The sequence below is a fragment of the Achromobacter deleyi genome, assembly GCF_016127315.1.
Classification (GTDB): Bacteria; Pseudomonadota; Gammaproteobacteria; order Burkholderiales; family Burkholderiaceae_B; genus Achromobacter; species Achromobacter insuavis_A.
On record NZ_CP065997.1, the window covers coordinates 4,735,062 to 4,790,283 of the forward strand.

The window sequence follows — 55,222 nt, forward strand, 5'->3', positions numbered from 1 at the left end:
CCCCATTGCCAGCGTCACGCCGGCCGGCGAGAACAGCAGCGGCCCGAGGTTGAAGCCGGCCAGCTGCTCCAGGTAGCCGCGCGGCTGCAGCGCCATGGTCCACGACAGCGCGGCGATGTAGGGCGGCAGCAGGAACGGCACCAGGAACAGCAGGTCCCACAGCCGCGCCAGCGGCACCTGGAACAGGCCGCGCAGCGCGCCCAGCGGGATGCCGATGAGCGCGCTGACGGCTGCCACGCCCAGGCCCAGCTTGAGCGTGCCGCCGACCAGCGTCAGCGCGGCCGGGGTGGCCAGGGTGGCGGCCCAGGCGCCGAAAGGATCGCGCAGCGACCCTTCGGCCAGGTGGGGAAAGACGGCCTGCAGCGCGACGAAGGCCATCGGCAGGGCGACGAGCACGCCCAGGGCGGCCACGGTGATGGCCGCCAGGATGAAAACGCTTTTCATGGTCGGGGAGGGGATGCCGGGCGCGCCGGCATCCCGGCCTGTCAGTGTTGGCCGAACAGGCGCGCGAACCGCGCCAGCACCTCGGCGCGCGAGGCGCCGGGCGCGGTCTCGGGCAACAGGGCCAGGTCCTTGAACAGCGGCCGCTTGCCGGCCACGTCCTGGCGCGCCGGCATCAGCCAGGCGTCGGCGACGGCGCGCTGGCCATCCTCGGACAGCACGTAGTCGATGAACTGGCGGGCCTGGTCGGGCGCCTTGGTGGTCTTCAGGATCATCATCGGGCGCGGCGCGATGGCGGTGCCGCTGGACGGGAAGATCACCTTGATCGATTCGCCTTTCTCGACGCTGGCGTACGACACGTAGTCGACCGCGCCGAACACGGCCGCCTTGGCGCCTTGCAGCACCGGCGTCAGCGCCTGGGCGTTGGGGCCGGCGATGGTCATGCCGTTGTCGCGCAGCGTCTCGAACAGCTTCCAGGCCGATTCGCCCTGGGCGCTTTGCAGGCCCAGCAGCAGGTCGAGCGAGGCGCCGGACAGGGCCGGGTCGGGGGTGGTGACCTTCTGCTTGAATTGCGGGCCGGTCAGGTCGGACCAGTCGCGCGGTTCGGGCGTGCCGCTGCGCGAATTCCAGACGATGCCCAGCGCCGAGATGCCCTGCGCCACGTAGGTCGGGGTCTTGAAGCGGGCCGGCACCTGGGCCGCGTTGGGGCTTTCATAGGCCAGCAGCCAGCCGCGCTGGTCCAGGTCCTGCGCGGTGTCCCACGAGGCCGAGATCAGCACGTCGGCGCGCGGGTTGGCCGACTCGGCCTCGAGCCGGGCCATGACCTTGCCGGTGGTGGCCTGGAACACGTCGACCTTGATCCCGGTCTTTTCCTGGAAGCCCGCGGCCAATTGCTTGATCAGGCCGCCGGGGCCCGCGGTGTAAACGGTCAGCGCCTTGGCCTGGCCCGAGGCCAATCCGAACGAAAGCGTCATAAAGAACGTGGCAAGTAGTTTTGAAATGGGTACGTTGGGCATTTTAGGCAGAGTCCTGGGGTTTGGACATCACGAGGTCGGCGATGCGGCCGTGGGCCATGCGGGCGATCGTGTGCGCCAGGGCATGGGCTTCCTCGTGGTCGTGGGTGACATAGACGGCGGTGGTGCCGAGCCGGCGCAGCAGCGCGCCGATCTCGACGCAGAGCGATTCGCGCAGGGCCCGGTCCAGGTTGGACAGCGGCTCGTCGAACAGCAGCACGCGCGGCCGCGCCACGATGGCGCGGGCCAGCGCGACGCGCTGCTGCTGGCCGCCCGACAGTTCCGAGGGGCGGCGCGCGGCGTGCTCGCCCAGGCCGACCAGGGCCAGGGCTTCCTGCACCCGGGCCGGCCGCTCGCGCCGGGCGACGCCGCGCATTTCCAGCGGAAAGCCGACGTTGGCGGCCACGCTCATGTGCGGCCACAGCGCGTAGTCCTGGAACACCATGCCGAGGCTGCGGCGTTCCGGCGGCTCGTGGCGCCGCGCGTCGCAGACGACGGCATCGCCGAAGGCGATGCTGCCGGCCTGCGGCCGCAGCAGGCCGGCCAGCGACTTGAGCAGGGTGCTCTTGCCGCAGCCCGACGGGCCCAGCAGCGCCAGGACGGTGCCCGCGGGCACGTCCAGGTCGACGCCGTCCAGCACGGTGTGGCCGTTGAAGGCGTGCCGCAGGCCGCGCACGGCGATCGCCGTGCCGCCCGCGGAGGAGTCAATCGCGTTCAAAACCGGTGCCGCAGGCCGATGTTCAGGCCGAACTGGTTCTTGCCCGGCTCGACGTTGGCGCCGTACTTGCCGCCGATCACGCTCTGCGCCGACTTGTCATCGTTCACCGCATAGGCCGCGACGGCGTAGACGGTGGTGCGCTTGGACAGGTCATATTCGTTGCCCAGGACGAACATGGTGGACTTCTGGCCGGTGCCGGCGGCTTGTGCAGCCGGGCAGACGGCGTTGTTCATGTCGTCGCAGACCGAGTCGTTCAGGTGGTACACGGCGAACGACAGGCGGTTGTTCGACACCGGCAGGTAGGTCACGCCCAGCCAGGTCAGGTTGTTCTTGTAGTTGCGCTGCGTCAGCTTCTGCTCGAGCCAGCGGTAGCCGGCGTAGACCTTGACGCCCTCGAAGTCGTACGACAGGCCCGCCACGATGCGGTCTTCGCGGTTGTCGCTGTTGGCGCCCTTGGCCGGCTTGTCGGCGTTCTTGGAGTGATAGAGCACGCCGGCGTCCAGGCCGCCCGACTGGTAGCGCACGCCGCCGCCGATCATGCGGCCCAGCGTCTTGTCGTCGAACGACTGCTCGTTGTTCCAGCCGAAGCTGTAGTAGCCGCCGACGGACACGGGGCCGAACTTGCCGACGTACATCACCGCGTTGTCGGTGCGATCCGAGAAGGCCGCGTCGGGGCGCTTGATCGAGAAGTTGGCGTTGTCGAACGGGTTGTACTTGCTCATCCAGTCGATCATGAGCGTGTTGTGGCGGCCCAGCGTCAGGCGCCCCAGGCTCTTGCTCGACAGGCCGACGTAGGCCTGGCGGCCGAACAGGCGGCTGCCCTGCATGGTCTGGCCGTTGTCGGAGTCGAAGCCGTTTTCCAGCACGAACACGGTCGACAGGCCGTCGCCCAGGTCTTCGGTGCCGCGCAGGCCCCAGCGCGAGCCGCTCAGGTTGCCCGTGCTCATGCCCGTCTTGCTGTTGCCGCCGGGACCGTTGTTGATGTACTGCAGACCGGTGTCGATCAGGCCGTAGAGCTGGACCGAACTGGAAGGGGTTGTCGCCGCGAGGGCGGGGGAGAAGCTGAAGACGGACAGGCAGGCGCCAGCCGCCGCGATGCGGAGAGTCGATTTCATAACAGGAAGTCCTCTTTGGGATTCAATCGGAATCGACACTCTAGGTACGGGTCGCTACAGCTTCGTGACACTCCTTGCGATTGTGGTTTTTCGGTTGGCGGCGCGGATCACAGGTGCAGCTTGGTCGACGACTTCACTTCGTGCATCGACAGCGTGCTGAGCAGTTCCTTGACGCCCGGCAGCGTGCGCAGCCGGTTGCGCACGAATTCGGAATAGGCGTCGAAGTCGCGCGCCACGATGTGCAGCAGGTAGTCGTGCTGGCCGGTGGTGTTGTGGCAGGCCAGCACCTCGGGCATGGCGGCCACGGCGGCCTCGAACGCATGGCAGGTCTTCTCTGTGTGGTTTTCCAGCGAGATGCTGACGAACGCCACCACTCCCATGCCGAGCGCGCGGCGGTCGAGGATGGCCTGGTAGCCGCGGATGACGCCCGAGCTTTCCAGGCGCTTGAGGCGCTTCCAGCAGGGCGAGGCCGACAGCGAGACGCGCTCGGCCAGTTCGGCGTTGGAAAGCCGGCCATCTTCTTGAAGGATTTTCATGATTTTCCAATCGATCGCGTCAAGTTGATGTAACAAGGCAGTCTCTTTCATGGTTTCAAGGCTGTAGGAAATAATATTTCCCATTATCCAATTCCTGGAACAGAAATGGAAAGAATATTGTGGCGGGTCAAGCCCATACTCGCTGCATCGCCTGGCCGGCGGCGCTATCGTGTCCGAACCCGTGATACCGCCGTCCGGTAGGCCGCAATTCCCCTTGAGAGGCACACCATGAGTTATTCCAGCTATCACAAGAAAGACATCTCCGGCCGTCCCCTGCATGCCGAAACCCAGATGATGTCGTACGGTTTCGACCCGTTCCTGTCCGAAGGCGCGGTCAAGCCGCCGGTGTTCCTCACGTCCACCTTCGCTTTCCGCTCGGCCGAGGACGGCGCCGAGTTCTTCGACCTGGTGTCGGGCCGCAAGCCGCTGCCGCAGGGCGAGTCGGCCGGGCTGGTGTACAGCCGCTTCAATCATCCCAACCTGGAAATCGTCGAGGACCGCCTGTCGCTGCTGGACGGCTCGGAGGACGCCGCGGTGACCTCCAGCGGCATGTCGGCGATCAGCGCGGTGTTCCTGGCGTTCCTGCGGCCCGGCGACCAGCTGGTGCAGTCGGTGCCGCTGTACGGTGGCACCGAGACCCTGATCGCCAAGATCTTCCCGGAATGGGGCATCGGCTCGCATCCGATCCACGACGGCCTGTCGGCGCAGAGCATGCGCGACGCGTTGGAAGCGGCCGCGGCCAAGGGGCCCGTGAAGCTGTTCTACGTGGAAACGCCGGCCAATCCGACCAACGCGCTGATCGACTTCCAGGCGGTGACGGCCGAGCTGGACGCGTTCGCCGCGCGCCACGGCTACCGCCCGATCTCGGTGTGCGACAACACGCTGCTGGGCCCCATCTTCCAGAAGCCGGCCGAGCATGGCGTGGACCTGTGCGTGTATTCGCTGACCAAGTACGTGGGCGGCCACAGCGACCTGGTGGCCGGCGCCGTCACCGGCACCAAGGACCTGATCAAGAAGGTGCGGGCCATCCGCAGCGCCTTCGGTTCGCAGCTCGATCCGCATTCGTGCTGGATGATCACGCGCTCGATGGAAACCGTGGTGCTGCGCATGAAGCAGGCGGCGCGCAGCGCCACCCGGGTGGCGCAATGGCTGGCCGGCAACCCGCACGAGAAGGTGCGCATCTACCACCCCGAGATCATCGCCGATGAGGCCTACCAGGCGGTCTACAAGCGCCAGTGCAGCGGGCCGGGCTCGACCTTCGCGTTCGTGCTGGACGGCGGCCGCGCCAAGGCGTTCCGCTTCATCAACGCGCTGCGCCTGTTCAAGTCGGCGGTGAGCCTGGGCGGCACCGAATCGCTGGTGTGCCATCCGGCCTCGACCACGCATTCGGGCGTGCCGGCGGCCGAGCGCGACGCGGCTGGGGTGTCGGAAGGGCTGATCCGCATTTCCATCGGCCTGGAGCACGAGGAAGACCTGATCGCTGACATGGACCAGGCCATGCGCAGCCTGGCATGAGGCGGCGTTGACGCCGGCTTGAGTCGGGTTTGGGGTGGATCTGGGACGAGCCTCAGCCCGCCTCGGGCGGCCAGTCGACGCGGGCCGGCGCCAGCGTTTGGCGCAATGCGCGCAGGTCGTCGGGCGTGTCCAGGTCGGTCACGTAGGCGCGGTTGCCGCTGTCGAACGTGGCATGGCGGCCGTCCTGCGAGGCCAGCCATTGGCGCAGGCCGGCGCCGGGCGGCAGCAGGTTGGCCGAGCGCACCGCGGCGGCTGACAACAGCAATGGATGGCCCGGCGCGCCGTCGACGCGCGGGCGCAGGCTGTCCGTGCCGGGCGCGCAGGCGTGCCATTGCGCCAGCAGGTCGGCGAGGGCGCGACCATCGAGCAGCGGCAGGTCGGCCAGCACCAGCAGCAGGTCGTGCCCGGGATGGACGCGCGCGTGTTCGTGCAGGGCCAGGCGCTGGGAATCGGCCAGCGTGGCGTCCGGCCGCGCATGCGGAAGCGGCTCGATCGCGGCGCGTTGCGCCAGCGGCGCCAGGCGGTCGGCATACGGGCCGATGACGGCGCGGATGGGCGCGACGCCCGCGTCGCGCAAGCCCTGGGCCAGTCGTTCAAGCAGGCTCACGCCATCGATGCGCAGCGCCGGCTTGGCGCGTCCGCCCAGGCGCGTTCCGTGCCCGGCGGCGAGGATGATGGCGGCGATGGGGGCGGGCATGGCGGAATCAGAGAGGGCAGGCGCTGGCCAGCTGGACGCTGTCCCGCGGGATGCCGTCGCGCGCCTTGCCGGCGGCCACGCTTGCCAGCGCGTCGGGCGCCACGCCGTTCTTGGCGGCGACGATCTCGGCCATGATCGACAGGGCGATTTCGGCGGGCGTCTTGCTGCCGATGTAGACGCCGGCGGGGCCGCGCAGCCGCCGCAGGTCGGCGTCGGTCAGGTCGAAATGCTCGCGCAGCCGGGCGCGGCGCGTGTCGCTGTTGCGGCGCGATCCGATCGCGCCCACATAGAACGCTTGCGACTGCAGGGCATCGATCAGCGCCAGGTCATCGAGCTTGGGATCGTGGCTGAGCGCGATGATGGCGGTGCGGCGGTCGGGCCGCAGGCGCAGGATCAGGTCGTCGGGCATCTCGCGGCTGTGCACCGCGCCCGGCATCGTCCAGGCCGGCGACTGGGTGTCGCGCGGATCGCAGACGATGACCTCGAAGCCCAGCGTCAGCGCGATCTGGCACAGATAGCCGGTGGTGTCGCCCGCGCCGATCACGATCAGCCGCACCGACGGGCCGAAATGCGAGGTGAAGGTAGTGGCCGTCAGGCGCGGCAGGCCGTCGGCGGGGCCGGGCCGCAGGCTGACGGCGCCGGTGGCCAGGTCCAGCTCGCGCTCGATGCAATCGCGGCGCAGGCAGTGGTCGCGCAACGCGGGCAACTGGCTGGCGGGGCGGATGGCTTCCATCACCAGTTCCAGGGTGCCGCCGCAGGGCAGGCCGAACTGGCGCGCCTGGTCCGCGTGCACGCCATAGCGCAGGACCTCGGGCCGCGTAGTCGACGCCGCGCCGGCGCGCACGCGGGCGACCAGGTCGTCCTCGATGCAGCCGCCGGACACCGATCCGGCGACGTCGCCGTGGGCGTTCAGGGCCATCAGCGCGCCCGGCGGCCGCGGCGACGAGCCCCAGGTGCGCGCCACCGTGACGAGCCACGCGGGCACGCCGTCGCGCTGCCATTGCGCGGCCTGTTGCAGGACCAGGGTGTCGATATCAATCATGCGGATCTCGGGGGCGGTCAGGGCGGGCGAGGACGGCGCGCACCACGTCGGGCGTGAAGGGCGCCTCGTAGAAGCGCCTGCCGGTGGCGTCGAACAGGGCGTTGGCGATGGCCGCGGGCCCGGGAATCGAGGCGGACTCGCCGGCGCCCATCGGCGGTTCGTCCTGGCGCGGCATCAGCAGCACGTCGATGGGCGGCAGGTCCTTGAAGCCGATGATGGGGTAGCCGCCCCATTCGCGGCTGGCGACGCCGGCCGCATCGAACCGCACGCGCTCGAGCAGGCAGCGGCTCAGGGTCTGGTTGATGTTGCCATGGATCTGGTGGCGCACGCCATCGGGGTTGACGATCATGCCGGTGTCCTGGCCGACCACCACGCGCGTGATGGCGATGCGTCCACTGGTCGGGTCCACGCTCAGGTCGATGACCCAGGCCGCCCAGGCGGCGCCGAAGCCGGGGAACTTGCTGTGCACGTAGCGCGCGTAGGCCACGCCGCGTCCGCGCAGGCGGCCGTCGGCATCGGGCGCGCCGCGGCTGCCGGGTGGCCGTTCATGCCAGCCGGAGCGCGCCGCGGTCGCTTCCAGCAGCGCGATGGCGCGCGCATCGTCCAGGTGCCTGAGCCGGAACGCGACGGGATCGGCGCCGGCCGCCTCGGCCAGCTCATCGACCATGCAGTCGTGCGCGAACGAGCTGGGCAGCGCCGAGACGCCGCGCAGCCACGACGCGCGCACCAGCGGCGCGGTGTCGTGGCAGACGATGCGGCGGCTGGCATAGCGGTACGGCGGCACCGAGGTGCGGTCGCCCATCTCCAGCACGCGCGGCTCGCCGGACACGCCGCCGGTCAGCAGCAGCGCCAGCAGCGGCGCGTCGTTGGACGGATAGCGCACCTCGAAGTCATAGGCCAGCAGGTTGCCGTCGGCATCCAGCGCCGCGGCCACGTCCATCAGCTGGCCGGTGCCCTTGGGTTCCCATTGGTGTTCCTGGTCGCGCATCAGCTGCACCCGCACCGGCGCGCCGACGGCGGCCGACAGCAGCGCTGCGTCGGCGCAGACGTCGTCGGCGCAGTTGCGGCCATAGCAGCCGGCGGCCTCCATGCGGACGATGTCGATGCGGTCTTCGCCCAGCTTGAGCAGGCGGTCCAGGTCGGCGCGCAGCATGTGCGGATTCTGGGTGCCGGCCCAGACGGTGAGGCGGCCGTCGCGATGATCGGCCACCGCGCAGGACGGTCCGATCGAGGCGTGCATCTGGTAGGGCCAGACGTAGGCGCGGCGCAGGTGCACGGGGGCGGCCGCACAGGCGGCCTCGACGTCGCCTTCCTCCAGCAGCAGGCGGCGGCGCGCGGGGTTGGCGCGGATGGCGCTGGCCAGGTCGTCGAGCGCGGGCGCGGGCGGCACCGGCTTCCAGCGCACCTTGAGCGCGCGCATGGCGGCTTCGGCCTGTTCCTCGCGGTCGGCCACCACGCCGATGAAATCGCCTTGCACCACTACCTGGACCCGGCCCGGCAGGTGCGCGACGGAGTCGGCGTCGACGTCGATCAGGCAGTGGCCGATGAAGTCGCCGGCGTCGCGGCCGGGGTGCGGCGGGCGCACCACGCGGCCATGGCGCATGCCGGGCACGCGCACGTCGTGCACGAAGCTCAGTTCGCCGGTGGCCTTGGCGGGAATGTCCACGCGCGCCACGGCGCGGCCCACCACGGTGTAGTCGCCCGGTGGCTTGAGCCGGACCTGGCTGTCGTCGCCGGCCAGGTCCAGCCGGGTGTGCTGGTCCCGCACCAATTGGCCGTAGTGCAGCGCGCGTTCGTCGGCCGTATCGACCGGCCGCACGATGCCGTCGCGCAAGCGCAGCGTGTCGGGCGCCACGTTCCATTGCCGCGCGGCCCGCGCCAGCAGCTGCTCGCGCGCCTGGGCCGCGGCGCGGCGCAAGGGCGCGGCCGAGATCTGGATGCTGGCGCTGGCGATGGTGGGGCCCTGGTTGGGAGTGGCGTTGGTATGGCCCAGCACCATCTCCAGCCGCGCCATCGGCACGTACAGTTCCTCGGCCACGATCTGCGCCAGCGCGGTGCGGATGCCGGTGCCGAGGTCGACGTGGCCATTGAAGGCCAGCGCGCGCCAGCCGCCTGGCGCGGCGTCATCGGCCAGCACCGCCACGAAGATCTCGGGCGTGTCCTGGATGTAATCCGAGACCACGCCCGGCTGCCCGGGCGCCGGGCGCGGCGGCGCGGTCGGCGCGCGCACGACCAGCAGCGCGCCGGGGTGGGTCAGCAGCGCGTCGTGCTGCGCGCGGGGATGGGGCAGGTTCATGGGCGAAGGCGATCGGGGCCGATCAACGATTATGCCGCCAGCGCGCCGATGTCGGCCAGGGCCTGGTCCAGCGGCATGACGGCGGCGTATTTCTGCGCCATGTCGAACAGGTTGGCCTCGTGCGGCCCCAGCGCGCGGTCGCCGCAGCAGTCGGACACCACCAGCGGCCGGAAGCCGGCCTGCATGGCGTCGACCACGCTGGCGCGCACGCAGCCGCTGGTGACGCAGCCGGCCACCACCAGCGTCTGCACGCCGCGCTGCGCCAGCCACGGCGCCAGCATGGTGCCGTAGAACGCCGACGGCGTGCTCTTGCGCACCACGTACTCGCCGGGCGCGGGCGCCAGCTGCGGCACGATGGCGCTGTTGTGGCTGTCTTCCTTGAGCGTCAGCATGCCCGGCACCTTCAGGCAGAAGATGTTGCTGTCGGCGTCGTCGTCCGAGAACACGATGCGGCTGTGCGCCACCGGCCAGCCCTGTTCGCGCGCGTGGGCCAGCAGCGAGCGAGTGCGTTCGATGGCCGGCGGGATGTTGCCGCCGCCGAACACGGCGGGGTCGGCGAAACCGTTGACGAAGTCGATGATCAGCAAGCCGAAGGGCGCCTTGAGCGGCAGCGGCGTGCCGAAGCCCTGGCGGGCGTAGGCCGAGATGTCGCCGGCGGGCGGGGTCGGGGTGGCGGTCATGCGAGCTCCTTGCGGCGGGCGGCGCGGGCCAGCCCGGGTTCGTCCTGCACCACGCCGTCGATGACGACGGCGCTTTCGTCGAGCATGACCGTGCAATGGCGCATCGGGATGTCGATGTGGCAGGCGGTGGTGCGTTGGCCGCCGGCCTCGTTGTTGGGGCCCATGGACCACAGGAAGTTGCCCTCGAAGGCGCGCGCGTCCATGCCGATGTGGGTTTCCTTGCCGTAGTGGCCCAGCATCGACCAGTGGGCGCGCGGCTGCAGGCCCCAGCCGATGTGCGAGACGGCGTAGGCCTCGGGGTCTTCATACGACGCCATGTAGTCGCGCAGCACCTCGGCCTGCAGGCCACCCTGGATGCGGGTGACGTAGCCGTGTTCGACGGTCAGCGTGATCGGGTCGGTCACGTAGTCCTTCATCGGCAGCAGGATGTCGCCGCGGTCCAGCACCACCTGGCCGTTGCTGTGGCCTTCGTCGGGCCAGGTCAGCACGAAGCCGCTGGGCCAGTGGTCCCAGCGCCCCGGCTCGTCGACGAAGCCGTATTCGGAAATCGCCGGAAAACTGCCCAGCCGGCATTGCAGGTCGGTGCCGGCCGGGGAGGTGATGCGCATCTGGCGCGCCTCGGCGATCCGCGCGGCGGCCGCGCGCACGCGGGCGCGGTCGGCCTCGGTCGGCACCAGGCGGCACAGGATCTCGGGCGGCTCGACCGCCAGCAGGATCTTGGTGCCGCCCTGCAGGATCTCGTGCTGCTCGGGCGAGAACAGCAGCGTCATCAGGTCCAGCACCAGGTCGCTGGCCTTGAGCGCGGCGATGGCGGCGGGGTTGCCGGTCAGCGGCGTGGTGCCCAGGTAGGCCAGCGAATCGCGGCTGAGGGACTTCTCGCCGTTGACCGGCGGCAGGTCCAGGCGGTTGACGCGCGCGCCCATATCGCCGGCGGCGGCGATGGCGCAGCGCAGCGTCTGCGGATGGGTGTCGGCGCCGGTGAGCACGGTCACGGTCTGGCCGGCTTCGAGGCGGGAAAGCGTGAGCACCTGTTTCCAGGCGCGGATCAGGTCGATGTCGCTGACGGGCATGGCGGACTCCTGTGGCGTAAGGGAAGGCGGACGGGCGTTCAGCCGCGCGGTTCGAGGAAGTCGCCCAGCGCTTCGTGGAAGCCGGCCTCGTTGTCCCACGGGATCATGTGGCCGGCGGCGGGCACCCGCCGGTGCAGGGTGTCGGGCGCCAGGCCCTGCCATTCGGCGACGTCGTCGTCGCCGACCACGCCGCCGTTCTCGGCGGTCATGAGCAGCTGCGGCACGAGCACGCGCGGCAGGTCGGCGTGGATGTCGTCGCGGCCGAAGTCCTCGAAGCTGCGCACGATGGCGGGCTCGTGGCAGGTGTGCAGCCATTGCGCGCGCAGGCGGCGCTGTTCCTCGGTCCAGGTCGGGCAGAACGCGCGCATGGCCTCGGCGTCCATGCCGTGCGTGGCCTGGCGGATCGAATCGACGTACCAGGCCAGCTTGGCGGGGTAGGGGCGGCGGCCCGGGCCCGGGCCCGAGACGGGCGGGTCGACGATGACCAGCCGCGTCAGGCCGGCCGGCTGGCTGCGCGCCGCGCGCACCGCGATGCGGCCGCCCATGGAATGGCCCATCAGCGCATAGCGTTCCAGGCCCAGCGCCTCGGCCAGGGCCAGCACGTCGGCGGCCTGCGCGTCCAGGCCGTAGTCCAGCTCGGGATCGGCGCTCGACAGGCCACGGCCGCGCACGTCCAGCACGTAGGTGTCGTAGCGCTGGCCCAGGCGTTCGGCGACGAAGCCCCAGGTCACGGCGGGGCTGGTGATGCCGGGGATCAGGATGAGCGCGTCGCGTTCGGCGCGCGCGCCCTCGGCGCCGCCATAGCGCAGGTAGTGCTGGCGGATGCCGTTGGCGTGGATGTTGGCGCCGTACAGGAAGGTGCTGGATGGTTGGCTCATGCCGTGCTCCGGGGTAAGTCGATGGCGGGACGGAATCCGGGCGGAGTCGCGGTGACCGCGCGCTGGGGAAATCACGCGTATGGCCTCGGAACCTGGATCCGTCTTAGGGTTTTCGATAAATTAAAAAAACAGTGTAGACGCTCTATTCTTGCAAACAGCGAGGTGAATCGCAAAGCCGATGTTCATAGTGGTTTTTACCTATATGTGCATAAAAATGCACTGTTTTGGACGTCGGCATGCTGTTTCGGATCCACGATGGTGCGAATTTCCATCTGGAAAAAATAGAGTGTATGCATAGAAAAGTAGGAGAGCCTCTTGTCTAAATCCCCCCGCATCGCCGTGATCGGCGCCGGCCTTGGTGGCGCGGCCACCGCATCGCTCCTGCTTCAGGAAGGCTTCGACGTGCGCGTCTACGAACAGGCGCCGAGTTTTTCGCGGCTGGGCGCCGGCATCCATGTCGGCCCCAACGTGATGAAGATCCTGCGCCGCATCGGCATCGAGGACGCCCTCAACGCGCAGGGTTCGCACCCCGATTACTGGTACAGCCGCCACGGCATGACCGGCGACGTGCTGGCGCAAATCCCGTTGGGCGACTACGCCGTCAAGACCTACGGCGCGTCGTACCTGACGGTGCACCGCGGCGACTTCCACGCCCTGCTGATCGAGGCGCTGCCCGAGCGCGTGATGGCGTATTCCAAGCACCTGGTCGGCGTCACCGACCGCGGCGCCGACGTCGAGATGCGCTTTGCCGATGGCAGCGTCGAGCATGCCGACATCGTGATCGGCGCCGACGGCGTCAATTCCCACATCCGCGACGAACTGCTGGGACCCGAGCCCCCCAAGTACGCCGGCTACCTGGCCCACCGCGCGGTGTTCCCCACGCCCGAGGTCAAGGCCGGCATGCTGCCGTTCGACGCCTGCGTGAAGTGGTGGACCGATGACCGCCACATGATGACGTACTTCGTCACCAGCAAGGCCGACGAGCTCTACTACGTGACCGGCGTGCCGGTCGAGCAGTGGGACCTGAACGACCGCTGGCTGCCCAGCAGCAAGGACGAGATGCGCGAGGCCTTCCAGGGCTGGCATCCCACGGTGCAGGCGCTGATCGACGCCACCGTCGAGGTGACCAAGTGGTCGCTGCTGGAACGCGATCCGCTGCCGCTGTGGAGCCGCGGCCGCCTGGTGCTGCTGGGCGATGCCTGCCACCCGATGAAGCCGCACATGGCGCAGGGCGCGGCCATGGCCATCGAGGACGGCGCGATGCTGGTGCGTTGCCTCAAGGAGGTCGGGGCGCATAATCACGAACTGGCTTTCGCGCTGTACGAGGCCAACCGCGCCGAGCGCGCCAGCAAGGTGCAGCGCATTTCACACGACAACACCTGGCTGCGGACCAATGAGGACCCGGCCTGGTGTTTCGGCTACGACGTGTTCAGCGAGCCGCTGGTCGATCCGAAGGCCAAGGCGGCGGCCTGACGCGCCCGCCGTCCTTCATCCACCGGACCTTCGCCACGCACACCATGGGACATTCCGCCATCACCCCGCCCGCCGCCGAGCCGATCGGCCTGACGGTCAACGGCAGCATCGTGCGCGTGGCGGCGCCGCCGGCAACGTCGCTGCTGCTGGTGCTGCGCAACGACCTCGCGCTGAACGGGCCGAAATATGGCTGCGGCCTGGGCGAGTGCGGCGCCTGCACGGTGCTGATCGACGGCGTGGCGGCGCGTTCCTGTGTGATTCCGGTGAAGGCGGCGCAAGGGCGCGAGGTCACCACGCTCGAAGGCCTGGGGTCGCGCGAGCGGCCCGGGCCGACGCAACGCGCCTTCATCGAATGCCAGGCGGCCCAGTGCGGCTATTGCCTGAACGGCATGATCATGACGGTCGAGGCGCTGCTGCGCCGCGACCCGGCGCCGTCCGAGCAGGCGCTGCGCAGCGAACTGCATCACAACCTGTGCCGCTGCGGCACCCACGTCGAGATCATGCAGGCGGCGCTGCGCGCGGTGCAATTGCGCGCGGACGCCACGGCGCGGCCGGGCGCACCCGAAGGGGCCGACGCATGAGCGCGTGGCTGCCCGAGGCCGCGGCGTTCGCCGTCGAGCCGCCGTCCGACCTGCTGCACGGGCTGGCCCTGCGTCCGCCTGCGGCCGGTTGGGATGGCACCCGCTATCGCGGCAGCGCGCTCGACAGCGCGCGCCTGGAGGAAGGGCGGGCCCAGGCGGGCGTGGTGGCCGTGTTGCGGCGGGAACACTTCGTCGGCGTGGTGGCGGTGACGCCGCAGCATGCGCGCCAGGCGCTGGCCTGCATGGCGCCCGTGTGGCGCAGCGAAGGGCCGCCGCCGCGCGACGAAGGCCCCGAGGGTTCGGACGAGGATCGTGAATATCTATGGCGACCGGCCGACACCGCGTCCGGCGCGCGCGTCGCGGCCTGGTGCCTGGATGGCCGCCTGACGCTGTGGCTGCCGCCGGGCGCGGGGGCATCGCATGCCCTGGCGCGGCGCGAACTGGCGGCGTTGATGGACTGGCCCGAGCAGGCGGTGCGCGTGGCCGAATGGCCGCGGGGCGCGGCCGAGGCCGGGCAACCGGCGCACGCGCTCGATCTGCTGGATGCGGCCGCCGATGCCGCGCTGTTGTCCGAGGCGGTGGGCCGGCCGGTGTGCGTGGCCTGCCGGCCTGCGACGGCGGCCACCCTGGCGTTGCGCGAGGCCGACCTGGCCGCCGGCCCGGCGCTGCGTTCGCGCCAGCCCTGGGCCGTGCGGCCCAGCCTGGCGCGCCTGCTGGCGCGGCCCGGCCGCGCGCCGGCCAGTGGCCAGGCCACGGTACAGGGCGACAGCCCGGTGCTGGCGCCGGCGGCGTCGCATGCCTTGCTGCATGCGGGCGTCGATGAATTGAATGCGGCCCAGGTGTTCGCCGGCGAAAGCCTGTGGCACGAACGGGCGCTGGCGGCCGGCGAGGATCCGGTGCGCTGGCGGCTGCGGCACCTGGCCGATGACCGTGGCCGTGAATTGGCGCGGCAGGTGGTGAACCAGGCGCAAGCGGCGATGTCGCAGGACGCGCTGGCGGCCGGCGACGGCCTGCTGCGCGGCAGCGGTTTCGCCACCGCGCAGGTGCGCTGCGAGGCCGAGGACGGCTCGGCGCACATGGTCTGGAGCGCCTGGGTGGCCGACGTGGCGATCCAGCCCGCGACCGGACGGATCGAGGTGACGCGGGTGGTGGCCGGCCACGACAGCCAGGACCTGCGCGCCGCGCAGGGCGCGACCACGCGCCTGGCCATCACGCGCCAGCAACCGGAGCGGCTGGCCGATGCCCGCCGCCTCATTACGGGACCCGCGGCGTTCGACGCGTGGCGCGGCGCCACGCCGGTGTCGCCGGCCACGGGCGCGGACGGGCTGACCGTCGCGCCGCCGGCGACGCCCGCGCCATTGCGGGAAGGGCGGCTCGACGTGGACGGCGTGTTGACGCTGCCCGCCGCCGCCGCCATCGCCAACGCCATCCAGGATGCCACCGGCGTGCGACTGCGGCAGGCGCCGTTCGACGCGGGCCAGCTGCGGCTGGCGCTGGCCGACCGGCGCGCGCCCGCCAAGGGCGCGTTGCGCCGCGGCTGGGGCTGGCTGACGGCCGGCGCGGCCGGGCTGGCGACGCTGGCCACCGCGTTGTGGCCGCTGAAACCGGCGTTGCCGCTGACGGCCGGGCCCGACGCCTCTTTGTATTCGACGCAGGCGATCGAGCGCGGCCGGCTGGTGGCCGCCGCCGGCGACTGCGTGGCCTGCCACACCGCGCCGGGCGGCGCGCGCAACGCCGGCGGCCTGGCGCTGGAGACGCCGTTCGGCGTCATCTATTCCACCAACATCACCCCCGATGCGCAGACCGGCATCGGCCGCTGGTCATACGCGGCGTTCGAACGCGCCATGCGCCAGGGCATCCACCAGGACGGCCGCCAGCTGTATCCGGCGTTTCCTTACACGGCCTACGCCAAGCTCAGCGATGCCGACCTGCAGGCGCTGTACGGCTACCTGATGTCGCAGCCCGCCGTCGCCGCGACGCCGCCGCGCACCGAACTGGGTTTTCCGTTCAATCTGCGGCCGCTGCTGGCCGGCTGGAACCTGCTGTTCCACGACCCCAAGCCGTTCACGCCCGATCCGTCGCAGGACGCCGAATGGAACCGCGGCGCGTATCTGGTGGAAGGCGTGGGCCACTGCGCCGCCTGCCACTCGCCGCGTAACGCGCTGGGCGCGGAGAAGGGCGGCCTGGCCTACCTGGCCGGCGGCCAGGCCGAGGGCTGGAACGCGCCGGCCCTGAACCAGCTGGCCACGGGCGAGCGGGCCTGGTCGGGCGAGGAGCTGTTCCAGTACCTGCGTACGGGTTATTCGCCGCGTCATGGCGTGGCGGCGGGCCCCATGGCGCCCGTAATCCATGGGCTGGCCGAACTGCCGGCCAGCGACCTGAAGGCCATCGTCACCTACCTGATGGCGGTGCCGGGGCAGGCGCCCGCACGGACGCCGTCGCCGGCGCGCGCGACGGCCACGGCAAGCGCCGCCGCCGCGCCCATCGCGACCGTCACCGCCGCTCCCGTGTCCGCCGCCGCCAGCGAAGCGATCACGCTGCGCCGCGCTAGCGGCGAACGCATCTACCAGAACGCCTGTGCCGTCTGCCATGAAGCCGGCAGCGGGCCGACCCTGTTCGGGGTCAAGCCCCTGCTGGGCCAGAACACCAATCTGCACGCCGCATCGCCGGACAACCTGATCCAGGTGATCCTCCATGGCATCCAGGCCCCGGCCGACGATGCCCTGGGCTACATGCCGGCGTTCGGCAACAGCCTGGACGACAGGCAGATCGGCGATTTGATCGACTATTTGCGCGCGCGGTTCGCGCCGGAGGAAGAGGCTTGGCCAGTTGATACGACGACCATAGGCAGGCTGCGCCAGCACGCGCAGCCACAGTAAGGGGAAGACGGGGTGGCGGATCGGCCCATGGCGGGTCCGGTCGCGCCTCGCGACACAACATCGCGCGCATCGGTTTTCCATCGGCACCCGCCAGGCGCCGAGGGGCGTTGCTGCATCCCGCGTTTGCGGGGTCGGCCACGTACCGGACCGGGGCCGACGCCTGTTTCGGGCGCGGACTCTGTGCGCGGCACACAAAGGGAATCACGCATATGTCAGCTTCATTCATCACGGTGGAACAAGGCATCAAGACAGCCGGCGTCGGCAAGTTCCAGTACCGGCTGTTCATGATCTTCGGGCTGGTCTGGCTGGCCGACGCCATGCAGGTGCTGTCGATCGGCTTCAGCGCGCCTTCGATCGCCCGCACCTTCGGCATCCCGGTGCCCGAGGCCCTGCAGACCGGCACCGCGTTCTTCGTCGGCATGCTGATCGGCGCCTTCGCCTTCGGCCGCCTGGCCGACCGCATCGGCCGCCGCCCGGTGCTGATGATGGCGGTGGTCATCGACGCCTGCGCCGGCGTCGCCTCGGCCTTCGCGCCGGACTTCGCCTGGTTGCTGCTGCTGCGCTTCGTCACCGGCATCGGTGTCGGCGGCACGCTGCCGGTGGACTACACCATGATGGCCGAGTTCCTGCCGAGCGAGCGCCGCGGCCGCTGGCTGGTGCTGCTGGAATCGTTCTGGGCCCTGGGCACGATCTGCCTGGCGCTGCTGGCGCTGGCCGCGCTGTCGTGGGGCGATGATGCCTGGCGCGTGATCTTCTTCGTCACCGGCCTGCCGGCGCTGATCGGCGTGGCGCTGCGCTTCTACATCCCCGAGTCGCCGATGTACCTGAACCGCAACGGCAAGTCGGGGCAGGCGCGCAAGGTGCTCGAACGCGTGGCGCGCGTCAATGGACGGCCGACCGACATCCCCGAGCTCAAGCCGGAACTGCATGAGCGCAAGCCGCTGTCGGCGCTGTTCTCGAGCGTGCTGCGCCGCCGCAGCATTGCGTTGTGCCTGGCCTGGGCGCTGATCTCGATCGCCTATTACGGCGTCTTCGTCTACCTGCCGATCAAGCTGAGCAGCCAGGGCTTCGCCTTCATGCGCGGCCAGGAATTCCTGGTGCTGCTGGCGCTGGTGCAATTGCCGGGCTTCGCGCTGTCGGCCTACGGGGTGGAACGCTGGGGCCGCAAGCCCACGCTGGTCGGTTTCCTGATCCTGAGCGCGGTGGGATGCATGCTGTACAGCTTCGGCACGTCGAGCTTCCTGGTGATCGGCTCGACGCTGCTGATGAGCTTCGCGCTGCTGGGCACCTGGGGCGCGCTGTACGCCTTCACGCCAGAGGTCTATCCGACCGACCTGCGCGCCAGCGGCATGGGCCTGGCGGGCGCCGTGGCGCGCTTTGGCGGCCTGTTCGCGCCGGCCATCATCGCGCCCATCATGGCCACGCACTTCACGCTGGCGCTGGCGGTGCTGTCGAGCATGCTGGTGGCCGCGGCCTTCGCCATCCGCGCCGTGGACGTCGAGTCGCGCAACCGCGCGCTGGACTGATCCGCGCTACAGGGGCGGCGTGAGGTCGGGCGGCCGCTGGCCGCCCATACTCCTCACTCCGCGGCGTCGCCCTCGATCATCTTGCGCAGCAGGAATTCCAGCGCCAGGCGCTCGGCGGGATTGAGCTTGCCATAGGTGCTTTCGGTGATCTGCAGCGCGAAGGGCTCCATCTTGCGGACCAGCTCCTGGCCCACCGGGGTCAGGTTGATCACCACCTTGCGGCGGTCGTGCGGGTCGTGGTCGACCCGCACCAGCTCGCGCTGCTTGAGCCGGTCGACCACGCCGCGCACCGTGGCCTGGTCTATGACCGTGGCCTTGACGATATCCGCCAGCGAACTGCCCTGGTTGTCGCGCACCGAGCACAGCACGACGAACTGCGCGGCGGTCAGCTGCGAATCGGGGATGTACTGCTGGAACAGGGCGGTATGCCGTTGGTACACGCGCCGCAGCAGGTGTCCAATCTGGTCGGAGAACAAATAGCTGTCCTTGTCGGGGGCGGACTTGTCTTTCACATTTCGCATAAGCCTATCCGAAGCAATACCCTGGGTACGATGATCTATCTCAATGGGAATGTCCGGAAGTTTACGGGGCTTGCCGCCTTTGTGCCGACAGGGATCAGGTTTTTCGCAGCGCCGCCATGAAGACGCCGACGGCCAGCGTGGCGCAGGCGGCGGCCATCGCATAGAACGCCGGCCAGCCGGTGCGGGCGATCAGCGCGGGCATGCCCAGCAGCGCCAGCGTGCCGACGAAGCGGCCCAGGCCATACAGCAGCGCATAGTCGGTGGCGGCCTGGCCGCCCGCCGCCCAGCCCAGGATCAGGCCGCCCATGACGATGTAGAGGCCGCTGACGCAGGCGCTGATCGCGATCGAGGCCGCGATGGCGAGGTCGGCGTTGCCGGTGCGCAGGGCCATGACGATGGCCAGCGCGCCGGCCACGGTGGCCGCCAGCAGGGCCCATAGCAAGGGCCGTGGGGCGCAGCGCCGCGACGCGGCCGGCAACGCCAGCGCCATCGCCAGGTTGGCCAGCGGCGCCGCCACCCCCAGCACCCAGCCGATGCGCGCCAGCGGCACGCCCAGGTCCACCAGCATCAGCCGGTTCAGGTTGAACAGCGCCATCAGCGCGCACGTGACCAGGCTGATGCGCAGCAGGCGGCCGGCCATGGCCGGCTGGCGCAGGGCCGCGCGCAGGCTCGGTCGCGCCTGCCGCGACGCCGCCGGCACGGCAGGGTCGGGCAGGCGCCAGGCTGGCAGCGTCGCCAGCGCCATCACGGCGGCCAGCAACAGCAGCACGCCTTCCCAGCCCAGCCGCGCATATAGCCCCACCAGCACGCCGCCGCCCAGCACCGCGCCCAGCGACAGGCCGCCCACCTTGGCCGCCGACGCCGCGCCGCGGTGGGGGGCGGCGATGTGCTCGACCGTCCACGCGTCCAGCGCCACGTCCATGGTGGCGACCGCCAGCGTCGTCGCCAGGCCCAGCCCGAACAGCGCGGCCAGCGGCAGCGCGCCGCCCAGCGCGATCGCGGCCACCAGCAGCACCGCCAGGCCCTGCGCCGCCACGATCCAGCCGCTGCGCCGGCCCAGCCAGGGCAGGCGCCAGCGGTCCACCAGCGGGGCCCACAGGAAGGTCACGCCGAACGGCAGGTACAGCGCGAACACGGGCGCCATCGACGCCAGCGCATGGCCCTTGCCGCGCAGGATCGGGCCGATGCCGCCCTGCACGAAGCCGAGCACCGCGCCCAGCGACACGTACAGCGCGGCGATGGCGGCCAGGCGCGCCCAGGGCGCGGTCGCGGTCGCGGCGTGATGCGGACTCGTCATGTCAGAACTTCCAGCTCATGCCGACGCCGGCCAGCCGCTCCTGGCCCAGCCGCACCGAACTGACCGTCGGTCCCCAGCTCTGGCCCGCCACCATGTATTGCTTGTCGAACAGGTTGTAGACGAAGCCGTAGATTTCCAGCGGTCCGTCGCGCCAGCCGGCGCGCAGGTTGACCACGTCGTAGGCGGGCAGGGTGAAGCTTTCCTTTACATCGGCCGCGCGCGCGCCGACGCGCTGCCAGACGACCTGGCCGGTGAGCTGGCCGGGCAGGCCCAGCGGCCGCGCCGGCGCCTCGACTTCCACGCCCAGATTGGCGGTCAGCCGCGGCACGTTGGGCACGCGGTTGCCCGACTGCGCGCCGGTGGCGCTGCCGGCGGGCACCGAGACCAGTTCGGCATGGGTATAGCCGGCCCCGCCGATCAGTTTGACGTTGGGATGCACGCGCGCCGCGAACTCCAGTTCGGCGCCCTTGCTGCGGTAATCGAGCGAGGCCGGCGTGAACAGCAGGGCTGACGGGTTGAACACGATCAGGTGGCCGCGCTTGACCTCGTTCAGGAACACCGAGCCGTTCAGGTCCAGGCGGCGGTCGAGCCATTGCGACTTGAAGCCCAGCTCGTAGGTCCAGCTGGTCGAGGCCTCGAAGGGCGTTTCCGGCTTGCCGGTCGGCGTGTTGACGGAGACGCCGGCAAAGCCACCCGAGACATAGCCGCGCGACACCGTGGCGTAGGTCATCAGCGTGTCGCTCCAGTCATACGACAGACCGGTGCGGCCGGTGACGAAATTGTCGGACAGCGTGTCGTGCTGGCTGAAGTTCGCCACCACCGCGGGGTTGCCGTTGCCGGCGTAGCGGTAGCGGGCGTCCTTGGACTCGTGCGTATAGCGCAGGCCGGCCAGCGCCTTCAGCCGGGGCGTCAGCGGCACGCTGGCCTCGCCGAACAGCGAGGCGCTGTCGGTCTTGATGCGGTTGGCCTGGGTGCCGTTCTGGGTCTGGAAGTTGAACGCCGCCGGTGAGGCCTTGGCCGTGGTGTCGTTGCGGAAGCTGGAATGGAAGTAGTTGGCGCCCACGGTCCAGCCCAGCGCGCTGGTTTCCGGCGAGCTCAGGCGAAATTCCTGCTGCCAGCTCTGCTCCTGGAAGCGGATGTCGGCGTAGTCGGCATAGGGCACGTTGTAGACCGACGCGGGCCGGCCGGTCATGGCCGAATAGACCAGGCCGTCGGTCAGGTCGAAGGCCTGGCGCGAGCGCGAATCCAGGTAGCTGGTCAGCGAGGTCAGGGTGAAGCTTTCGAACTCGTGCTCGACCTTGACGCTGCCGCTGCCGTCCTTCCAGTCGATCTTGTTCTCGGGGTCGGACGCGGTCTGAGGAAAGCGCGGGTTCTGCAGCCAGACGAAGCGCGGCGCCGCGGCCTTTTGCTGGTCGTACGAGCCGGTGACGGTCACCACGGTGTTGGCGCCCGGCGTCCACAGCACCGTGGCGCGCGCCGCGCCCACGTCGGCCCAGCCGTCTTTGCCGCCCGAAGCCAGGTTGGGGATGGAGCCGTCCACGGTGGTGTAGCGCAGCGCCAGGCGGGCGGCCACGGTGTCCGACAGGGCCTCGTTGGCGATCAGCTCGCCCAGGCGGTGGCCGTGCGAGCCGATCTCGCCGCGCACGGTGTATTCGCGGTCGAACACCGGCTGGTTGGCGATCACGTTGATGGCGCCGCCCTGGGTGTTGCGGCCGAACAGCGTGCCTTGCGGTCCGCGCAGCACCTCGACCCGGTTCACGTCCAGCAGCGTCGGCGGCGCCCCGTAGACCGAGCGCGGCACGTCGTTGGCGTACATCACCACCGAGGTGTCGTCCGGCGACAGCGGCGCGAACGAGCCCACGCCGCGGATCGTGAAGACGTTGGAGTTCTGGCCGCCGGTGTCGGTGAACGCCAGGTTGGGCGCCGAGCGCGCCAGTCCGGCGTTGCCGGCCTGCGGCGCGGCGTCGGCGCGTAGTTGTTCGCCGTTCAGCACGGTCATGCTGATGGGCACGTCCTGCGCGCTTTCTTCGCGCCGGCGCGCGGTGACGGTGACGGCCGGCAGCTCGGTGGCGCTGGCTTCGGGCGTGGTCGAGGCGGCGGCGGTCGGCGACGCGGCGTCGGCGGCGGGCGTTTGCGCCCGCGTTGAGAACGGGGCCAAGGCCAGCGACAGCGCCAGCAGCAGGGGGCGGGACAGGCGAGGGCGGCGCGGCAGCGCAGGGGACGGGGACACGACAAACTCCAGTGCGGTTAATGAGAATTTGTCGCAATTCTATTGACTAAACGTTTGGTCAGTCAATTGATCAATGCATTCCGGACCCGTAACATGGCTGATTCCATCCTCACAGAGACTCCCCCGCATGACAGAGCTGCGCTCGCAATACACGACGCCCGACGCCCGCGACGTGATCCTCGAATCGGCGCTGACGCTGTTCGCCCGCCTGGGTTTCGACGGCTCGACCATGCGGCTGATCGCGCAGGAAGCCAAGGTCTCGCCCGGGCTGATCCACCATCATTTCAAGGACAAGGAAAGCCTCTGGTCCAAGGTGGGGGAATGCATCACCGAGGACTTCCTGGCCGCGATCGAGCCGATCGCGCGCCAGCCCGTCACGGCGCGCACGGTGCCGGACATGGTGGGCAGCTATCTGCAGTATTGGAAGACGCACCCGGCCGCGCTGCGCTTTCAGCTGTGGCGCGTGCTGGGGGCGCAGGAAGCCGAGCGCCGGGCGCGCTCGGAACGCCTGAACCAGCTGTTCGTGCCGGTGTTCGCGCAGGCCCAGAAAGCCGGCTTCGTGCGCGCCGACATCCCGGCGGGGCAGGCCATGATCACCACCGGCGCGCTGATCCAGTACTGGCTGCACAGCCAGCTGGAAGTGGCCGACGCCATCGCGGCGGGCGGCGGCGCCATGCCGGACGAGGCGGCGTTCCTGGATTACGTGCTGAGCCTGGTGGCGCCCCACTAGGCGCCCCACTAGGCGCGCCGGCCGCGTTCGGCTCCGGGCGCGCCCGCTGCGTGGATCAGCGGGCGGAGGCCGCGGCGTTGCCGCGCAGCCGGTTCACCAGCACCAGCGCCGCGGTGCCCAGCAGCATCACGGTGGCGGTGGCGATGACCGCGGCATAGCCCGCGTCGAAGGCGCCGCGCGCCAGGTGCGCCAGCGAGTCGCCCAGTTCAGCCGACAGGCCCTGCGCCACCACCAGCGCTTCGTCCAGGCTGTCGCGCGCCGCGCCGGCGCCGGCCGCGGGCAGGCCCGCCGGCACGTCCAGCGTGTGCGCGTAGACGCCCGACAGGATCGAGCCCATCAGCGTCACGCCCAGCGCGCCACCCAGTTCGTACGACACTTCCTCGATCGACGCGGCCATGCCGGCGCGCTCGGGCGTGGCACTCTGCATGATGGTGCTGGACGCGGCCGTCATGGTGGCGCCGATGCCCACGCCCAGCACGCACAGGCTGGCGATCTGCGCGGCCAGCCCGCCGTCGTAGCTGAACAGGTAGCCGCCCATGCCCAGGCCGGACACCAGCAGCGAGGCGAACAGCAGGCGCGCGCTGCCCACTCTCGGCAGCAGCCAGCCGGCCAGCGGGCCGGCGATGAACGCGGCCAGCGGCAACGGCAGGATGTAGAGCGCGGCCTCGATCGGCGACATGCCCAGCACCAGTTGCAGGCGCTGGCTGAACACCAGTTCCATGCCCAGCAGCGCCGCCGCGGCGAACAGCGCCGAGGCCACCGCCGAACTGAAGCTGCGGTTGCGGAAGATGGCGAAGTCGATCAGCGGATAGGGCCGCGCGCGCTGGCGCCGGGCGAAGACGGCCAGCATCGCGATGCCGCCGGCGCACGCCAGCGCGGCGTCCAGCCACGACGGCTGGGCCCGGCCCAGTTCCTTGAGCGCATAGGCGGTGAGGATCAGGCCCACCATCACCTGCAATGAGCCGACCAGGTCCCAGGGGCGCTGGCGATCCGGCTTGCCGGCGGGGATGTAGCGGCGCGCCAGCGGCAGGGCGAGCAGCACGATCGGCAGGTTGATCAGGAACACCGAGCCCCACCAGAAATGCTCCAGCAGGATGCCGCCGATGACCGGACCGAGCGCCGCGCCGCCCGAGGCCACCGAAGCCCAGACGCCGATGGCGATGGCGCGCTCGCGCTCGTCGGCGAATGTCAGGCGCAGGATCGACAGCGTCGCCGGCATCATCATGGCCGCGCCCACCGCCAGCACCGCGCGCGCCGCGATCAGCGCCGCCGGATTGGGTGAATAGGCTGCCGCCAGCGAGGCCGCGCCGAACACGGCCAGGCCCATCATGAACAGGCGCTTGTGGCCCAGGCGGTCGCCCAGCGTGCCCATGCCCAGCAGCAGGCCGGACACCACCAGCGCATAGATGTTGACGATCCAGAGCTTGGACGAGGCGGTCACGCCCAGCTCGTGCGTGAGCCGCGGCAGGGCGGTGTACAGCACCGTCATGTCGACCACGATCAGCAATAGGGCGCTGGACACGATGGCCAGCACCAGCCAGCGGCCGGGGGCGGCCGCGGTGACAGCGTGAGAAGGATTGCGCTGCGTCATAGGTTTACTCCTGTAGCGCGCGGTATTTTCCATCTGGATATCAATAACAAAAAGTTTGAATCCATCTATAAAATGGATGAATCGGACGGCCACGCAACGGCCGCAAGCTTGGGAGCGACGATGCACTGGACCCTGGAACAACTGCGCCATTTCGTGGCGGCGGCGGACGCCGGTTCGTTTTCCGCGGCCGCCCGCCAGGTGGGCCGGGCGCAATCGGCCGTCAGCACCTCGCTCGGCCTGCTGGAGGCGGACCTGGGCGTGGAGTTGTTCGACCGCTCGCGCCGCAACGCCACGTTGACGCGCGCCGGCGAGGTGCTGCTGCTGGAAGCGCGCGAACTGCTGCGCCAGGCGGGCGGCCTGGAGCAGCGCGCGCTGTCGTTTGCCGCCGGGCAGGATGCGCGCCTGAGCGTGGCGCTGGACGAAGCCTTGCCCGACCGCGTGCTGGCCGTGCTGGTGCGGGAGGTCTCGACGCGCTTTCCGGCGCTGGAGCTGACCCAGCTCAACGGCACCGCCACCGAAGTGGCCGACTACGTGCAGCAGGGCCGCGCCAGCGTGGCGTTCCATTTCGACCGCGGCGACCCGGGCGCGGCCTTCGCCCATCGCTACCTGGGCGACGTCGGCCAGGGCATCTTCGTCGCGCGCGACCATCCGCTGGCGGCGATGCCCGAGGTCACGCGCAATGACCTGGCGCGCCATCGCCAGCTGGTGATGCAGATGGAAGGGGTGGAGGACGTGGTGATGAGCCCGTCGGCGTGGCGCTCGGACAGCTTCTACAGCATCGCGGCGATGGTGGCCGACGGATTGGGCTGGGCGATCTTGCCGCTGAACATCGCCGAGTACGAGGGCTATCGCAAGGATCTGGCCAGCGTGCCCTGCGCCGGCCTGTCACTGCCGCCGCTGCCGGTGCGCACGCTGTGGCTGCAGGGCCGCACGCCGAGCGCCACCGAGCGCTGGATCCAGGAACGCATGGAGCAGTTGCTGCATCCCGGCGCGTGAGCGTGCCGGTCGAGAGGGGCACCGGATCGGCCGCGCCTGCGTCGAGGGGGCGAGCCGATCGCGGCGGCCGGCCCGCAAGCGGGCCGGCGCGGGTCAGCGCGGCTTGCGGTACACCAGCACCGGCGTGGCGGAATGCGCCAGCACTTTCTGGGTCTGGCTGCCCAGCACCACCGCGGCCATGCCGCGGCGGCCGTGCGAGGCCATGGCGATCAGGTCGCAGCCGCGCTCGGCGGCGGCGTTGATGATGGCGCGATAGGGGTCTTCGTCGGTGGCGCGCAGCGTTTCGCACGGCACGCCGGCCTCGCGCGCCTGGGTGGCGGCCGCGCTCAGCAGCCGTTCGGCCTGGACGCGGATCTGGTCCTGGTATTCGGTCAGGCTGTGGGCCACCTGCGCGGCGCCCATGGCGAAGACGTGAAAGGGTTCCTCGACCGTGAGGATGGTGGTGCGCGCGCCCAGCGACTTGGCCAGATTGAGGCTTTCGACCAGGGCTTCCGAGGACAATTGCGAGCCGTCCGTGGGAATGAGAATGTGCTTGTACATGGTGTCTCCCGTGTTTGTGCAGCGGCCGCCGCGACAGGCGGCGGCTACGTAACACTGTATCGGGGGACGGCGCGGCGCCGTTTGCGCGGAATCAAACCTTGCGCGCAATCAAGCCGCCGGCGGGCGGCAGGCGTCAGCTCAACAGCGCGGTGACCAGGTCGCTGGCGGCTTGGCCGTCTTCGTCGAAGTCGAGCGCCGTCTGCACATGTTCCAGGTGCTCGTCCATCAGCGCGCAGGCGCGCGCGGTGTCGCCGGCGCGGGCGGCCTCGATGAAGGCGTGGTGTTCGCGCGACGAGCAGCTGGCGTCGTGCGAGCTCTGATACAGCACGGTGATGACGGCGCTGCGCGCCGACAGCTCGCGCAGCATGCCGGTCAGCACCGAGTTGCCGACGGTCTCGGCCAGCAGGATGTGGAAGTCGCCCAGCAGGCGGTTGCGCGTCTGCACGTCGCCGCTTTCCACGGCCGCGCGTTCCTCGGCCAGGTGAGCGTCGATGCGGCGGTAGTCGGCCGCCGTGGCGCGCGCCACGAACTCGCGCGCCAACGCCGCCTCGAGGATGCGGCGCACGGCGTAGACCTCGCGCGCCTCGTTGGCGTCGGGCTTGCTGACGAAGGCGCCCTTGTCCGGCACGATATTGATCAGCTTGTCCTTGGACAGCATCAGCAGGGCGGCGCGGATCTTGGTGCGGCTGACCTTGTAGACCCGTGCCAGGGCCTCCTCGCGCAGGCGGGTGCCGGGCGGCAGCCGGTGCGCCACGATGGCGGCGGCGATGGCCTTGGCGATATCGTCGGCGCTGGGATCGGAGGGTACTTCCTGGGTCATGGAACGCGGCCGCGGGGCCGGGTGGGGCTGTCGAGGCGGTCAGTCTATCAAAATCCGATACCGGCCTGGCAACATTTATTGCATACCAAAATTGTTGGCGGCCACCTGCCCGCGCGCCATTCGCGCCCTCCGCAAAGCCGCCTCGCGGGGCCCGGGTGGCGCCCGGGCCCGCCGCGGTCAGGCGCGGAACGCCGCCGGCTGATAGCGGCCCAGGGCATCGAGCAGGCGGGTCCAGGCCCGCACGCCCTCGCGGATCGAACCGAGGCGGAAGAACTCGTTGGGCGCGTGCACGTCCTCGTCGGGCAGGTTGAAGCCGAACATCAGCGTGTCGATGCCCAGGGTTTCCTTGAATACCGACGTGATCGGCACGGTGGCGCCCAGCCGCACGTGGATCGGATCGCGGCCGTCCTCGGCCCGCAGCACCGTCTGCGCCGCGCGCACCAGCGGATGGTCCGGCGCCAGCGTCGAGGCCGGCGAGCCGTCGTGCATGGACACGACGTCCAGCGCGCATCCGGCCGGGCAGTGCGCCCGCAGGTGCGCCAGGACCGCCCGGATCACGCGCGCCGGGTCCTGGCCCTCGACCACGCGCACGGTCAGCTTGGCCGACGCTTCGCAGGCGATGATGGTCTTGGTGCCGGCGCCGGTATAGCCGCCCCACATGCCATTGACATCCAGGGCCGGACGCAGCGTGATGCGTTCGCGCGGGCTGTAGCCCGGCTCGCCGTGGCTGGCCGCGCCCACGTCGCTGAAAAACGCCGCTTCGTCATAGGGAAACGCGGCGGTGTCCTGGCGCTGGCGCGGCGTGGGCGGCGTGGCGTCGTCGTCGAAGCCGGCCACCGCGACGCGGCCATCCGGCGTGTGCAGCGTGGCCAGCAGCGCGGCCATGTCGTGCAGCGCGTTGCGCACGCCGCCGCCGTAGCGGCCGGAATGCAGATCCTTGGCGGCGGTGCGCAGCCGCACCTCGAGCGCCGCGTTGCCGCGCGCGCCGGTGTTGATGGTGGGCACCTGGGCGCTGGCGCGGCCGCCGTCCGCCGACAGCACCGCGTCGGCCGCCAGCAAGGGGCCGTGGCGCTCGATCAGCGTTCGCAGGGTGGGGCTGCCGGTTTCTTCCTCGCCCTCGATGAACACCTTGATATTGACCGGGCAATCGCGCACGGTGTTGAGGAAGGCGAACACGACTTCAAGCGCCACCGTGGTCGAGCCCTTGACGTCGGAGGCGCCGCGCGCGTACAGGCGGCCGTCGATCTCGGCCGGCTCGAAGGGCGGCGTGCGCCATAGCGCCAACGGGTCGGCCGGCTGCACGTCGTAATGGCCATAGATCAGCAGCGTGGGCCTGCCGGGCGCGCCCAGCCACTCGCCGTAGACGGCAGGCTCGCCGCCGCCTTCCAGCAGCTGCACCTGCCGCAGGCCTTCCTGGCGCAGGCGCTGGCACAGGAATTCGCGGGCGTGCGCCATGTGATCGGCATAGGCGGGGTCGGCGCTGACGCTGGGAATGCGCAGGAAGGCCTTGAGCCAATCCTCGATCAGCGGCTGGCGGGCGTCCAGGTGCGTCAGCACGGACTGGATGGCGGTGTCGGACATGCAAACTCCATCAATCGGGAAGAAAGGGGGCAGGCGGGAGGGGGCGAGCGGCCGCGCCTGGCGAGGCGGGCGGGTCAGTCGGCCTTGAAGCCGCTGACGCGCACCAGTTCGGTCAGGCGCGCGGTCTGGTCGGCGTAGAAGGCCTCGCTTTCGGCCAGTGTCTGCGGCGGGAACAGGATCTTGCCCTGGGCCAGCAGCGTCTTGCGCGCGGCGGGGTCGGCCAGCGCGGCGGTGACCGCGTCGTGCAGCTTCTGCGCGACCGCGTCGGAGGTGCCTTGCTTGACCATGTAGGCGGTCCAGATGGTGTAGTTGAAGTCCTTCAGGCCGGCGCTTTCCTGCACGCTGGGCACGTCGGGCAGCATCGGCAGGCGCTCGCGGTTGAGGGTGCCGATGATGCGGATGCGGCCTTCGCGCCGCAGGTCCGCGTAGTTGGCCTGATAGGGCACGATGGCGAAGTCGATCTGGCCGCCGGCGATGTCGGTGAGCAGCGGCGAGGCGCCGCGATAGGGAATGTGCGTCAGCGAGACGCCGGTGCGCTGCGACAGGGCGGCGGTGATCAGGTGGATCATCGAGCCGGCGCCGCCCGAGCCGTAGGTCAACGGGACCTTGCTTTGCCGCGCCAGGGCCAGCAACTCGTCGACGTTGGCCGCGCCGAGGTCGGCGCGGGTCATCACGACGTAGGGCGAGGTGGCCACCGGCGCGATCATGCGGAACGCCTGCGGCGCGTAGCTGACGGACGCATTGGTCAGCCCGGCCAGGATCAGTTCGTTGGGCGAGCCCTGGAACAGGTAGTAGCCGTCGGTCCGCGCGCCCAGCACGCGGTTGGCGCCGAGCACGCCGTTGGCCCCGCCCAGGTTCTCGACGATGACCTGTCCGCCCAGCGCCTGGGTCATCGGCCCCTGCAGCGCGCGGGCGGTGATGTCGCTGGCGCCGCCCGCCGGGTACGGCACCATCAGCGATACCGGGCGGACGGGGTAGTCGGCGGCGGCGGCGGGGCCGGCGCCCAGCAGGACAAGCAGGGCGGCGACGGCGGGCAGCAGTTTTTTCATGAGGTTCCCTTGTGATGTGGTGATGTTTTCCGGAATGCTAGAAGTGCCGGTTTCATATGTCCAATCGATTGATTGGCTTATTACAATGCGTTTTGTGCATGATTAATCGAGGCGCGCGGCGCCGGGAGTCCGCATGAATCTGTCGCAACTGGCGCATCTGGTGGCCTTGCTGGAAACCGGCTCGTTCACCCGGGCCGCCGAATCGCTGCATCTGTCGCAGCCGGCCTTCAGTCGCAGCATCCAGCTGCTGGAGACCGAGCTGGGCGCGCCCCTGGTGGACCGCATCGGCAAGCGCAACGAAGCCACGCCGCTGGGCCGCCAGGTGGCGCGGCGGGCGCGGCGGGTGCTGGCCGAGGTGCAGGAGATCCGGCGCGAGGCCGAACTGCTGGCGCAGGGCGAGGCCGGCGCGGTGGCGCTGGGCCTGGGGGCCGCGCCCAGCGCCCTGTTCAGCGTGCCGTTGATGCGCCACATGATGGCGGCCTACCCGCGCCTGCGCGTGCGGCTGTCGCGCGGGCCGACCGACGCGCTGCTCGCGAGCCTGCGCGAACGCGCGCTGGACGCGCTGGTGGTGCACGTGCGCACGCTGGACAACGATGCCGATCTGGAGGTGGCGGCCATGCCGAGCCTGGCGTCGGGATTCGTCTGCCGACCGGACCATCCGTTGCTCGCGGGGCCGGCGCCGTCGCTGCCGCAGGTGCTGGCGTATCCGGTGATGTCCACCGGGCTGTCGCCGGAGATCCGGCGGCGCGTCGCGGCCGCGCGGCCGGACGGCTTCGAACTGCACATGGAAAGCGAGGACATCGCCGGCCTGCTCGACATTGCCGCGCGCTCCGACGCGGTCTACCTCGGGGTGCTGGCGTCGGCCGCGGGGCCGGTGGCCGAGGGCTGGTTGGCGCAGGTGCCGCCGCCGCCGGATTTCGACATCGCGGGGCATTTCGCCTTCGTCACGTTGCGCGGACGCAGCGAGAGCCCGGCCACCCGCATCGCGCGCGAGTTCTGTTTCGAGCAGATGCGGCAGGCGGCGCGGGGCTAGGCAGGCACGGGATTCATGCCGCTTTCCGCACAATCGGCATGCCAGTCCTGATCAATCGGGCGCCTGTCTTGGCGTATCCTGCTGCGGTCAGCGTTTTCCACCGGCGGCTGGCGCCGTCGGTCCCCGCCCATTTTTCTGGAATTTCCCATGCCCACTGGCCTCTCGTCCGCGTTGCAGCGCTTTCCCCGTTACGCCTTGCTCGACGGCCCCACGCCGATCCAGCGCCTGGCCGGGCTGGAGGCGGCCCTGGGCGCCGCGGCCAACGGCGTGCGCCTCTATGTGAAGCGCGACGACCACATGTCGCTGGGCGGCGGCGGCAACAAGCTGCGCAAGCTGGAGTTCCTGCTGGGCGAGGCGCGCGAACAGGGCGCGGACACGGTGGTGACGGTCGGCGGCCTGCAATCGAACCACGCGCGCCTGACCGCGGCGGCCGCGGCCCGGGCCGGCATGGCCTGCGAGCTGGTGCTGGGCCGGGTGGTGCCGCGCGACGACGTCGACTACGAGGAAAACGGCAACATGCTGCTGAACCGCCTGCTGGGCGCGACGGTGCACGCGTTGCCCGCGGGCGCCGACGCCATGGCGGCGGCGCTGGAACGGGTGCGCGCGCTGGAGCTGGCGGGGCGCCGCGTCTACCTGGCGCCGCTGGGCGGTTCGACGCCCGTCGGCGCCTTGGGCTACGCCGCCTGCGCGCTGGAGATCCTGGCGCAGTCGCGTGAACTGGGCGTGGATTTCACCCGCATCGTGGTGGCCAACGGCAGCGCCGGCACCCATGCCGGGCTGGCGGCGGGCGTGGTCGCGGCGGGCCTGCCCGCCACCCGCGTGCAGTCGTTCACCACGCTGGCCGACGCCGAAGTGGCGAAGGCGAAGACGGTCGACCTGACCGCCGCCACGCTGGCGCTGCTGGCGCAGGGCCAGGCGGCCGGCTTCGCGGCGCCCGCGCCCAACGACATCCTGGTCGATGGCAGCCAGCGCGGCCTGGCCTACGGCGTGCCGACGCCGGCCATGCTGGAGGCGGTCGGCCTGCTGGCGCGCAGCGAAGGGCTGTTGCTCGATCCGGTGTATTCGGGCAAGGCCTTCGCCGGCCTGCTGGCCGACCTGCGCGCCGGCCGCCATGCGCCGGGCAGCGACGTGCTGTTCGTGATGACGGGCGGCGCGCCCGGCCTGTACGCCTACAAGCCCGCGCTCCAATGAAAGACGGGCCGGCCGCCGCGAGGCGTCCGGCCCGTCCTGGACAATGCGAAGGGGGTGTCAGTCCTTGGCCATCAGTCCCAGGTATTCGATCAGGCTCTTTTCCTTGACGTAGGTGGCCTGGGCCCAGGCCTTGTAGTCGGCGCTGTCGCGATAGGCCGGCTCCTGGTTCAGCTGCTTCATGATCTCGATGCTGGCCGGATCGAACAGCGCCTTCTTGAAGGCGTCGTGCAGCGTCTTGACCACCGCCGGATCCATGCCCTTGGGGCCGGCCAGGCCATAGGGCGAGGTCGACACGACCTTGTAGCCCAGCTCCTGCGCCGTGGGCACGTCGGGCCAGCGCGTGGTGCGCTTGTCGCCGAACGTCACCAGCAGCCGCATCTTGCCCGAGTCCACGAACTGGTCCCAGCCGGTGGCGTCGCTCTGCGCCATCACGTGGCCGCCCAGCAGCGCCTGCTGCATGTCGGCGTTGCCCTTGTACGGCACATGGTTCAGCTTGACCTTGGCGTTGATGGCCACTTCCTCGATCAGCAGGTGCGGCGACGAGCCCACGCCGGTCGAGCCGTAGTCGACGCTGCCGGGGTTCTTGCGGGCGGCCTCGATGTATTCGTTGAAGGTCTTGTAGGGCGAGTCGGCGCGCACCGTGAAGCCGAAGGTATAGCCCGACAGTCCCAGGATGAAGGTGAAGTCGTTGATCGGATCCCACGAGGTCTTCTGCATGTAGGGCATGCGCAGCATCGCCAGCGTGTACAGCGCGACGGTGTAGCCGTCGGGCTTGGCGGTGCGCGACATGGTGGCCGGGCCGAGCGTGCCGCCGACGCCGGGGCGATTCTCGACGACCACCGGCTGTCCCAGGTACTTGGAGGCGTCCTGCGCCACGATGCGCATGTGGCGGTCGGTGGAACCGCCGGCCGGGAACGGCACGATCAGGGTGATGGGGCGGTTGGGAAAGGCGCTTTGCGCCGATGCGGCGGGCGCCAGGGCGGCGCCGGCCAGCGCCAGCAGCAGGGCGCCGACGCAGGCGCGGCGCAGGGGTTGATGGGCCATGGGGGCTTGTCTCCAGTGTGGTTTTTTTATGGGGCGCCGGTCAGTCGCGCAGGGCGACCTTGACCGGCAGGCGGTGCAATGCCTCGCGCAACTGCTCCTTCAGCGGCGCGGGGAGGGCGGCGTCGGCTTGCACGGCGACGTCGGGTTGCGCGTCGGGATCCACGCGCAGCAAGGGGCTGTCCGGCGGCAGGCCGGCCTGTTCCAGCAGGCGCGCCACCAGCGCCTGCACCGAGACCGCGGTGGCCAGGCGGCGCAGGTCGGGCTTGTAGATCTTGCCGACGTTGGTCATGGGCATCGTCTCGAGCACGATCACGCGCTTGGGCCGGGCGGGGGCTTCGTCCACGTGCGCGGCGGCGTAGGCCACCAGGTCGGCCTCGGACACCTCGGCGTCCTCGGCCAGCGTGACGAAGGCGATCGGCAGTTCGCCGGCGTAGGGGTCGGGCGCGCCGACGGCGGCGCAGATGCGCACCGCGGGGTGCGAGGCCAGCGCATCCTCGATGGTCTTGGGATCGATGTTGTGGCCGCCGCGGATGATCAGGTCCTTGGCGCGGCCCTGCAGGTGCAGGCGGCCCTCGGTGTCCAGGAAGCCGACGTCGCCGCTGATGAGCCAGCCGTCCTCGGTGAAGGCGCGGGCGGTGTCCTCGGGGTCGAGAAAGCCCGGGATCACGTTGGGCGACTTGAACAGCAGCATGCCGGCCTGCCCGGGCGGCAGGTCGCGCGCCGGCTGGCCGGCGGGCGCGTCCAGGCCGACCACGCGCACCTGCACGTAGGGCAGCGGAAAACCCACGCAATTGACCGGAAAGTCCGAGCCGGGCGGCGTGATCGAGGTGATGCCGGCCATCTCCGTCATGCCCAGGCTTTCGTTCACGTGCAGGCCGAACAGGCGCTCGAAGCGCGCCGCCAGTTCCGCCGGCAGCGGCGCGGCGCCGGTGCGGCAGTAGCGCAGGGTGGAGATGTCGGCGCCGTCCAGCGGAATCTCGGCCAGCGCCGCAAGGATGGTGGGCACGCCCTGCAGCGAAGTGGCGCGATGGCGTTCGACCAGCCGCCAGTAGTTGCGCAGCACCTCGCGGTTGCGCAGCAGCAGCGTGGTCGGGATCACGGTCTGCACGCCGGCCGACAGCGCCGCCAGCGAGGCCGGCAGCACGCCGGCCACGTGGAACAGCGGGTAGCCGTTGATGACCACGTCGCCCGGCCCCGCGCCCTGCAGCTGTACGGCCGCCCAGGCGGTGAAGACCTGGTTGGCGTGAGTGTGGATGGCCAGCTTGGGCGCGCCGGTGGTGCCGCCGGTATGGAAGTAGGCGGCGATGTCGTCGGCGCGGATCACGCGTTCATTCAGCAGCCGGTCCAGCGGCTGGGCGGCGCGCGCGCTGTTGAAGTCGAGCGCGAAGTCCGGCAACGCCGGGCGTTGCGATGGCGTCTCGTCGTGCGGCGCGACGCGCAGCAGCGTGCGCAGCGACGGCACCCGCTCGCGCAGCCGCAGGGCCTTGGACCAGGATTCACATTCAGTGTCCGAGCCGTAGGCGATCAGCACCTTGGCGCCGGCGGTGGCCAGCAGCGAGGCCAGCTTGTCCTCGGTCAGCAGCGGATTGAGCGGCTGCACGATGCCGGCGGCCTCGCCGCCCCACAGCGCCAGGTGGTATTCGAGGCAGCCGGGCAGCAGCACCCCGACCGCATCCGTCGGGCCGACGCCCAGGCTGTGCAGCAGGTTGGCGGTCTGGTGGATGCCGGCCAGCAGTTCGTTGTAGCTCCAGCTGATGGCCGGCTCGTCGGGATCGGCGCTGCGCAGGAACGTCAGCGCCAGGCGGTCGCCGAAGGCGGCAGCCGCGTTGCGGAAGATATCGTAGGTGCTTTGCACCGTCAGCGTCTCGGCCAGCGGCCGGGCGGCCAGGCGCTGGACGTCGGCGGCGGTGCGGACCGGGAAAGGCGCCGAGAAAGGCCGGCCGAGGGGCGGGGCGATGGGTGGGTCCATACGGGCCTGCGTCATGATGTGCTCCTTGCCGCTCAGGCCCGCCCCAGCGCGATGTAGCGCCGCAGGTGGTGATCCTCGTCGCCCAACTGATGGTCGATCATGACGAGCCGCTTGGCGTAGTGCGCCAGCGGCAGTTCCCAGGTCATGCCGATGCCGCCGTGCAGCTGGATGCTCTCTTCGGCCACCAGCGTGCCGATGCGGCCGATGGTGTACTTGGCGGCCGACAGCGCGCGTTCGCGCGTGGCGCGGTCGGGGTGGTCGAGCGCGGCGGCGGCGTTGATGACCGCCGAGCGCGCCTGCTCGATCTCCAGCAGCACGTCGGCCATGCGGTGCTGCAGCGCCTGGAAACTGCCGATCGGCACGCCGAACTGGCGCCGGGTGCGCAGGTATTCCAGCGTCGCGTCGCGGGCGCAGTCCATCGCGCCCACGGCCTCGGCGCACAGCGCCAGGATGCCGCGGCCAGTGGCATGTTCCAGCAGCGCGAGGCCGGCGCCAGCTTCGCCCAGCAGGCTGTCGGCGCCCAGCGCCACGTTCTCGAACGTCAGCTCCGCGGCGCGGCCGCCGTCGATCAGTTCGTAGCCGCGCGCCGCCACGCCCGGGGTGCCGGCGCTGACCAGGAACAGGCTGATGCCGGCCTCGTCGTCCTCGGCGCCGCCGGTGCGGGCCGACACCAGCAGCAGGTCGGCGTGTTCGCCGGCCGCCACCACCGCCTTGGCGCCGTTCAGCACCCAGCCGTCGCCGCTGCGTTCGGCGCGGGTGCGCACCGCGTTCAGCGCGTAGCCGCCGTCGGGCTCGGCCGCGGCCAGCGCGGCGGTGATGCCGCCCGCGATCAGGCCGTCGAGCGCCTCGCGTTGCGCCGGGTTGCCGGCGCGGGCGATGGCGCTGCCGACCATCAGCGCGTCCAGGAACGGTTCCAGCACCAGGCCGCGGCCCAGCGCCTCGAACACCACGCTGATGTCGAAGCCCGCGCCGCCCAGGCCGCCGTGTTCCTCGGCGAACAGCGCGCCGATGGCGCCCAGTTCGGCGTAGCGGCGCCAGAATTCGGGGTTGTAGCCCTGCGCCATCTTGGCGTGGCGTTCGCGCGTGGCGAAGTCGTATTGTTCGGCGACAAAGCGGCGCAGCATGTCGGCAAGCATGCGCCGGTCTTCGGTGTGTTCAAAGTTCATGGCCGGCCTTTACAGTCCCAGGATCATCTTGGAGATGATGTTCTTCTGGATTTCGTTGGAGCCGCCGAAGATCGACAGCTTGCGGTTGTTGAAGTACTGCGCCGCGGCGCTGTCGGCGCCCTCGGGGCCGATGGGCGCGGCGTCGTGGCCGTCGTGCAGCGCCTCGGCCACGAACGGGCGGGCGTAGGGGCCCATGGCGCGGCGGTTCAGCGCGGTGATCTCCTGGCGGATCTGGGTGCCGCGGATCTTCAGCATCGAGCTTTCGGCGCCCGGCGCGCCGCCGCCGGCCACCGCCGCGACCACGCGCAGGTTGGTGGTGCGCATGTTGGCCAGCTCGATTTCCACCCGCGCCAGGCGCGCCGCGAAGTCGGGGTCGTCGGCCAACGGGCGGCCGTTCTTCTTCTGGCTGGCGGCCACTGTCTTCAGGCGTTCCAGCGCCGCGGTCGACTGGCCGACGCCGGCGATGTTGGTGCGCTCATAAGTCAGCAGGTACTTGGCGCAGGTCCAGCCGCGGTTTTCCTCGCCCACCAGGTTCTCGACCGGCACGCGCACGTCCGAGAAGAACACTTCGTTGACTTCATGCTCGCCGTCCAGCGTGATGATGGGGCGCACCTGCACGCCCGGGCTGGCCATGTCGATCAGCAGGAAGCTGATGCCTTCCTGGCGCCGGCCCTCGTTCGAGGTGCGCACCAGGCAGAAGATCATGTTGGCGTACTGGCCCAGCGTGGTCCAGGTCTTCTGGCCGTTGACGATGTAGTGGTCGCCGTCGCGCACCGCGGTGGTCTTGACCGAGGCCAGGTCCGAGCCCGCGCCGGGTTCCGAATAGCCCTGGCACCACCAGTCCGAGCCATCCAGGATGCGCGGCAGCCAGTGGCGCTTCTGCGCCTCGTTGCCGTACTTGATCAGTACCGGGCCCAGCATGCTCAGGCCGAACGGCACGATGCGCGGGGCGCCGGCCAGCGCGCATTCGTTGTCGAAAATGTACTTCTGCGTCGTGCTCCAGCCGGTGCCGCCGTATTCCACCGGCCAGTGGCTGGCGAGCCAGCCGTGGCGGTTGAGGATGGCGTGCCACTCGACCATGTCGGCGCGCGCCAGCAGCTTGCCCTGCGTGACCTTGGCCGACAGCCGCGCCGGCAGGTGGGCGGCCAGGAAGGCGCGGACCTCGTCGCGGAAGGCGTTTTCTTCGGGGGTGAATTCCAGATCCATCGGGCGATTCCTCAGTAGATTTCAAACAGGCCGGCCGCGCCCATGCCGCCACCCACGCACATGGTGACGACCGCGTAGCGGGCGCCGCGGCGGCGGCCTTCCAGCAGCACGTGGCCGGCCAGGCGGGCGCCGGTGACGCCGAACGGGTGGCCCAGCGCGATCGAGCCGCCGTTCACGTTCAGCCGCTCCATCGGGATGCCCAGGCGTTCCTGGCAATACAGGGCCTGCGAGGCGAAGGCCTCGTTCAGTTCCCACAGGTCGATGTCGTCGACCTTCAGGCCGTGCCGCGCCAGCAGCTTGGGCACGGCGTAGACCGGGCCGATACCCATTTCGTCGGGCTCGCAGCCGGCGATCGCCAGGCCGCGGAAGACGCCCAGCGGGCGGATGCCGGCGCGCTGTGCCTCGGCGGCTTCCATCAGCACGCAGGCGGCCGCGCCGTCGGACAGCTGCGAGGCGTTGCCCGCCGTGACGAACTGGTCCGGGCCGCGCACCGGCGCCAGCTTGGCCAGCGCCTCGTAGGTCGTGCCGGGCCGGTTGCAGGTGTCCTGGTCGACCGTGACCTCGCGTTCCGACACGGCGCCGGTGGCGCGGTCGGTGACGGCCATGGTGGTGGTGACGGCGATGATCTCCTCGCGGTAGCGGCCGGCGGCCTGGGCGGCCTCGGTGCGCGCCTGGCTCTGCGCGGCGAAGCGGTCCTGCGCCTCGCGGCTGATGCCATAGCGCGCGGCGACGATGTCGGCGGTCTCGATCATCGGCAGGTACAGCGCGGGCTTGTTGGCGATGATCCACGGGTCCATGCCGCTGACGCCGTCGTCACGCGTGCGGATCTGCGAGACCAGCTCGACGCCGCCGGCGAGCATGGCGGGCGCGCCGTCCATGACGATGCGCGCCGCGGCCGAGGCGATGGCCTGCAGGCCCGAGGCGCAATAGCGGTTGACGGTGGCGCCGCCGACGCTGACCGGCAGGCCGGCGCGGATCACCGCCTGGCGGCCGATGTTGCGGCCGGTGGCGCCCTCGGGGTAGCCGCAGCCGATGAAGGCGTCCTCGATCAGGGCGGGGTCGATGCCGCTGCGTTCGACCGCGGCGCTTACCGCGTGGGCCGCCAGGGTCGGCCCGGCGATCAGGTTGAATTCGCCGCGCTGCGCCTTGGTGATGGGCGTGCGGGCGGTGGAGACGATGACGGCTTCGCGCATATCGGTTTCCGTTGGATGAGTGGGGTCAGGCGGCCTGGTTCAGGCTGGCGAAGTCGCGGCCGGATTCGGCCAGTTCGACCAGTAGCGGCGATGGCTTCCAGAACGCGGGGTCTTCCTTGGCGTAGGCGCGGATGTCGGCCAGCACGTTGGCCAGCCCGACGCGGTCGGCGTAGTGCATCGGCCCGCCGCGATGGCGCGGAAAGCCGTAGCCCGACAGGAACACCATGTCGATGTCCGACGGCCGCAGCGCGATGCCCTCGCGCAGCACGTTGGCCGCCTCGTTGATCATGGCCGCGAGGTAGCGGCGCTGGATGTCCTCGGCGCCGAAGGCGCGCGGCGCGACGCCGGCGCGCTGGCGTTCGGCAGCGATGATGGCCAGCACTTCCGGATCGGGCGTGCCGTGGCGCGCGCCGTCGGGATACAGGTAGAAGCCGCGGCCGGTCTTCTGGCCGAACCAGCCGCGCTCGCACAGGCGGTCCGGGATCTGCACGTAGCGCAGCGCCGGGTCGCGGGTGGCGGCGCGGCGCTTGCGCGTGGCCCAGCCGATGTCGCCGCCGGCCAGGTCCACCATCTGGTACGGACCCATGGGGTAGCCGAAGTCGCGCACCGCCGCGTCGATGTCGTAGGGCGAGGCGCCATCCTCCATCATCATGTCGGCCGCCTGGCGGTGCACCGCCAGGATGCGGTTGCCGATGAAGCCGTCGCAGACGCCGGCGCGCACCGCGATCTTGCGCAGGCGGCGCGCCAGCTCGAAGCCGGTGGCCACGGTGTTGGCCGCCGTGTCGCGGCCGACCACCACTTCCAGCAGCTTCATGATGTTGGCGGGCGAGAAGAAGTGCAGCCCGAGCACGCGGCCCGGGTCGCGCGTGGCCTGGGCGATGCGGTCCACGTCCAGGTACGAGGTGTTGGTGGCCAGCACCGCGTCGGGCCGGACCACGCGGTCCAGTTGCGCGAACACGGCCTGCTTGACGTCCATGTCCTCGAACACCGCCTCGATGACCAGGTCGGCATCGGCCAGCGCCGCGTAGTCGGTGGCGCCGGTCAGGCGCGCCAGGCGGGCGGCGCGCTCGTCGGCGCTCATGCGGCCCTTGCCCGCCAGCAGGTCGTAGACGTGCTCGACCCGTTGGCGGCCGCGCGCCAGCGCGGCGTCGTCCTGCTCGACCATGACCACCGGCAGACCGGCGTCCAGCAGCGCCACGGCGATGCCGGCGCCCATGGTGCCGCCGCCGATCACGCCGACGCGCTCGAGCCGGCGCGGCCTGGCCTGCTTCAGCTCGGGGATCTTGGCGGTTTCGCGTTCGGCGAAGAAGGCGTGGATCAGGCCGGCGCGCTGCGGGCTGTCCAGGCATTGCAGGAACAGCGCGCGTTCGGTGCGCAGGCCCTCGTCGAAAGGCAATTCGACGGCAGCGCGCACCGCCTCGAGGATCTTCGCCGGCGAGAACAGGCCGCGCGTGGTGGCCGCGATACGTTGGCCGGCGGCGTCGATCGCGGCCAGGGCGGCGGCCTTGTCCGTCAGCGCCTGGCCGTCGCGGCTGCGGCGCGGCGCGGCGTTGCGCGCCAGCAGGCGGCGCGTGTAGTCCAGGCCGGCGATCAGCGGGTCGGCGCCAGCCGCCAGTTCATCGGCCAGGCCGGCGGCGACGGCGGCCTGCGCCGTCATCGGCTTGCCCGACAGCATGAGGTCCAGCGCCGCCGCGGCGCCGATCAGGCGCGGCGCGCGCTGCGTGCCGCCGGCGCCGGGCAGCAGGCCCAGCGTCACTTCGGGCAGGCCCAGCTTGGCGCCGGGCAGGGCCACGCGGTAGTGCGCGGCCAGCGCCACTTCCAACCCGCCGCCCAGCGCCGCGCCGTGCAGCGCGGCCACCACCGGCTTGGCGCTGGCCTCGATCCGGTTGCAGACGTCGGGCAGGGCGGGCGGACGCGGCGGCTTGCCGAATTCGCGGATGTCGGCGCCGGCGATGAAGTTGTTGCCGGCGCCGGTCAGCAGCACGGCCCGCACCTGCGGATCGGCCTGGGCCTGGTCGATGGCCTGGAGCAGGCCGGCGCGCACTTCGGCGCTCAGGGCATTGACGGGGGGATGGTCGATGGTGACGACGAGAACGTCGGCGTCGCGGCGCGTGTGGACCGCGCCGGCGGGGCTGCTGGCTGCCATGGGACAGTGTCTCCGGTAGGGTCGCCGCCCGCGCCGGCCAGGTCGGGATGGCGCGGCGAGGCGGAGAGGCCTCTGTGCCGGCGGGTCCCGGGGCGAACGCGGCGCTGTCGCGGCGCCTGGCGGGCCAGGAACGGCCCGTCTTGTATCCGTCTATTCTTTACCAGCAAAGAAGTCTTGACAATGGCATCCATAATTGACAATGACGATAAGATAATTTGACAATGCCACCGGACCGCCGGGATGCAATGAACAACGCCAGCGCGGGTCCGGGAGATTCGACATGGATACGAAAGCGCTGACCCTGCTGGTGGAGATCGTGGACGCGGGCAACCTGAGCGAAGCGGCGCGCCGGCTGAAGATGACGCGCGCCAACGTCAGCTACCACCTGACCCAGCTCGAGCGCGCCGTCGGCATGCAGCTGCTGCGGCGCACCACGCGCCACGTCGAGCCCACCGAAATCGGACTCAAGCTGTACCAGCACGGCCGCAGCATCCAGGACGAGCTGGCGGCGGCGCGCGAGGCCGTCGAAACGCTGGGCAAGACGCCGCAGGGCAAGGTGCGCCTGAGCGTGCCGAGCGGCTATGGCCAGTTCGTGATGATGCCGTGGCTGATCGAGTTCAAGCAGGCCTATCCCGACATCGTGCTGGACGTGCTGTTCGAGAACAGCGTCGACGACCTGCTGCGCGACGAGGTCGACATCGCCGTGCGCATCATGTCCGAGCCGCCGCACAACCTGGTGGCGCGCGAACTGGGCCAGGTGCGCTACGTGGCCTGTGCCTCGCGCGATTTCGCGCGCGCCCGCGGCCTGCCGGACACGCCGGCGGAGCTGGCGCGCCTGCCCACCATCAGCGCCGCCGTCATCGGCCGGCCGCTGCGGCTGTCGGCCTACTACGGCGGCCAGCCGCGCCAGCACGTGGTGCTGGAGCCCACCGTCATTTCACGCAACTACGCCTTCCTGCGCGAGGCGGCGCTGGCCGGGCTGGGCATCGGCGTGGTGCCCGATTACGTGGTGCATGACGACATCGCGCGCGGCGACCTGCTGCCCGCCTTGCCGCAATGGCGGCTGAGCATCTTCGGCCGCGCCATGTACATGCTGTACATGCCCAACCGCCATCATCCGCGCGCCATTTCCATGATGATCGAGTTCATCCAGCAGCGCGCGCAGGCCGCGCACGAAGGGCGGCCGGGGCTGCTGGGCGCGGCATAGGGCCGGCAGCGCCCGCCGGCTATCATCGGCGTCCCTGCCTCTGGATGCCGTCATGTCGATTGCCGATTGGAGTTTTCTCGCGCCCGCCCGGCGCCTGGCCTGGGATTTCACCCAGGCGCGGGCCTTGACCGGCCTGGCGCTGCCGCCGAGCTATCGAAGCTTCAGCGAACAGGTCGGGCCGGGTTCGGTGGGCGGCCTGTTCTATGTCTGTCCGCCGCTAGCCGTGCCGCCCGGTGGGGCGGCGCTGGCCGGGCACCACGCGCACTGGCGGGCAAACCTGGCCGAGATGCGCGCCCATTGGCGGGAAGAGGGCGTCGAGATCGGCGAGGACGAGGCCTTGGAGCAGGATCCCGCCTTCCCGCCCGTGGAGCTCGATCGCCTGTTCTTCTTCGGCGGTGGCCACAACGGCGAACTGCTGTGCTGGGACACCGCGCGGCCGCTGCCGTCCGGCGAGTTCCCCATTCATGTGATCGGCATGCGTTATGCGCGGATACGGCGCGTCGCGGACGACCTGGAGGACTTTTTCCTGGCCATGATGCGGGCGGACGCCATCCAGCGCGCGCTCGGCCCCGGCTACGCGCCGATCCGGGCCACCTTCGAACCGTGGTGATATCCGCCCGGCGCCCAGCCGCTGGCGACGATGCGCGCCGGGCGCCACGGGCGCGGCATGCCCTGCGCGAGAAGTTTGACAAAAAGAAACATAATGATAAAAATGCCGACCATTCCCGCCCGCCGTCCTGGCGGGAAGCTTTGGCCGAGGAACGGGCAGCGTTGACCGCCGCCTGACCGCCGCGCCGGGCTTGGGCGTTGTTCCGATCCATTGCGGGCCTTTTCTTGCGGAGCAAGTATGGCTTTCGTGTTCATGCGCCGGCGTCGGGCCGGCCTGCGGCGGCAAGGCGCCGTCTTGCGGTGGGGCATGTTGGGGCTGGTGGCGGGATTGTTGGCGGGATGCGCGGGAGGCGAGCCGCGCATCGGTGATGCCTACACCGTGCATACCCCGATCTACGCGGACAACCGCATCTTCTATCTCAAGCCCGGTGACGACGAGCGCGCGCGCGTGCTGGAGCAGGCCGGCGCGCCGGCGTCTTCGGATGCGGAACGGCAACTGGCGGTGCCGGCCAACGCGCCGCTCTCGATCATGATGCGGTCGGTCGAGATCCCGGCGCTGAAGGACGCGGCCGGCGTCAAGACCGCCGGCATCGACGGCCCGGCGGACTACGCGGTGATCCTCGACATCGCCGCCAAGGACGACGGCAGCAATCAGTCCATCGTGGTCTGGTACCAGCGCGGCGTGCAGCCCGATCAATCCCTGAACTTCTCCAATCTGCTGGTGTACTACGTGCAGCGCTGGGACGAGCGCGTGGCGCCGTCGTTCCGGTTGCGCGTGATGGACGTCACCACCGAGCGCAACGCCGAGACTCTGCGCGCGCTGCAACGGGCGCAGGGCGTGGCCAACGGCGCGGCGAGCCTGGCCAACAATCCGCTGGTCTCGCCGCTGGTGGGGGTGGCCTTCACCGCCGCCGAGCTGGTGCTGGCGAACCAGCGCAACCGCATGGTGCTGGACTACAGCGTGCAGCTGTATTCGCAGTCGGCGGTGAGCCAGTCGGCCGGCTCCAACCTGGGCCTGCTCAAGCAGGGCACCTATGTGGTGGTGGGGCGCCCGGTGGCCGGCACGCGCGGCTTCTGGGAAAAGGCGCTGACCTACAACACCCGCACCAACCAGGTGATGGATGGCGCCGCGCCGCTGAACGTGCCGACCGCGCTGGTGTCGGTGGGCACGTTCGAGAGCATCGTGCCCAAGTCGGTGCTGGAAAAGTCGGTGGCGCTCACGGCGCTGCTGAGCAAGGTGGGCGCCAGCGCCTCGGTCGAGCAGGTCAGCGACGCGCAGGGCCGGCTGCAGGCCGCGCTGACCGCCTACACCCTGGGCGAGCGGCTGGCGCGCTATCGCGACCAGAAGACGCTGGAAGAGATCTCGACCAAGCTGGCCGACGATGATTTCTCCAAATCCCTCGGCAGCGAGGAAGCGTTCCTGTTGCTGCGCGGCCTGAATGCCTGCTATCGCTTGAAAAAGCCCCTGGCGGACCTGGAAGAATTCCGCACCTATCACGACAAGCCGGAGGGCCAGGCATGCGCCGCCCGATCCTAGCGCCACGCGTCAACGAAGGCGGCGGCTTCCTGCGGTGGCTGCCCCGGCTGCTGTTGCCGGCCCTGGCCGCGGTGCTGTTCGGCGGCTGTGCTTCGACCGCCGGGCAGGCCCGGGTCGCGGCGGTCGCGCCGGCGAGCGCCGTGGATCCGGGGCTGGCAACCGTTCCCGCGTCATGGTCAACCGGCGTGGCGCCAACCGCGGCGCCGATGCCGCGGCTGTTCTCGCATCGGCTGCTGGTGCCGCCGCTGCAATTGGTGCAGATCGCGTTCTCCGCCGAGACCCCGACCGTGCTGGCGGCCATGCAGCGGTTCGCCACCGCCGCGCCGTCCGCGCTGGAGGCGCGCGGCCTGTTGCGCGCCCGCACCCTGATCGAAGCGGACACGGGCTGGCTGACGCTGGTCGCCCGCGCGCAAGGCGTGGACTGGGTGTTCGGCCTGCAGTTCAGCGCCGACGGCGGCGGCCTGTTGACGTTGCGGTTGCGCACCGCGGGCGCCGGCAATATCGACAATCCGCGCCCGCAGGAAATGGACGCGCACATCGCCACCCTGGCGGCGCTGGCGCCGGGCCTGCTGGCCGATTGAATGCGGCGCGGCGGGCGCGCGTCTCTGGTATAAGGCCTGGAGTCGCCATCGGCCGCGGGGCCGATGGTCCTGACCTGACCGAGAGAGGTACACCTTGCCGCATCCGCTCACCGCGCGCCGCCTGCTGGCGTTGACGGCCCGCCAGTTCACGGCGCAGGTTCCCGGCATGGTCGCCGCCGCGCCGTGGGCCTGCGTGGCGTTCGCGTTGTCGTTGCCGGGCGCGCTTCTGCTGAACCAGGCGGGCGGTCCGCGCGAAACCTGGTTCCTGCTGGCGGCGGTGGTCAATCTGCTGGCCCTGGCGCGTGTGGCGCTGGCGTGGCAGCGCCAACTGGCGGGCGTGCCGCGCCTGGCGCCCAGCCTGGATGGCGCCCAGGCCCGGGTGCTGGCCCTGGTGTTCGCGGCGATCGTCGCGATCGCCGCCCTGAAGTCGATCAGCGGCAGCCTGACGCTCTCCCTGTATTTCCAGATGCCGAACACGCCCAGCACGGTGTTCCTGGCCATCGCATTGCTGTTGCTGATGATCCTGTGGCTGCCCATGACGCACCTGCTGGGATCCTGGTCCCTGGCCCTGCCGCAGGCCGCCCTGACGGATGGCTATGGCTGGCGGCGGTCGCGCCAGGCGCTGCGCGGCTCGGTCTGGCCGTTCGCCGTCGTGCTGCTGTTGCTGACGGGCCTGACCGAGGTGACCGGCGCCGCGTTGCGCCAGGCGCTGCTGTTGTGGCGCTCCGACGCCATCATCACGGCGGCGGGCGGCCTGTTGCTGACGCTGGCGCTGCTGCTGTTCCTGTCGATCCTGTGCGCCACCGCGTACCGCGAACGCGCCTGAGCGGTTGCGCCGGCGCGCGGGCGTTCAACGCAGCATCGGCAGGCTGCCGGTCAGCGCGTTGATCCAGCGCTTGGCGCCGGCCAGGCCGACGCCGAGCAGGGGCTGGTCGCGGTGCGAGGTCTCGCGGTGCCGCGCCCAATAGTGGGCGGCCTCATGGATCTCGCGGGCATAGGCCGGGAACACGGCCAGCCGCGCGCCGTCGGGCGGCGCGGGCGCCAGCCGTTCGCGCAGTTGCGCCATGCGCACCGCATCGGCCGAGAGCACGATGATGGGCAGGTGCGAGATGGCCGACGAGGCCATGCCATCGGGGTCGCGCAGCGGCGCGCCGGCCCAGCCTGGCAAGGCGGCCGCGAGGCCCGCGGCCAGGCAGGCCGAGACGTTGGCGGCCTGGCCCACGCCGAGCGTTGCCGCCAGCACGATCACGATTTTCTCCGGCACGGCGGGCGCGGACAGGACGACAGGGGCGGTGGGGACGGACATGCGCGGTTCCTCGGCAAAAGCCGCCATCGTCGGCGCCGGCGGCCGTCCTGTCTTGAACGCCAGTGAACGGGGTCAGGCCGCCGCCAGCCGCGTCAACGCCGCCGCGGCGCCGGTCACGAGCACCTGCTGCGCCAGCCGGCCGATGGCGACGGGCTGGCGGCCTGGGCGGCGCGCCTGGCGCTCTCCGAACGCACGCTGGCGCGGCTGTTCCTGCGCGACACCGGGCTGGGCTTCACCGCCTGGCGCCACCGCGTGCGCCTGATGGTGGCGTTGAGCCGGCTGGCGCAGGGCGCGCCGGTGGGCGTGGTGGCCCACGAAACCGGCTACGCCACGGCCAGCGCCTTCGCCGCGATGTTCAAGCGCCTGACCGGCGGCTTGCCGAGCCGTTACCTGGCGGCATCCGCGCCGGCCGCGCGCTAGAGGCCCGTGCCGGGCCGCTGTGGGCGCCGGCGGGTCGCGGGTCCTCAGCCGCGCCGCGCCAGCGCGCCGGCGCCGGCATAGACGGCGGCCGCGCCCAGCTCGCGCTCGATGCGCAGCAGGCGGTTGTACTTGGCGGTGCGGTCGGCGCGCGACAGCGAGCCGGTCTTGATCATGCCGCAGTTGGCCGCCACCGCCAGGTCGGCGATGCTGGTGTCCTCGGTCTCGCCGGAGCGGTGCGACATGACCACGCCATAGCCGGCGCGGCGCGCCAGCGCCAGCACCCGGCCGGTCTCGCTGAGCGTGCCGATCTGGTTGATCTTGACCAGGATGGCGTTGGCCACGCCCTGTTCGATGCCGGCCTGGAACAGTTGCGGGTTGGTGCAGAACACGTCGTCGCCCACCAGCTGGCAGGCGCCGCCGAGGGTCGCGCCCAGCACCTTCCAGCCGATGGCGTCGTCCTCGGCCATGCCGTCCTCGATCGAGACGATGGGGTAGTCGCGCACCAGCCCGGCCAGGTACTGCACCTGCTGTTCGGCGTCGCGCAGCAGGTTCTCGCCGTGGTAGCGGTAGCCGTCCGGGCCGTGGAATTCGCTGGCGGCTGGGTCCAGCGCCAGCGCGATGTCGGCGCCGGGGCGCAGGCCGGCGCGCTCGATCGCGGCCATGATGAAGTCCAGCGCCTCGGGCGCGTTGCGCAGCGTGGGCGCGAAGCCGCCTTCATCGCCCACGTTGACGCTGTGGCCGGCCGCCTTGAGGGCGTGGCGCAGCGTGTGGAAGACCTCCGCGCCCATGCGCAGCGCCTCGCGGAAGCTGTCCGCGCCCACCGGCAGGATCATGAATTCCTGGAAATCCAGCGGGTTGTCGGCATGCGCGCCGCCGTTGATGATGTTGATCATCGGCGCCGGCAGGGTCTGCGCCTGCACGCCGCCGATGTGGCGCCACAGCGGCAGCCCCTGGCTGCGGGCGGCCGCGTGCGCCACCGCCAGCGACACGCCGAGCAGGGCGTTGGCGCCCAACCGGCTTTTGTCGGGCGTGCCGTCCAGTTCGATCATGATCTGGTCGATGTGGGCCTGCTGGTCGGCCGGCAGGCCCAGCAGGGCGGCGCGCAGTTCGGTATTGACCGCGCCGACCGCGCCCAGCACGCCCTTGCCCAGGTAGCGGGCGGCGTCGCCGTCGCGCCGCTCCAGGGCCTCGCGCCTGCCGGTCGAGGCGCCCGACGGCACCAGGGCCAGGCCCTGGGCGCCGTCGTCCAGGCGGACCTCGACTTCGACGGTGGGATTGCCGCGGCTGTCCAGGGCTTCGTGGGCGGCCAGGTGGGTGATGTGCATGGGGGGCTCCGTAAAGGACTTGGGAAAAAGGGAAACCGTCAGTTAATTCAAACAAGCGGCAATCGGTCCAGGCGCCCGGGCGGCCCATGCATGGGGTGGCGCGGCGTTTAGCGATTGCAATGCCGACATGCTAAAAACGGGCCTTGGATCCGACAATGCAGTTTTTCTGCTCCTTCGTCAGTTTTCCTGACAAATGACCCGCCATGCGCCAGTTGCCGCCCCTGTCCGCCGTCCGCGCCTTCGAAGCCATCGCCCGCAGCGGCTCGGTCACCCGCGCCGCCGAGGAACTGTGCCGCAGCCACGGCGCCGTCAGCCGCCATCTGCGCCTGCTGCAGGAACACGCGGGCGTGGCGCTGTTCGAGAAGGACGGCACCGGCCTGCGCCTGACGCAGGCCGGCGTCACGTTCTACGCCTCGGTGCGCGCGGCCTTCGACCAGCTTGAAAACGCCTATGAGCGCCTGGCGCGCGAATCGCAGGCGCCGGGACTGCACGTGGCTTGCAGCGCCACCTTCGCCATGCGTTGGCTGGTGCCGCAACTGGCCGTGTTCTATCGCAAGCACCCCGAGATCCGCATCCGCCTGTCGATGACCTCGGCGCGTGAAATGCGCAACGAGGGCGCCGACCTGATCCTGGCCTGGGACCTGTCCGGCTACGCCGAGGCCGACCGGCGCCAGGCCCTGGCGCTGGCGCCGGTGCGCTTCGGCGCGGTCTGCACGCCGGCCTATGCGCGCAAGAAGCCGGCCACGCGCGTGCGCATCGCCCATGAATACACCTCCAGCGCCTGGAACCAGTGGGAGGCCATCACCGGGCAGCCGGCGGCGCAAGGCGACACGCTGGCGTTTCCGCACACCCACCTGTGCATCGAGGCCGCGCTGTCGGGCCTGGGCGTGGCGCTGGTCGAACGGCGGCTGATCTCGCGCGAGTTGCAGGAAGGGCAGCTGGTGGCGCCCTACGGCTTCGTGCCGTTCGATGGCGGCCTGCGCGCGGTGCCGGCCGCCGGCCGCGCCCGCACCGCCCATGCCGATGCCTTCATCGCCTGGCTGCGCGGCGCGCTGGCCGGGCCCGAGGACTGACGGCCGCCCGGCTTGGTATGCTGGGCGGGCATTCCCGCCGGAGACCCCATGACCGATACGCCGCCTTCCGCCAGTCCGTCCTCGCCGGCCTTCGCCACCCGCTCCGCGCTGGCGTCGCAGGCGCGCCGCGCGCAGTTGCGGCGCATGAAGATCGCCGCGCTGGCCCTGCTGGTGGCGATGATCAGCGGCTTCATCACCAGCCACGTCATGGGCGGGCAGGGCGCCTGGGCCTGGGTGCGGGCCTTCTGCGAGGCCGCCACCGTGGGCGCGCTGGCCGACTGGTTCGCGGTGGTGGCGCTGTTCCGCCGGCCGATGGGCCTGCCGATTCCGCACACCGCCATCATCCCCAGCAACAAGGACCGCATCGGCGACAACCTCGCGGTGTTCGTGCGCGACCATTTCCTCGACCCCGATACGCTGATGGCGAAGCTGCGCGGCTTCGACCCGGCCGCGCGCCTGTCGCGCTGGCTGGCGCGGCCGAAGCAGGCGCACGCGCTCAGCGACGGCGCGCGGCGGGTGGCGCTGCAGACGCTGGACCTGCTGGACGACCACGCGGTGCGCGGCGTGATCCAGGAATTCGTGGTGAAGAACCTGCGGCGCTGGGACGCGGCCGGCACCGCCGGCGAGGTGCTGGGCCTGTTGACGCGCGACGGCCGCCACCAGGAACTGCTGGACGCCGCCATGGAGCGGCTGGGCGGCTACCTGGGCGACGAGGACGTCAAGGAACGCGCCTCGGCGCTGCTGGTCAAGTTCGCCCGCAAGGAATGGCCGCGCATCATCGCCGCGGTGGATGTCATCGCCTCGGTTGACGGCATCGCCGACAACCTGGCCGACCGCCTGGCGCGCGCGCTGGTGCAGGAACTGCGCGACGTGCTGTCCGAACCCCACCACCCGGTGCGGCGCGACTACGAGGCCTGGGTGCTGAACTACATCGCGCGCCTGGGCGCCGATCCGGCGCTGGCCGCGCAGGTCGAGGCCATGAAGCAGCGCGCCATCGACCACCCCAAGGTGCAGGAATACGTGCAAGGCCTGTGGGACGACATCCACGCCGCGCTGCGGCGCGACCTGAGCGACGAGCATTCGGCCCTGGCCGCGCACCTGGAGAGCGCCTTGCTGGCGCTGGCGCGCAAGCTGGGCGAAGACCCGGACCTGCGCGAGGCCATCAACAGCCACGTGCTGGGCGCGGCGCGGCGCCTGACCGGGCGGCTGCGCATCGGCGTCACCGAACACATCTCGCGCACGGTCAAGCTGTGGGACGAGCGCCACCTGGTCGACGAGCTGGAACTGAGCGTGGGGCGCGACCTGCAGTACATCCGCTTCAACGGCACCCTGGTGGGCGGCCTGATCGGCGTGCTGCTGCACGCGGCGGTGCTGCTGGCGACGGGGTAGCTTGTCGGCCAGGGGGGGATCCCGTCAACCGTCGCGGATTTGCGGACGTATCCGATGTATCAGGAGCGAAGATTGCTGGCGAAGCGCCGCGGCGCGGTGCTATTGTCTTTGGCAGTCTGCGGGCCTGGTCACAGGTTCCGGGACGACCGCCGCCCCGTCGGGCGGCTCGCATCACGCGCATCACTCCCAGGAGGAAAGTCCATGAAGAAACTCTCGATTCTCGTTGCAACGCTGGCGCTGGCCGGCGTCTCGGCCGTAGTTCAGGCCGAGAGCGTCACGATGTCGTTCCTGAACGATGACGGCTCCGTGGGCAAAAGCGCGGGCACGGTCGCGCTGGAGCAGACCAAGGAAGGCCTGAAGTTCACGCCCAAGCTGACGGGCCTGCCGCCGGGCGAACACGGCTTCCATGTCCACGAAAAGGGGTCATGTGAAGCGACCACGGTCGACGGCAAGGTGATGCCGGGCGGCGCCGCGGGTGGCCACCTCGACCCGTTCAACACCAAGGCGCACAAGGGCCCCCTGGCCACCGATGGCCATCTGGGCGATCTGCCTTTCATCACCGTGGGCGCCGATGGCAGCGCCAAGACCGCCGTGGTGGCGCCGCGCCTGAAAATGGCCGACGTGAAGCAGCGCGCGCTGATGATCCACGTTGGTGCGGACAACTACAGTGATACCCCCAAGCCGCTGGGCGGCGGGGGCGGGCGCATGATCTGCGGCGTGATCAAGTAAGTGGCAGGCCACCGCGCGCCGCCGGGCGTGGCGGTCTGGCTGGGCCGGACCGCCGCTAGGCGGTGCCGTTGCGGCCGTGGGCGCGGTAGCCCGGCCGCTCGGCCAGCCGGTCGTAGTAGGCGGCCACCGCCGGCAGCTCGGGCCGCAGGGCGCTGTCCAGCGGCGTGGCGAACCAGCGGTTGACCGACAGGCCGATGGCGATGTCGGCCAGCGTGAAGGCCTCGCCGGCCACGTAGGCGCCGGTGTCACGCAGGCGCTGTTCCAGGATTCCCATGAAGTGCGCCCAGTCGCGGCTCGAGGCCTCGATGGCGGCGGCATCCCGGTGCGCCGGCGACTGCCGCGCCAACGCCAGGAAGGCGTAGCTCCACGACCGGTTCAGGTCGGTCGCCTGCCAATCCATCCACTGATCGACCCGGGCGCGAAGCCTGGCGTTGGCCGGATACAGCGGATGCACCGCGTCGCCGCCATATTGGTTGGCCAGGTAGCGGATGATGCTGTTCGATTCCCACAGCACGAAGTCGCCGTCGCGCAGCACCGGCACCATGGCGTTCGGATTGAGCGCCAGGAAGGCCGCGTCGGCCGTCGGGCGAAAGCCCGCGCCCCAGTCCTCGCGCGTGAACGGCAGGTCCAGTTCGACACAGGTCCAGAGGACCTTGCGGACGTTGATGGAAGAGGCTTTTCCCAGGATGTTCAGCATGATGGCGGCGAGGGGTGGCGTCGGGCGAGGCGCCGCGGGCGGCGGCCTCGATGGCAGGCCAGTCTAGCGGCCGCCGCTGGCCGCCGCCAGATACAGATCCGTCCCTGCGGGACCGCAACAGAAGGTCCCGGCGCCGCCGCGTGGCGTCGTTCAACCCGCCACGGTTTCCGGCTGGCGGCTCAGCCGCGCCACCGGGGAAGCCAGCAGCACCACGAATTGGGCGGCAAAGCCGACGCTGGACAACCACAGGCAGGCATCCATGCCCAGCCGCGCCGCCAGGGTCGCGCCGATCAGGGCGCCCACCGGCCGCGCGCCGAATGTCGCCGTGACGATCACGGCCGAGACCCGGCCCAGCAGCGCGTTGGGCGTGACCGCCTGGCGCAGCGTGGTGGTGGCGATGGTCCACAGGATCGGCCCGGCGCCGAACAGGAACAGGCCGACGCCGGCCCAGGCGCCCGCCGGCCAGGCCAGCGTCGACAGCAGGATGAGGCTGGCGGCCAGCGCGCAGGTGGGGCCGGCCGCGATCATCGCGCCGAACGACAGGCGCGCCGCCAGCCATGGCGCGGCCAGGGCCCCGGCCAGCATGCCGGCGCCGTAGATGCCCAGCGTCGCGCCCACGCCGGCGGCGGTCAGGCCCAGGCGCTCCACCGCGTAGACCACGTAGACGGCCTGCAGCACGAACCAGGCGGTGTTGAAGCACACCGCCGTCACCAGCACCGGCCGCAGCAAGGGATGCGCCGCCACGAACGCGGCGCCTTCGCGCAGTTCGCGCCCCAGGTGGCGCCGCGCCGCCGCGCGCGGCGGCTCAGAAGGCAGGCCCGCCAGCAGTCCCGCCGCCAGCAGCGACAGCAGGGTGGCCAGGCCGTAGGCGACGGCGGCGCCGATGCCGCCGACCAGCGCGCCGCCCAGCGCCGGCCCGGCCGAGAACGCCGCGCTGCGCGCCAGTTCCAGCCAGCGGTTGGCCTGCGCCAGCTGGGTCGCCGGCAGCAGCGTCGGCACCAGCGCGGGCGCGGCGACGTTGTAGGCCACCGTGCCGACCGCGCCCAGGAAGCCCAGCACCGCCAGCGCGGCCAGGTTCAGTCCGTCCACCGCCAGCAGCGCCAGCAGGCCCAGCAGGCTGGCGGCGCGCGCGCATTCGGCGGCGGTCATCAGGGTGCGGCGCGCGATCCGGTCGGCCAGCACCCCGGCGGGCAGTGACAGCAGCAGGAAGGGCAGGGTCTGGGCGGTCTGCAGATAGCCGGTCTGGGCGGCGTTGGCGCCCAGCGCCAGCACCGCCACCAGCGGCGCCGCCGCCAGGGCGATCTGTTCGGAGCATTGGGCGGCCAGGTTGGAGGCGGCCAGGCGGCGGAACGCCGCGGGCAGGGCGGGCATGGAGGCAACGGCCGGCGGGGCCGCGAAAACGACGAGGGCCCGATCATGACCGGGCCCCGCGCGCGTCGCACTCCGTTAATTGCCGTCGCCGGCCAGAAGAGGCGTCAGGGAATCGGCGGGTAGTCGCCGAAGCCGTCCGGCCAGGACGTCAGCACTTCGTAGCCGGTGTCGGTGACGACCACCATGTGTTCCCACTGCGCCGATAGCGAGCGGTCCTTGGTGACCACCGTCCAGCCGTCGGGCAGCTGCTTGCTCTGCGGCTTGCCGGCGTTGATCATGGGCTCGATCGTGAACATCATGCCCGGCTGCAGCACCAGGCCCTCGCCGGGGCGGCCGTAGTGCAGCACCTGCGGCTCGTCGTGGTAGATCTGGCCGATGCCGTGGCCGCAGTATTCGCGCACGATGCTGAAGTGCTCGCGGTGCGCGACCGTCTGGATGGCGTGGCCGATGTCGCCCAGCGTGGCGCCGGGCCTGACCGCCATGATGCCGGCGCGCATGGCCTCGTAGGTGGTGGCGACCAGGCGCCGCGCCAGCGGGCTGGGCTGGCCGACGAAGTACATGCGGCTGGTGTCGCCGTACCAGCCGTCCTTGATGACGGCCACGTCGATGTTGAGGATGTCGCCGTTCTTGAGCACCTTGGCCGACGGGATGCCGTGGCAGATCACGTGGTTGGCCGAGGCGCAGATGGTCTTGGGAAAGCCGTGATAGCCGACGTTGGCCGGGATCGCCTGCTGCACGTTGACGATGTAGTCGTGGCAGATGCGGTCGAGCTCGTCGGTGGTGACGCCGGGGCGCACGTGCTCGGCGATCATGTGCAGCACGTCCGCCGCCAGGGCGCCGGCCTGGCGGGCCATGGCGATGTCGGCGGCGGATTTGATGGAAACCTTGCGCGCCATTTACGCGGCCTCCTGCTGGCCGGTGGGCGCCTGCCCCTGGGACAGGGCCGCAATGCTGAAGCCCTCCGCCTGTTCGATGCGGATCAGCAGTTGGCAGATGTCGGCGTGGCGCAGCTCGGGGTAGAGCTCGGACAGCATGCCGATGCGCATCCAGTGCTCGGCCTGCGAGTTGATCGAGCGGCTCAGCGCGCTGCTGGCCACGCGCAGGTTCTCGTGCATCTGCTCGGAAATCTTGACGATGCCCATAGTGAATGTTCCATATATGGTTTGTATATGGAACGTATGTTATCTCACCGCCGGGCCCGGACGCAAATCGCCCCGCCGTGGCGCGCCCGTCAGGCTGGCTGGGAGGCGGGGGCCTTGTCCAGCAGGTCCATCGCGTCCAGCTGGCGGTAGCGCGCCGGGTAGATCGAGCGCGCGTAGTCCTCGCAGGGCGTGCCCTGGGTGGCGATGGCCATCACCACGAATTCGGCGAAGTCCTCGGGCGGGCCGGCCTTGGCGTAGTCCGACGGGAAATTGCCGTCGGCCTTGGCGGCGGCGCCCCAGGCCTTCATGTCGACGCGGGCGTTGTTGGCGTAGCTGTGGGCCAGTTCGTGCAGCACGGCGTGGTCGATCATCGCCTGGTCGCCCGACATGCTGTAGAGCGTGATGCGCGAGAACATCGTCTCGCCCACCGTGTGCGTCTCGCGCGTCGGATCGGCCCAGGGCGGGCCCTTTACCACCTGCGCGTTGAGCCGCGTGATGCGGTCTTCCAGCGCCATGCCCTTGGCCAGGCGGATCTGCAGGTCGCGCCCCTGCAGCATCGCCTTGGGGGCGATGCCCAGGCTCTTGGCGACCTGTTCCGGTTGTGGCTGCGGTTCCTCGGTCAGGCGCTCGGTGAATTCCTGCGGCCGGCGCTGCATCAGGTCGCCAGTCCAGAGCGGATCGCGCGGCTCCAGCACCACCGGTACGCGCTGTCCGGCGGGCCAGGCTTCATACATGACGCACTTGTCGTCACCCGCGCGCGCCAGGTTGGCGGGCGGCTGGTAGGCCGACGGGCCGGTCAGCTTCACCGGGACGCGCTTGGCGTCGAACATCGCCTCGGTCAGCTTGAGCGTGTCCTGCACCTGAGCGCATTTCGCCGGCGCGTCCTGCGCCGCGATCGGCGCGGCCGCGGCCAGCGCGCCGGCCTGCAGCGCCTGGGGCGCGTCGTTCACGCCCGAGCCGCCGCCGTCGCCGCCGCCATGTTCGAGCTGGTAGAACTGCTGGCTGGCGATGAGCGTGGCGCCGCAGGAAGTCTTCATGCCTTCGAGCGCCGTGCGGCGGTCGGAGCTGACGCT

51 protein-coding genes (2 of these 51 only partly in view) are annotated in these 55,222 nt (G+C 70.7%); 18 read left to right on the forward strand and 33 right to left on the reverse strand.

Going from position 1 to position 55,222, the window contains the following annotated elements; genetic code table 11:
- From I6I07_RS21505 to I6I07_RS21525, 5 genes are all read right to left on the reverse strand, one after another.
- Positions 1–444, reverse strand: the 5' portion of a protein-coding gene (locus I6I07_RS21505) for an ABC transporter permease (RefSeq protein ID WP_006395478.1). It extends 1,212 nt beyond the left edge of the window; 444 of the gene's 1,656 nt are visible here — the first part of the coding sequence; it begins with the start codon at positions 442–444; its stop codon lies beyond the left edge, outside the window.
- A gap of 41 nt (positions 445–485) precedes the next feature.
- The gene (locus I6I07_RS21510; protein ID WP_198483639.1) at positions 486–1,415 is read right to left on the reverse strand and encodes an ABC transporter substrate-binding protein; all 930 of its coding nucleotides are present in this window, start codon (positions 1,413–1,415) and stop codon (positions 486–488) included.
- Between the two features lie 43 nt (positions 1,416–1,458).
- Positions 1,459–2,172, reverse strand: a complete 714-nt coding sequence (locus I6I07_RS21515; RefSeq protein WP_198483640.1) for an ABC transporter ATP-binding protein — start codon at positions 2,170–2,172, stop codon at positions 1,459–1,461.
- On the reverse strand, positions 2,169–3,287 hold the full coding sequence (locus tag I6I07_RS21520; RefSeq protein ID WP_198483641.1) for a porin: 1,119 nt from the start codon (positions 3,285–3,287) through the stop codon (positions 2,169–2,171). The genes I6I07_RS21515 and I6I07_RS21520 overlap by 4 nt, the downstream gene beginning before the upstream one ends.
- Before the next feature lie 107 nt (positions 3,288–3,394).
- Positions 3,395–3,823 carry an Lrp/AsnC family transcriptional regulator gene (locus I6I07_RS21525; protein WP_054415582.1) on the reverse strand — a complete coding sequence of 143 codons (429 nt, stop codon included), beginning with the start codon at positions 3,821–3,823 and terminating at the stop codon, positions 3,395–3,397.
- A 228-nt stretch (positions 3,824–4,051) separates the two neighbouring features.
- Between I6I07_RS21525 and I6I07_RS21530 the strand changes: the two genes are divergently transcribed.
- Positions 4,052–5,338 carry a cystathionine gamma-synthase family protein gene (locus I6I07_RS21530; RefSeq protein ID WP_006395473.1) on the forward strand — a complete coding sequence of 429 codons (1,287 nt, stop codon included), beginning with the start codon at positions 4,052–4,054 and terminating at the stop codon, positions 5,336–5,338.
- 52 nt (positions 5,339–5,390) lie between these two features.
- Here the strand turns inward: I6I07_RS21530 and I6I07_RS21535 are convergent, their stop codons facing one another.
- The 6 genes from I6I07_RS21535 to I6I07_RS21560 are packed head-to-tail and all read right to left on the reverse strand — an operon-like array spanning position 5,391 to position 12,001.
- On the reverse strand, positions 5,391–6,035 hold the full coding sequence (locus I6I07_RS21535) for a nucleotidyltransferase family protein (protein WP_198483642.1): 645 nt from the start codon (positions 6,033–6,035) through the stop codon (positions 5,391–5,393).
- A gap of 7 nt (positions 6,036–6,042) precedes the next feature.
- Positions 6,043–7,077 (reverse strand): XdhC family protein, encoded by a 1,035-nt coding sequence (locus I6I07_RS21540; RefSeq protein ID WP_198483643.1) that lies wholly within the window; start codon positions 7,075–7,077, stop codon positions 6,043–6,045.
- Positions 7,070–9,373, reverse strand: a complete 2,304-nt coding sequence (locus I6I07_RS21545) for a xanthine dehydrogenase family protein molybdopterin-binding subunit (RefSeq protein ID WP_198483644.1) — start codon at positions 9,371–9,373, stop codon at positions 7,070–7,072. Before I6I07_RS21545 ends, I6I07_RS21540 begins: the two co-directional genes overlap by 8 nt.
- A gap of 29 nt (positions 9,374–9,402) precedes the next feature.
- Positions 9,403–10,053 carry an N-carbamoylsarcosine amidohydrolase gene (locus I6I07_RS21550; protein WP_061070948.1) on the reverse strand — a complete coding sequence of 217 codons (651 nt, stop codon included), beginning with the start codon at positions 10,051–10,053 and terminating at the stop codon, positions 9,403–9,405.
- Positions 10,050–11,123 (reverse strand): 2,5-dihydroxypyridine 5,6-dioxygenase, encoded by a 1,074-nt coding sequence (locus I6I07_RS21555; RefSeq protein ID WP_198483645.1) that lies wholly within the window; start codon positions 11,121–11,123, stop codon positions 10,050–10,052. The genes I6I07_RS21550 and I6I07_RS21555 overlap by 4 nt, the downstream gene beginning before the upstream one ends.
- Positions 11,124–11,161: 38 nt before the next feature.
- Complete coding sequence (locus I6I07_RS21560) at positions 11,162–12,001, reverse strand: alpha/beta fold hydrolase (protein ID WP_198483646.1); 840 nt, start codon at positions 11,999–12,001, stop codon at positions 11,162–11,164.
- A 315-nt stretch (positions 12,002–12,316) separates the two neighbouring features.
- Here I6I07_RS21560 and I6I07_RS21565 point away from each other — a divergent pair, with 315 nt between their 5' ends.
- From I6I07_RS21565 to I6I07_RS21580, 4 genes are all read left to right on the forward strand, one after another.
- Positions 12,317–13,474, forward strand: coding sequence for an FAD-dependent monooxygenase (locus I6I07_RS21565; protein ID WP_104021466.1), 1,158 nt, complete (start codon positions 12,317–12,319; stop codon positions 13,472–13,474).
- Between the two features lie 44 nt (positions 13,475–13,518).
- The gene (locus tag I6I07_RS21570) at positions 13,519–14,055 is read left to right on the forward strand and encodes a (2Fe-2S)-binding protein (RefSeq protein WP_232625678.1); all 537 of its coding nucleotides are present in this window, start codon (positions 13,519–13,521) and stop codon (positions 14,053–14,055) included.
- On the forward strand, positions 14,052–16,934 hold the full coding sequence (locus I6I07_RS21575) for a c-type cytochrome (protein WP_198483647.1): 2,883 nt from the start codon (positions 14,052–14,054) through the stop codon (positions 16,932–16,934). Before I6I07_RS21570 ends, I6I07_RS21575 begins: the two co-directional genes overlap by 4 nt.
- A gap of 209 nt (positions 16,935–17,143) precedes the next feature.
- Positions 17,144–18,460: an MFS transporter gene (locus I6I07_RS21580; RefSeq protein WP_198483648.1), complete on the forward strand. Its 1,317-nt coding sequence runs from the start codon at positions 17,144–17,146 to the stop codon at positions 18,458–18,460.
- Between the two features lie 53 nt (positions 18,461–18,513).
- On the opposite strand, the gene I6I07_RS21585 is transcribed toward I6I07_RS21580, so the two are convergent.
- The 3 genes from I6I07_RS21585 to I6I07_RS21595 form a co-directional block, all read right to left on the reverse strand.
- A complete protein-coding gene (locus I6I07_RS21585) occupies positions 18,514–18,981 on the reverse strand; it encodes a MarR family winged helix-turn-helix transcriptional regulator (RefSeq protein WP_006395461.1) in 468 nt (155 codons plus the stop codon).
- A gap of 94 nt (positions 18,982–19,075) precedes the next feature.
- Positions 19,076–20,278 carry an MFS transporter gene (locus I6I07_RS21590; protein ID WP_198483649.1) on the reverse strand — a complete coding sequence of 401 codons (1,203 nt, stop codon included), beginning with the start codon at positions 20,276–20,278 and terminating at the stop codon, positions 19,076–19,078.
- A gap of 1 nt (position 20,279) precedes the next feature.
- Positions 20,280–22,508, reverse strand: a complete 2,229-nt coding sequence (locus I6I07_RS21595; protein ID WP_198483650.1) for a TonB-dependent receptor — start codon at positions 22,506–22,508, stop codon at positions 20,280–20,282.
- 127 nt (positions 22,509–22,635) lie between these two features.
- On the opposite strand from I6I07_RS21595, the gene I6I07_RS21600 reads away from it, so the two are divergent.
- Positions 22,636–23,238 (forward strand): TetR/AcrR family transcriptional regulator, encoded by a 603-nt coding sequence (locus I6I07_RS21600; RefSeq protein WP_198483651.1) that lies wholly within the window; start codon positions 22,636–22,638, stop codon positions 23,236–23,238.
- A 55-nt stretch (positions 23,239–23,293) separates the two neighbouring features.
- Here I6I07_RS21600 and I6I07_RS21605 read toward each other — a convergent pair whose 3' ends face one another.
- On the reverse strand, positions 23,294–24,829 hold the full coding sequence (locus tag I6I07_RS21605; RefSeq protein WP_198483652.1) for an MFS transporter: 1,536 nt from the start codon (positions 24,827–24,829) through the stop codon (positions 23,294–23,296).
- Between the two features lie 120 nt (positions 24,830–24,949).
- Here I6I07_RS21605 and I6I07_RS21610 point away from each other — a divergent pair, with 120 nt between their 5' ends.
- A complete protein-coding gene (locus tag I6I07_RS21610) occupies positions 24,950–25,825 on the forward strand; it encodes a LysR family transcriptional regulator (RefSeq protein ID WP_198483653.1) in 876 nt (291 codons plus the stop codon).
- A gap of 93 nt (positions 25,826–25,918) precedes the next feature.
- Here I6I07_RS21610 and I6I07_RS21615 read toward each other — a convergent pair whose 3' ends face one another.
- The 4 genes from I6I07_RS21615 to I6I07_RS21630 form a co-directional block, all read right to left on the reverse strand.
- Positions 25,919–26,365 carry a universal stress protein gene (locus tag I6I07_RS21615; protein ID WP_198483654.1) on the reverse strand — a complete coding sequence of 149 codons (447 nt, stop codon included), beginning with the start codon at positions 26,363–26,365 and terminating at the stop codon, positions 25,919–25,921.
- A 133-nt stretch (positions 26,366–26,498) separates the two neighbouring features.
- Positions 26,499–27,185, reverse strand: coding sequence for a GntR family transcriptional regulator (locus I6I07_RS21620; protein ID WP_006395454.1), 687 nt, complete (start codon positions 27,183–27,185; stop codon positions 26,499–26,501).
- Positions 27,186–27,362: 177 nt separating this feature from the next.
- Complete coding sequence (locus I6I07_RS21625; protein ID WP_006395453.1) at positions 27,363–28,766, reverse strand: dipeptidase; 1,404 nt, start codon at positions 28,764–28,766, stop codon at positions 27,363–27,365.
- A 74-nt stretch (positions 28,767–28,840) separates the two neighbouring features.
- On the reverse strand, positions 28,841–29,815 hold the full coding sequence (locus I6I07_RS21630) for a tripartite tricarboxylate transporter substrate binding protein (protein ID WP_198483655.1): 975 nt from the start codon (positions 29,813–29,815) through the stop codon (positions 28,841–28,843).
- Positions 29,816–29,948: 133 nt separating this feature from the next.
- Between I6I07_RS21630 and I6I07_RS21635 the strand changes: the two genes are divergently transcribed.
- Both I6I07_RS21635 and I6I07_RS21640 read left to right on the forward strand, forming a co-directional pair.
- On the forward strand, positions 29,949–30,848 hold the full coding sequence (locus tag I6I07_RS21635) for a LysR family transcriptional regulator (RefSeq protein ID WP_198483656.1): 900 nt from the start codon (positions 29,949–29,951) through the stop codon (positions 30,846–30,848).
- Between the two features lie 147 nt (positions 30,849–30,995).
- Positions 30,996–32,039: a D-cysteine desulfhydrase family protein gene (locus I6I07_RS21640; RefSeq protein WP_198483657.1), complete on the forward strand. Its 1,044-nt coding sequence runs from the start codon at positions 30,996–30,998 to the stop codon at positions 32,037–32,039.
- 57 nt (positions 32,040–32,096) lie between these two features.
- On the opposite strand, the gene I6I07_RS21645 is transcribed toward I6I07_RS21640, so the two are convergent.
- From I6I07_RS21645 to I6I07_RS21670, 6 genes are read right to left on the reverse strand one after another with little or no spacing between them, the layout of a single operon-like run.
- Positions 32,097–33,083, reverse strand: coding sequence for a tripartite tricarboxylate transporter substrate binding protein (locus I6I07_RS21645; protein WP_061070961.1), 987 nt, complete (start codon positions 33,081–33,083; stop codon positions 32,097–32,099).
- Between the two features lie 40 nt (positions 33,084–33,123).
- The gene (locus I6I07_RS21650; RefSeq protein WP_232625679.1) at positions 33,124–35,067 is read right to left on the reverse strand and encodes an acyl-CoA synthetase; all 1,944 of its coding nucleotides are present in this window, start codon (positions 35,065–35,067) and stop codon (positions 33,124–33,126) included.
- 17 nt (positions 35,068–35,084) lie between these two features.
- Positions 35,085–36,218: an acyl-CoA dehydrogenase family protein gene (locus tag I6I07_RS21655; RefSeq protein ID WP_198483658.1), complete on the reverse strand. Its 1,134-nt coding sequence runs from the start codon at positions 36,216–36,218 to the stop codon at positions 35,085–35,087.
- 9 nt (positions 36,219–36,227) lie between these two features.
- Positions 36,228–37,424, reverse strand: a complete 1,197-nt coding sequence (locus I6I07_RS21660) for an acyl-CoA dehydrogenase family protein (protein WP_061070964.1) — start codon at positions 37,422–37,424, stop codon at positions 36,228–36,230.
- Between the two features lie 11 nt (positions 37,425–37,435).
- Positions 37,436–38,617, reverse strand: coding sequence for an acetyl-CoA C-acyltransferase (locus tag I6I07_RS21665; RefSeq protein ID WP_198483659.1), 1,182 nt, complete (start codon positions 38,615–38,617; stop codon positions 37,436–37,438).
- Between the two features lie 25 nt (positions 38,618–38,642).
- Entirely contained in the window at positions 38,643–40,763 is a 2,121-nt protein-coding gene (locus I6I07_RS21670; protein WP_198483660.1) for a 3-hydroxyacyl-CoA dehydrogenase NAD-binding domain-containing protein, read from the reverse strand.
- 280 nt (positions 40,764–41,043) lie between these two features.
- Here I6I07_RS21670 and I6I07_RS21675 point away from each other — a divergent pair, with 280 nt between their 5' ends.
- From I6I07_RS21675 to I6I07_RS21695, 5 genes are all read left to right on the forward strand, one after another.
- Entirely contained in the window at positions 41,044–41,970 is a 927-nt protein-coding gene (locus I6I07_RS21675) for a LysR family transcriptional regulator (protein WP_198483661.1), read from the forward strand.
- Between the two features lie 52 nt (positions 41,971–42,022).
- The gene (locus I6I07_RS21680) at positions 42,023–42,580 is read left to right on the forward strand and encodes an SMI1/KNR4 family protein (RefSeq protein WP_198483662.1); all 558 of its coding nucleotides are present in this window, start codon (positions 42,023–42,025) and stop codon (positions 42,578–42,580) included.
- Positions 42,581–42,817: 237 nt separating this feature from the next.
- Positions 42,818–44,116: a hypothetical protein gene (locus I6I07_RS21685; protein WP_116521664.1), complete on the forward strand. Its 1,299-nt coding sequence runs from the start codon at positions 42,818–42,820 to the stop codon at positions 44,114–44,116.
- The gene (locus tag I6I07_RS21690; RefSeq protein WP_198483663.1) at positions 44,098–44,697 is read left to right on the forward strand and encodes a hypothetical protein; all 600 of its coding nucleotides are present in this window, start codon (positions 44,098–44,100) and stop codon (positions 44,695–44,697) included. Before I6I07_RS21685 ends, I6I07_RS21690 begins: the two co-directional genes overlap by 19 nt.
- Before the next feature lie 94 nt (positions 44,698–44,791).
- Positions 44,792–45,523, forward strand: a complete 732-nt coding sequence (locus tag I6I07_RS21695) for a hypothetical protein (RefSeq protein ID WP_198483664.1) — start codon at positions 44,792–44,794, stop codon at positions 45,521–45,523.
- A gap of 24 nt (positions 45,524–45,547) precedes the next feature.
- Here I6I07_RS21695 and I6I07_RS21700 read toward each other — a convergent pair whose 3' ends face one another.
- The gene (locus tag I6I07_RS21700) at positions 45,548–46,003 is read right to left on the reverse strand and encodes a DUF2000 domain-containing protein (RefSeq protein WP_232625680.1); all 456 of its coding nucleotides are present in this window, start codon (positions 46,001–46,003) and stop codon (positions 45,548–45,550) included.
- A gap of 72 nt (positions 46,004–46,075) precedes the next feature.
- A complete protein-coding gene (locus I6I07_RS31740; protein ID WP_232625681.1) occupies positions 46,076–46,252 on the reverse strand; it encodes a hypothetical protein in 177 nt (58 codons plus the stop codon).
- Between I6I07_RS31740 and I6I07_RS21705 the strand changes: the two genes are divergently transcribed.
- Positions 46,214–46,423, forward strand: coding sequence for a helix-turn-helix domain-containing protein (locus I6I07_RS21705; RefSeq protein ID WP_232626137.1), 210 nt, complete (start codon positions 46,214–46,216; stop codon positions 46,421–46,423). The two genes, I6I07_RS31740 and I6I07_RS21705, sit on opposite strands and share 39 nt — an antisense overlap.
- A 44-nt stretch (positions 46,424–46,467) precedes the next feature.
- Here I6I07_RS21705 and eno read toward each other — a convergent pair whose 3' ends face one another.
- Positions 46,468–47,748: a phosphopyruvate hydratase gene (eno, locus tag I6I07_RS21710; protein WP_198483666.1), complete on the reverse strand. Its 1,281-nt coding sequence runs from the start codon at positions 47,746–47,748 to the stop codon at positions 46,468–46,470.
- A gap of 203 nt (positions 47,749–47,951) precedes the next feature.
- On the opposite strand from eno, the gene I6I07_RS21715 reads away from it, so the two are divergent.
- The 3 genes from I6I07_RS21715 to sodC all read left to right on the forward strand — a co-directional run bounded on the left by I6I07_RS21715 (position 47,952) and on the right by sodC (position 50,939).
- Positions 47,952–48,821, forward strand: coding sequence for a LysR substrate-binding domain-containing protein (locus I6I07_RS21715; RefSeq protein WP_198483667.1), 870 nt, complete (start codon positions 47,952–47,954; stop codon positions 48,819–48,821).
- 144 nt (positions 48,822–48,965) lie between these two features.
- Entirely contained in the window at positions 48,966–50,210 is a 1,245-nt protein-coding gene (locus I6I07_RS21720; RefSeq protein WP_198487624.1) for a DUF445 domain-containing protein, read from the forward strand.
- 201 nt (positions 50,211–50,411) lie between these two features.
- Positions 50,412–50,939: a superoxide dismutase family protein gene (gene sodC / locus I6I07_RS21725; RefSeq protein ID WP_054434807.1), complete on the forward strand. Its 528-nt coding sequence runs from the start codon at positions 50,412–50,414 to the stop codon at positions 50,937–50,939.
- A 55-nt stretch (positions 50,940–50,994) separates the two neighbouring features.
- On the opposite strand, the gene I6I07_RS21730 is transcribed toward sodC, so the two are convergent.
- The 5 genes from I6I07_RS21730 to I6I07_RS31745 form a co-directional block, all read right to left on the reverse strand.
- Positions 50,995–51,636: a glutathione S-transferase family protein gene (locus tag I6I07_RS21730; protein ID WP_198483668.1), complete on the reverse strand. Its 642-nt coding sequence runs from the start codon at positions 51,634–51,636 to the stop codon at positions 50,995–50,997.
- A 150-nt stretch (positions 51,637–51,786) separates the two neighbouring features.
- Positions 51,787–53,007: an MFS transporter gene (locus I6I07_RS21735; protein ID WP_198483669.1), complete on the reverse strand. Its 1,221-nt coding sequence runs from the start codon at positions 53,005–53,007 to the stop codon at positions 51,787–51,789.
- A 104-nt stretch (positions 53,008–53,111) separates the two neighbouring features.
- Complete coding sequence (gene map, locus I6I07_RS21740) at positions 53,112–53,903, reverse strand: type I methionyl aminopeptidase (RefSeq protein WP_198483670.1); 792 nt, start codon at positions 53,901–53,903, stop codon at positions 53,112–53,114.
- Positions 53,904–54,149 carry a ParD-like family protein gene (locus tag I6I07_RS21745; protein WP_054434814.1) on the reverse strand — a complete coding sequence of 82 codons (246 nt, stop codon included), beginning with the start codon at positions 54,147–54,149 and terminating at the stop codon, positions 53,904–53,906.
- Positions 54,150–54,238: 89 nt separating this feature from the next.
- Positions 54,239–55,222, reverse strand: the 3' portion of a protein-coding gene (locus tag I6I07_RS31745; RefSeq protein WP_232625682.1) for a PAAR domain-containing protein. 168 nt of this gene lie beyond the right edge of the window; 984 of the gene's 1,152 nt are visible here — the last part of the coding sequence; the start codon falls outside the window, past its right edge; its stop codon occupies positions 54,239–54,241.

Excerpts from the sequence above, each read along its gene's own strand:
- I6I07_RS21610 (WP_198483653.1), top strand. The coding sequence starts at position 24,950 with ATGCACTGGACCCTGGAACAACTGCGCCATTTCGTGGCGGCGGCGGAC.
- I6I07_RS21745 (WP_054434814.1), bottom strand. The coding sequence starts at position 54,149 with ATGGGCATCGTCAAGATTTCCGAGCAGATGCACGAGAACCTGCGCGTG.
- I6I07_RS21510 (WP_198483639.1), bottom strand. The coding sequence starts at position 1,415 with ATGACGCTTTCGTTCGGATTGGCCTCGGGCCAGGCCAAGGCGCTGACC.
- I6I07_RS21535 (WP_198483642.1), bottom strand. The coding sequence starts at position 6,035 with ATGCCCGCCCCCATCGCCGCCATCATCCTCGCCGCCGGGCACGGAACG.
- I6I07_RS21720 (WP_198487624.1), top strand. The coding sequence starts at position 48,966 with ATGAAGATCGCCGCGCTGGCCCTGCTGGTGGCGATGATCAGCGGCTTC.
- I6I07_RS21590 (WP_198483649.1), bottom strand. The coding sequence starts at position 20,278 with ATGACGAGTCCGCATCACGCCGCGACCGCGACCGCGCCCTGGGCGCGC.
- I6I07_RS21660 (WP_061070964.1), bottom strand. The coding sequence starts at position 37,424 with ATGGATCTGGAATTCACCCCCGAAGAAAACGCCTTCCGCGACGAGGTC.
- I6I07_RS21545 (WP_198483644.1), bottom strand. The coding sequence starts at position 9,373 with ATGAACCTGCCCCATCCCCGCGCGCAGCACGACGCGCTGCTGACCCAC.
- eno (WP_198483666.1), bottom strand. The coding sequence starts at position 47,748 with ATGCACATCACCCACCTGGCCGCCCACGAAGCCCTGGACAGCCGCGGC.
- I6I07_RS21580 (WP_198483648.1), top strand. The coding sequence starts at position 17,144 with ATGTCAGCTTCATTCATCACGGTGGAACAAGGCATCAAGACAGCCGGC.
- I6I07_RS21665 (WP_198483659.1), bottom strand. The coding sequence starts at position 38,617 with ATGCGCGAAGCCGTCATCGTCTCCACCGCCCGCACGCCCATCACCAAG.
- I6I07_RS21530 (WP_006395473.1), top strand. The coding sequence starts at position 4,052 with ATGAGTTATTCCAGCTATCACAAGAAAGACATCTCCGGCCGTCCCCTG.
- I6I07_RS21605 (WP_198483652.1), bottom strand. The coding sequence starts at position 24,829 with ATGACGCAGCGCAATCCTTCTCACGCTGTCACCGCGGCCGCCCCCGGC.
- I6I07_RS21645 (WP_061070961.1), bottom strand. The coding sequence starts at position 33,083 with ATGGCCCATCAACCCCTGCGCCGCGCCTGCGTCGGCGCCCTGCTGCTG.
- I6I07_RS21630 (WP_198483655.1), bottom strand. The coding sequence starts at position 29,815 with ATGAAAAAACTGCTGCCCGCCGTCGCCGCCCTGCTTGTCCTGCTGGGC.
- I6I07_RS21700 (WP_232625680.1), bottom strand. The coding sequence starts at position 46,003 with ATGTCCGTCCCCACCGCCCCTGTCGTCCTGTCCGCGCCCGCCGTGCCG.
- I6I07_RS21680 (WP_198483662.1), top strand. The coding sequence starts at position 42,023 with ATGTCGATTGCCGATTGGAGTTTTCTCGCGCCCGCCCGGCGCCTGGCC.
- I6I07_RS21550 (WP_061070948.1), bottom strand. The coding sequence starts at position 10,053 with ATGACCGCCACCCCGACCCCGCCCGCCGGCGACATCTCGGCCTACGCC.
- I6I07_RS21640 (WP_198483657.1), top strand. The coding sequence starts at position 30,996 with ATGCCCACTGGCCTCTCGTCCGCGTTGCAGCGCTTTCCCCGTTACGCC.
- I6I07_RS21685 (WP_116521664.1), top strand. The coding sequence starts at position 42,818 with ATGGCTTTCGTGTTCATGCGCCGGCGTCGGGCCGGCCTGCGGCGGCAA.
- I6I07_RS21520 (WP_198483641.1), bottom strand. The coding sequence starts at position 3,287 with ATGAAATCGACTCTCCGCATCGCGGCGGCTGGCGCCTGCCTGTCCGTC.
- I6I07_RS21615 (WP_198483654.1), bottom strand. The coding sequence starts at position 26,365 with ATGTACAAGCACATTCTCATTCCCACGGACGGCTCGCAATTGTCCTCG.
- I6I07_RS21690 (WP_198483663.1), top strand. The coding sequence starts at position 44,098 with ATGCGCCGCCCGATCCTAGCGCCACGCGTCAACGAAGGCGGCGGCTTC.
- I6I07_RS21650 (WP_232625679.1), bottom strand. The coding sequence starts at position 35,067 with ATGACGCAGGCCCGTATGGACCCACCCATCGCCCCGCCCCTCGGCCGG.
- I6I07_RS21600 (WP_198483651.1), top strand. The coding sequence starts at position 22,636 with ATGACAGAGCTGCGCTCGCAATACACGACGCCCGACGCCCGCGACGTG.
- I6I07_RS21635 (WP_198483656.1), top strand. The coding sequence starts at position 29,949 with ATGAATCTGTCGCAACTGGCGCATCTGGTGGCCTTGCTGGAAACCGGC.
- map (WP_198483670.1), bottom strand. The coding sequence starts at position 53,903 with ATGGCGCGCAAGGTTTCCATCAAATCCGCCGCCGACATCGCCATGGCC.
- sodC (WP_054434807.1), top strand. The coding sequence starts at position 50,412 with ATGAAGAAACTCTCGATTCTCGTTGCAACGCTGGCGCTGGCCGGCGTC.
- I6I07_RS21560 (WP_198483646.1), bottom strand. The coding sequence starts at position 12,001 with ATGAGCCAACCATCCAGCACCTTCCTGTACGGCGCCAACATCCACGCC.
- I6I07_RS21675 (WP_198483661.1), top strand. The coding sequence starts at position 41,044 with ATGGATACGAAAGCGCTGACCCTGCTGGTGGAGATCGTGGACGCGGGC.
- I6I07_RS21670 (WP_198483660.1), bottom strand. The coding sequence starts at position 40,763 with ATGGCAGCCAGCAGCCCCGCCGGCGCGGTCCACACGCGCCGCGACGCC.
- I6I07_RS21540 (WP_198483643.1), bottom strand. The coding sequence starts at position 7,077 with ATGATTGATATCGACACCCTGGTCCTGCAACAGGCCGCGCAATGGCAG.
- I6I07_RS21585 (WP_006395461.1), bottom strand. The coding sequence starts at position 18,981 with ATGCGAAATGTGAAAGACAAGTCCGCCCCCGACAAGGACAGCTATTTG.
- I6I07_RS21735 (WP_198483669.1), bottom strand. The coding sequence starts at position 53,007 with ATGCCCGCCCTGCCCGCGGCGTTCCGCCGCCTGGCCGCCTCCAACCTG.
- I6I07_RS21570 (WP_232625678.1), top strand. The coding sequence starts at position 13,519 with ATGGGACATTCCGCCATCACCCCGCCCGCCGCCGAGCCGATCGGCCTG.
- I6I07_RS21525 (WP_054415582.1), bottom strand. The coding sequence starts at position 3,823 with ATGAAAATCCTTCAAGAAGATGGCCGGCTTTCCAACGCCGAACTGGCC.
- I6I07_RS21730 (WP_198483668.1), bottom strand. The coding sequence starts at position 51,636 with ATGCTGAACATCCTGGGAAAAGCCTCTTCCATCAACGTCCGCAAGGTC.
- I6I07_RS21575 (WP_198483647.1), top strand. The coding sequence starts at position 14,052 with ATGAGCGCGTGGCTGCCCGAGGCCGCGGCGTTCGCCGTCGAGCCGCCG.
- I6I07_RS21555 (WP_198483645.1), bottom strand. The coding sequence starts at position 11,123 with ATGCCCGTCAGCGACATCGACCTGATCCGCGCCTGGAAACAGGTGCTC.
- I6I07_RS21620 (WP_006395454.1), bottom strand. The coding sequence starts at position 27,185 with ATGACCCAGGAAGTACCCTCCGATCCCAGCGCCGACGATATCGCCAAG.
- I6I07_RS21625 (WP_006395453.1), bottom strand. The coding sequence starts at position 28,766 with ATGTCCGACACCGCCATCCAGTCCGTGCTGACGCACCTGGACGCCCGC.
- I6I07_RS21655 (WP_198483658.1), bottom strand. The coding sequence starts at position 36,218 with ATGAACTTTGAACACACCGAAGACCGGCGCATGCTTGCCGACATGCTG.
- I6I07_RS21715 (WP_198483667.1), top strand. The coding sequence starts at position 47,952 with ATGCGCCAGTTGCCGCCCCTGTCCGCCGTCCGCGCCTTCGAAGCCATC.